Source organism: Thermoplasmata archaeon, from assembly GCA_038851035.1.
In the GTDB taxonomy this organism is placed as follows: domain Archaea; phylum Thermoplasmatota; class DTKX01; order VGTL01; family VGTL01; genus JAWCLH01.
In genome coordinates, this window is the sequence record JAWCLH010000001.1 from 152,816 (window position 1) to 198,097 (window position 45,282).

29 protein-coding genes (1 of these 29 running past the window's edge) are annotated in these 45,282 nt (G+C 63.0%); 16 read left to right on the forward strand and 13 right to left on the reverse strand.

What is annotated here, in order from left to right:
• The 3 genes from QW379_00540 to QW379_00550 form a co-directional block, all read left to right on the forward strand.
• On the forward strand, positions 1–901 hold the 3' portion of the coding sequence (locus tag QW379_00540) for an FtsX-like permease family protein (protein MEM2868897.1). Its footprint begins 263 nt before the window's first position; 901 of the gene's 1,164 nt are visible here — the last part of the coding sequence; its start codon lies off the left edge, out of view; it ends in the stop codon at positions 899–901.
• 1 nt (position 902) lies between these two features.
• Positions 903–1,604 (forward strand): ABC transporter ATP-binding protein, encoded by a 702-nt coding sequence (locus QW379_00545; protein MEM2868898.1) that lies wholly within the window; start codon positions 903–905, stop codon positions 1,602–1,604.
• A 326-nt stretch (positions 1,605–1,930) separates the two neighbouring features.
• Positions 1,931–2,683, forward strand: a complete 753-nt coding sequence (locus QW379_00550) for a hypothetical protein (GenBank protein MEM2868899.1) — start codon at positions 1,931–1,933, stop codon at positions 2,681–2,683.
• A gap of 210 nt (positions 2,684–2,893) precedes the next feature.
• Here the strand turns inward: QW379_00550 and QW379_00555 are convergent, their stop codons facing one another.
• Positions 2,894–3,385: a nucleic acid-binding protein gene (locus QW379_00555; GenBank protein MEM2868900.1), complete on the reverse strand. Its 492-nt coding sequence runs from the start codon at positions 3,383–3,385 to the stop codon at positions 2,894–2,896.
• A gap of 91 nt (positions 3,386–3,476) precedes the next feature.
• Here QW379_00555 and gyrB point away from each other — a divergent pair, with 91 nt between their 5' ends.
• Genes gyrB through gyrA form a run of 3 tightly spaced genes read left to right on the forward strand, consistent with a single transcriptional unit; the run spans position 3,477 to position 12,957 of the window.
• Positions 3,477–5,375: a DNA topoisomerase (ATP-hydrolyzing) subunit B gene (gyrB, locus tag QW379_00560; GenBank protein ID MEM2868901.1), complete on the forward strand. Its 1,899-nt coding sequence runs from the start codon at positions 3,477–3,479 to the stop codon at positions 5,373–5,375.
• 21 nt (positions 5,376–5,396) lie between these two features.
• Positions 5,397–10,295, forward strand: a complete 4,899-nt coding sequence (locus QW379_00565; protein MEM2868902.1) for an FG-GAP-like repeat-containing protein — start codon at positions 5,397–5,399, stop codon at positions 10,293–10,295.
• Between the two features lie 58 nt (positions 10,296–10,353).
• The gene (gene gyrA, locus QW379_00570) at positions 10,354–12,957 is read left to right on the forward strand and encodes a DNA gyrase subunit A (GenBank protein MEM2868903.1); all 2,604 of its coding nucleotides are present in this window, start codon (positions 10,354–10,356) and stop codon (positions 12,955–12,957) included.
• Between the two features lie 274 nt (positions 12,958–13,231).
• Here gyrA and QW379_00575 read toward each other — a convergent pair whose 3' ends face one another.
• The 7 genes from QW379_00575 to QW379_00605 all read right to left on the reverse strand — a co-directional run bounded on the left by QW379_00575 (position 13,232) and on the right by QW379_00605 (position 31,292).
• Positions 13,232–17,665 carry an Ig-like domain-containing protein gene (locus tag QW379_00575; GenBank protein MEM2868904.1) on the reverse strand — a complete coding sequence of 1,478 codons (4,434 nt, stop codon included), beginning with the start codon at positions 17,663–17,665 and terminating at the stop codon, positions 13,232–13,234.
• A gap of 1 nt (position 17,666) precedes the next feature.
• Positions 17,667–24,818 carry a hypothetical protein gene (locus tag QW379_00580; GenBank protein MEM2868905.1) on the reverse strand — a complete coding sequence of 2,384 codons (7,152 nt, stop codon included), beginning with the start codon at positions 24,816–24,818 and terminating at the stop codon, positions 17,667–17,669.
• A gap of 262 nt (positions 24,819–25,080) precedes the next feature.
• Positions 25,081–27,501, reverse strand: a complete 2,421-nt coding sequence (locus QW379_00585; GenBank protein ID MEM2868906.1) for an SMC family ATPase — start codon at positions 27,499–27,501, stop codon at positions 25,081–25,083.
• Positions 27,502–27,665: 164 nt separating this feature from the next.
• A complete protein-coding gene (locus QW379_00590) occupies positions 27,666–29,222 on the reverse strand; it encodes a metallophosphoesterase (GenBank protein MEM2868907.1) in 1,557 nt (518 codons plus the stop codon).
• A gap of 354 nt (positions 29,223–29,576) precedes the next feature.
• A complete protein-coding gene (locus tag QW379_00595; GenBank protein MEM2868908.1) occupies positions 29,577–29,699 on the reverse strand; it encodes a hypothetical protein in 123 nt (40 codons plus the stop codon).
• Positions 29,700–30,187: 488 nt separating this feature from the next.
• The gene (locus tag QW379_00600; protein MEM2868909.1) at positions 30,188–30,586 is read right to left on the reverse strand and encodes a hypothetical protein; all 399 of its coding nucleotides are present in this window, start codon (positions 30,584–30,586) and stop codon (positions 30,188–30,190) included.
• Positions 30,587–30,893: 307 nt separating this feature from the next.
• On the reverse strand, positions 30,894–31,292 hold the full coding sequence (locus tag QW379_00605; protein ID MEM2868910.1) for a hypothetical protein: 399 nt from the start codon (positions 31,290–31,292) through the stop codon (positions 30,894–30,896).
• 201 nt (positions 31,293–31,493) lie between these two features.
• Here QW379_00605 and QW379_00610 point away from each other — a divergent pair, with 201 nt between their 5' ends.
• The 10 genes from QW379_00610 to purE all read left to right on the forward strand — a co-directional run bounded on the left by QW379_00610 (position 31,494) and on the right by purE (position 39,944).
• Entirely contained in the window at positions 31,494–32,720 is a 1,227-nt protein-coding gene (locus QW379_00610) for a hypothetical protein (protein MEM2868911.1), read from the forward strand.
• A gap of 298 nt (positions 32,721–33,018) precedes the next feature.
• Positions 33,019–34,830, forward strand: a complete 1,812-nt coding sequence (locus QW379_00615; GenBank protein ID MEM2868912.1) for a hypothetical protein — start codon at positions 33,019–33,021, stop codon at positions 34,828–34,830.
• Positions 34,831–35,039: 209 nt separating this feature from the next.
• Positions 35,040–35,723 carry an isochorismatase family protein gene (locus tag QW379_00620; GenBank protein ID MEM2868913.1) on the forward strand — a complete coding sequence of 228 codons (684 nt, stop codon included), beginning with the start codon at positions 35,040–35,042 and terminating at the stop codon, positions 35,721–35,723.
• 244 nt (positions 35,724–35,967) lie between these two features.
• Positions 35,968–36,999, forward strand: a complete 1,032-nt coding sequence (locus QW379_00625) for an NAD(P)/FAD-dependent oxidoreductase (GenBank protein MEM2868914.1) — start codon at positions 35,968–35,970, stop codon at positions 36,997–36,999.
• 49 nt (positions 37,000–37,048) lie between these two features.
• Positions 37,049–37,996, forward strand: a complete 948-nt coding sequence (locus QW379_00630) for a radical SAM protein (GenBank protein MEM2868915.1) — start codon at positions 37,049–37,051, stop codon at positions 37,994–37,996.
• Between the two features lie 107 nt (positions 37,997–38,103).
• Positions 38,104–38,559 (forward strand): hypothetical protein, encoded by a 456-nt coding sequence (locus QW379_00635; protein MEM2868916.1) that lies wholly within the window; start codon positions 38,104–38,106, stop codon positions 38,557–38,559.
• Positions 38,556–38,687, forward strand: a complete 132-nt coding sequence (locus QW379_00640) for a hypothetical protein (protein ID MEM2868917.1) — start codon at positions 38,556–38,558, stop codon at positions 38,685–38,687. Before QW379_00635 ends, QW379_00640 begins: the two co-directional genes overlap by 4 nt.
• 10 nt (positions 38,688–38,697) lie before the next feature.
• On the forward strand, positions 38,698–38,931 hold the full coding sequence (locus QW379_00645; protein ID MEM2868918.1) for an Lrp/AsnC ligand binding domain-containing protein: 234 nt from the start codon (positions 38,698–38,700) through the stop codon (positions 38,929–38,931).
• A gap of 9 nt (positions 38,932–38,940) precedes the next feature.
• Complete coding sequence (locus QW379_00650; protein ID MEM2868919.1) at positions 38,941–39,258, forward strand: hypothetical protein; 318 nt, start codon at positions 38,941–38,943, stop codon at positions 39,256–39,258.
• Positions 39,259–39,437: 179 nt separating this feature from the next.
• A complete protein-coding gene (gene purE / locus QW379_00655; protein ID MEM2868920.1) occupies positions 39,438–39,944 on the forward strand; it encodes a 5-(carboxyamino)imidazole ribonucleotide mutase in 507 nt (168 codons plus the stop codon).
• 144 nt (positions 39,945–40,088) lie between these two features.
• On the opposite strand, the gene QW379_00660 is transcribed toward purE, so the two are convergent.
• From QW379_00660 to QW379_00680, 5 genes are all read right to left on the reverse strand, one after another.
• Positions 40,089–41,045, reverse strand: coding sequence for a hypothetical protein (locus tag QW379_00660; protein MEM2868921.1), 957 nt, complete (start codon positions 41,043–41,045; stop codon positions 40,089–40,091).
• A gap of 11 nt (positions 41,046–41,056) precedes the next feature.
• Positions 41,057–42,328: a DUF58 domain-containing protein gene (locus QW379_00665; protein MEM2868922.1), complete on the reverse strand. Its 1,272-nt coding sequence runs from the start codon at positions 42,326–42,328 to the stop codon at positions 41,057–41,059.
• Positions 42,329–42,407: 79 nt separating this feature from the next.
• The gene (locus QW379_00670; GenBank protein MEM2868923.1) at positions 42,408–43,358 is read right to left on the reverse strand and encodes a MoxR family ATPase; all 951 of its coding nucleotides are present in this window, start codon (positions 43,356–43,358) and stop codon (positions 42,408–42,410) included.
• A gap of 303 nt (positions 43,359–43,661) precedes the next feature.
• A complete protein-coding gene (locus tag QW379_00675) occupies positions 43,662–45,005 on the reverse strand; it encodes a DUF4350 domain-containing protein (protein MEM2868924.1) in 1,344 nt (447 codons plus the stop codon).
• A 77-nt stretch (positions 45,006–45,082) separates the two neighbouring features.
• Positions 45,083–45,282: hypothetical protein (locus tag QW379_00680; protein MEM2868925.1), on the reverse strand; the 200-nt coding region annotated here is incomplete at its 5' end.

Consider the following 45,282-nt stretch of genomic DNA (forward strand, 5'->3'; position numbering starts at 1 on the left):
CCCCGCCGCCGACGGCTCGGTCTTCCTGATTCAGGGCAACCGGACCCTGCCGGTCGTCCTCCGCGGCCTCGAGCTCCAGAGGGCGGAGTGCATCTACAAACTCGGCTCCCGCATCTACGAGGGCCGCCTCCCCTCATCCGACTACGAGGTCATCATCGGCAGGGAGCTCAGCGAAGAGCTCAACCTCCGGACCGGCGGTGCGCTCACCATCCAGACTTCAGCGGGCGCGAGGGCGACCCTGAACGTCACGGGCCTCTTCGACCTCAGGGTTGCGTCACTTAACAGAGCATGGCTCCCGACGACCCTCCGGACTGCCCAGAGCATCCTCGGCTACGGCGCCGGGGTCACGTCTGTCGAGCTGCAGGTCGCGAGGGTGTTCGAGGCCGATAGAGTAGCGGGCGAGCTCAGGGACCGACTGGAGAGGAGCGGCTCCGGCGGCCTAGAAGTCCTCGACTGGAAGGGCCAGAACGCGCAGCTGCTCAGCGGCCTGCAGGCTCAGAGCCTCTCGAGCTACATGATTCAGTTCTTCGTGATCGTGTCCGTCGTGGTCGCCATTGCAAGCGTTCTCGCCATCAAGGTGGTCCAAAAGTCGAGGGAGATTGGAATTCTGAAGGCCATGGGGATAAGGGACGAGAGCGCGGGCCTCGTCTTCCTCTACCAAGGCGCGATGCTCGGAGGCGCGGGTGCGCTGCTCGGCATCTGTATCGGCGCCGGACTCCTGCTCGGATTCTACGCTGGCGCCTCTGGGGCGGGGGGCGGCGCCTCTGTCGACATCGTCATAGACCCACTCTTCCTCCTCGGCTCGTGGCTCCTGGCGCTCCTCTCGTCCTGTTTAGCCTCTCTTATACCAGCCCGCAGGACCTCGCGGCTCAGCCCCATCGAGGTCATCAGGGGTGGCTGATATGAACGGAGGCGAAACCGACGCGATTCGGCTGGAGGGCGTGAACAAGTCCTACGGCTCCGGGGAGTTGAGGACACAGGTGCTCTTCGACATCAACCTCTCATTTGCGAGGGGGACATTCAATTCCATAATCGGAGCGTCGGGGAGCGGAAAGACCACCCTGCTCAACATCATCGGCACTCTCGACAGGCCCGACAGCGGCGAGGTGGCTATTGATGGAAAAAGCACGTGGGGCATGGGGCGGCGCGAGCTCGCGGCTCTCAGGAACAGCACCATCGGCTTCATATTCCAGTACCACTACCTGCTGCCGGAGTTCACGGTCATTGAGAACGTGCTCATGCCCCGTCTCATCATGGGGGGCCCGGCGGAAGCGAGGGCCAGGGAGAGGGCGGAGGCCCTTCTTGAGCTCGTCGGGCTGGGCGCTGTGAAGGGCAAGCTCGCCTCAAAAATCTCGGGCGGCCAGCAGCAGAGGACCGCGATAGCGAGGGCGCTGATGAATGAGCCGAAAATAATCCTCGCGGACGAGCCGACCGGCAACCTCGACTCTGAGAACTCTGCGGCGGTCTATAGGCTCTTCAGGCGCATCAACCGTGAGCTGGGGACCACCTTCGTTATCGTTACCCACGACCGTAGAATCGCAGAGCAGACCGACAGGATAGTGGAGATTCGGGACGGCCGCATAGGACTGGACATCAGGAAATGAGCCGCGCGGCGGGACCCGGGCTCGCCGTCCCTTTCCCGAAATCGCACTCGGGTGAGGGAACCCAGGTGCGCGAGCCACCCCTACCCTCCTGCCAGCCATTTCCTCGCAGGCCCCCGGCGGGCCGGAGGCATCATACCCTCCCAGAACATTCCCTTATAGACTTTCGAAAAGGGTTCTGTACCTCGGCCTCCGGAGTGGGTCGGCCCCACTCGGAGGGAAGAAGGCATAAGAGAGAGGCATAAGAGAAAGGCACAAAAGGGCACAAAAGGCATAAGAGGCATAAAAATCAATAAAGGTTTAATAGGTGCAATACATTCTGCGAATCGATGAAAGCAGCCAGCGGATTTGCCCCCGCGCTCGCGCTGTCAATTCTATGCATAGTTCTCGTCCCCGCGACCTCAATTGCCCAGGGTAGCGAGGAGAGGGTGGGGGACAGCTTCAATCAGGATCTCATGATATCGAGGGGTGAGTACAGGGCATTCATCGTCCACCTCGTCGTCGGGGACAAAATGATGGTGACGGTTCAAGTCGGGAGCGAGAGCGAGATCGACCTCTACACGATGACGATGCGGGACTTCGAGGACTACAAGAGCACCGTGTCGGAGAACTTCGGCTACTTCCCAAGCTTCTCCAAGGAGATGATGAAGTATCTCGAGTACCCGAGGCCATTCTCGCCCGACGTCGAGGACGACTATGTTATTCTCCTCGACAACGCGCCCAAGACCGCCACAGGCGCACCGGGCACCGCCGACGCCTTCTGCAGGCTGACGATCAAGGTGGAGCACAGGACTCCATTCCCATGGGCGCTTGTGCTCGGCGTCATTATTCTAATCGTGGTGGTCGTGGCTGTGGCCGTCGCAGCGGTCTCCTATAGGAGGAGGCTGGTGGCGATGCGGGAGGCCGAGGAGATTAGGAAGAGGGCCGAGGCAGCGAAGGTGAGGCCGATATACATCCAGCCCCAGGCCCCGGGCGCGGAGGGCGTCCCCCTGACGGCCCCTCCCCCCTCCTCGACTTGCAAGTCCTGCCCCCACATATACGACCCGACCTCGCCCAACTGCATTGCCTGCGAGTACAGGTGAGGAATCTAGAATAGGCGTGGGTTAGGCGCGGGCGGGCGCAATTGACGGCCTACTCAAGTCACCCTCCATCTCTACGCGTCAGGGGCGATTCCGAAAACTCGACCCGGTGGGCTGGGGCCCCGACCCAATTAATCGCCCCGGGCAGGCCTCTCCTCAGTGGTGAGTCTCGGGCAGCGAGCGCGAAATTCCGCAGGGGATGCCAACGGTTCCTCAAACCCTGTTTTGGCGCCCGGACGCCTTTCTGAAGCTCCGGACGGGTGCACCGCACACCGGGCACTCGGGCGCCTTTTTCCCGAGCTCCCTCTTGCAGCCCGTGCACCTGTAGCCCCACTTGAGAACCTCTCGAATTCCCTTCTGGACGACTGGCCTGTAGGGGATGCCCAGTATCTCGGCGAGGTTCTGGATGGAGTAATCGTCCGTCAGGATGGTCGCGCCGGTCTCAAGGGCTAGGGCGAGAACCTGCATGTCGGCGCCGGAGAGCCGGGCGTCGTCGCCCGTCCCTTCAGTCGCCCTCCGGACGGTCTCCATCGAGGCCGTGGAGGGCTGGACGACTCTCAGCCTGACCTCCTTTAAATAGGCCAGCTTTCGGCGCGCCCACGCGTGCCCCAGCTCCTTCTCCACTAGTGGGGGCATGAGAAGCTCCTCCGCGAGCGGCGGGTCAACTCCGGAAAGAATCGCGGAGGCGTCCAGAACCAGTTTCACGGCACACGAAACCGGTTTATAAAGATTAAATTTATCTCTTGAAATAATATACCTATACTAGTACATGGAAAGATAAGGAAGAGGTAATAAAATGGCGGAGACGGGGAGCTACCAGGCCGACCAGATTCAGGTCATGGAAGGCCTTCAGGCCGTCCGCAAGAGGCCGTCGATGTACATAGGAAGCACTGACTCCCGTGGTCTCCACCATCTAGTATACGAAGTCGTGGACAATAGCATAGACGAGACCCTAGCAGGCTACTGCACCGAGATACTCGTAACATTGTGCGCCGACGGCTCCGTCAGGGTCGAGGACAATGGAAGGGGGATACCGGTCGACATCCACCCGAAGTACGGGAAGCCCGGCCTCGAGATAGTCATGACGATTCTCCACTCCGGCGGCAAGTTCGACAAGCAGACCTACAAGGTCTCGGGCGGGCTGCATGGTGTTGGTGTGCACGTGGTCAATGCCCTCTCGGAGTGGCTCGAGGCCTACGTCAAGCGCGATGGAAAGCTCTACAGGCAGAGGTATGAGAGGGGGAAGCCGGTGACGGGCGTCGAGGTCGTTGGGGAGGCCGAGGGCACGGGCACCATCATCCACTTCCTTCCTGACAAGGAGATATTCCAGACCACGGAATTCGATTACGGCATAATATCGACGAGGATGAGGGAGCTTGCCTTCCTGAACAGAGGCCTCAGGATAGGAATCACGGACGAGAGGACGGGCCAGAGCGAGAGCTTCGTGTACGAGGGCGGTCTGGTCTCCTTCGTGAGGTTCATCAACAGCAACCAGAACTGCCTGCACGAGCCGCCCATCTGCTTCGAGGGCCGGGCAGATTCCGTGACGGTCGAGATTGCGATGCAGTACACCGACGACTTCATCGAGAGGGTCTACAGTTTCGTCAACAACATCAATACCATTGACGGCGGCACGCACCTCACGGGCTTCCGCGCGGGCCTGACCCGCGTCGTCAACGACTTCGCGCGCAGGAGGGGCCTGCTCAAGCCATCCAACGGTGGCCTGAGCGGCGAGGACACGAGGGAGGGCCTGAGCGCGGTGATCAGCGTGAAGGTCCCCGAGCCGCAGTTCGAGGGCCAGACAAAGACCCGGCTGGGCAACAGCGAGATAAAGGGGATTGTGGAGTCGATAGTGGTTGAGAAGCTCTCAACAATCTTCGACGAGAACCCCAGGGTCGTTGATAAGATTCTTCAGAAGTGCCTCCTAGCGAGGGAGGCTCGCGAGGCGGCGCGGAGGGCGCGGGAGCTGACCCGTAGGAAGGGAATTCTCGAGAGCGGCTCGCTACCGGGCAAGCTCGCCGACTGCTCCGAGACCGACCCGGCGAAGTGCGAGCTCTATCTCGTCGAGGGCGACTCCGCGGGCGGGAGCACAAAGCAGGGGAGGGACAGGCGCTTCCAGGCGGTCCTGCCCCTCCGGGGCAAGATACTCAACGTCGAGAAGGCCCGACTGGACAAGGTTCTGAAGAACAACGAGATAGAAGCGATGATAACCGTCTTCGGAACCGGCATTGGAGAGGAGTTCGACATCAGCAAGGCCAGATACCACAAGATCATCATCATGACCGACGCGGACGTCGACGGCGCGCACATCAGGACTCTCCTCCTGACCTTCATCTACAGATACATGCGCGGGCTGATAGACAAGGGCTACGTCTACATCGCCCAGCCCCCGCTCTACAGGATCACAAAGGGCAAGGAGACGCACTACTGCTACTCTGAGAAGGAGAAGGCGGAGGTGCTCGAGAAGTTGGGGCCCCGGGCCCAGGTCCAGAGGTACAAGGGCCTCGGCGAGATGAACCCCCAGCAGCTCTGGGAGACCACGATGAACCCGGAGACCAGAATTCTCAAGCAGGTCACGATTGAGGACGCGGTCAGGGCGGACCAGCTCTTCACGATTCTCATGGGCGACCAGGTCGAGCCCCGGAAGGAGTTCATTACCGAGCACTCGAAAGAGGTAAGGAATCTTGATATATAATGTGGGAGGCGCGGTGCTGACATGGGCTTCATGAGAGCCGCGGTTGCTCTGGGGCTGGCGGCGCTCTTTCTGGTCCCCGCCGGAGGCCCCCTCTCCCCTGCGGGTCTCTCGCTCGCGAGGGTGGTGTCCTCATTCTCCAACGGCTCGGAGAGCGGGCTGCTCGAGCTCCGGCCTCCGGACGAGAACCGCGAGCTCTCGATATCCCTCCCAGAGCACTGCTACGTGGTCGATGCCTCCCTCTCCATCTCCACGGCCCTGTCCGACGGCGGGGGGTTCCCGGAGGCCCCGGTGCTCGACCTCGAGGGGGACGGAAAGCCGGAGTGGGCCTTCTGCGCGACTGGCGCGGGCGCCTTCGGCCTCCAGACGGTGACGGCTACCGGCGGGAGGACCGTGGAGCTGAGGTTCCCCTCGGCCGGGAGCCAGAGCTTCAGCCTCCTGCTCCCGAGGGGCGCGCTCGTGACCGGTGCCTCGCTCAATGTATCGGGCAGATTGGATGGAATTCAATTCACGAACGCCAGCATCTACGGTCGCGGGTCCTATGATATGCTCGGCCTCTCCGTCGCCGGCGGGGTCGACATCAACCGTGACGGCGTGGACGACGTGGTCATTGGGGCCCCGGGCGCGGACACGAAGGGCATGACGGACAACGGCGCCGTCACGGTGCTCTACGGCCCGCTCGACGGCCCCCTCCCCGCGCCCGACAGTGTGGAGGGCACTGAGAGCGGGGAGCTGCTGGGGTTCTCAGTCGCCGCCGTCCGCGACTTCGATGGCGACGGCTTCGGCGAGGTTCTCGCCGGGGCCCCCAACGCCACGCCGCGCGGGGCCGGGACGCCCACCCCGAACGCTGGCATCGCCCTCCTCCTCCCCTACGAGGCGTCGGCCGGGAGGCTCAGGTCCCTGCCCGCCCGGACGATTCCGGGCCTAACCGTGAACGGCCAGATGGGCTTCTCCGTCGCCGAGATTCCGGACTTCAACGGCGACGGCCGGAGGGACATAGCGGCTGGGGAGGTTCTGGCGAACAGGACGGTCCTCCAGCCCTACATCGGGAGGGTGGCCGCGCTGGGCAGCGGCGAGCTGGCCCCCGCGCCCGTAAACCTTTGGGGCGAGAGCCCCTACTCCCTCTTCGGCTTTTGCATCCTGAGGGGCCCGGACAACGACCTCAACCGCGACGGAAAGCCGGACCTCGCAATCGGCTCCCCCCTGGCCTCCCCCGGTGGGAAGGGCATGGTGGGGGCGGTCTACATCTTCACGAGCCCCGAGGAGCACTATTGGCTGGTGATTCAGGGCGAGCAGCCCTCCAGCAACTTCAGCGCCTCGCTCGCCGCGGGCGACTTCAACGGCGATGGAGTTGCCGACCTGGCGGTCGGGGCCCCGGCGATGAAGAATGAGGGGACCGAGACCGGCGCCGTGGTGGTCTACTTCGGGGGAGAGAGAGGAATCGATTCCTCGGTCAGTCCGGTGGTTCTCTGGGGCCCCCTCGAGAGGGCCCGCTACGGGGCCTCCATCGCCTGCCCGGGCGACCTCGACCTCGACGGTTGCGACGAGCTCCTTGTGGGCGCGCCGGGAGCGGCCAGGCCCGCGGGGGCGCAGAGGACGGGGGCGGTCGAGGTGCTCTTCCTAGGCAGGAACGAGAGCGTCTGGATATGGGGCGAGAGGCCGAACGAGAACTTCGGCTTCTCCCTCTCCGCCGCGGGCGATGTGAACGGGGACGGCCTAAGGGACTTCATCGTCGGCGCGCCGACCTCCACTGGGGGCAACCTCGAGGCCTGCGGCCGCGCGATCGTCTTCACGACGCGTCTGCTCGCGCCCCTGAACCCCTCCGTCTGCGTCGGCGGCCTCGGCGCCGACGACTGGTCCTTCAGGGGGTACTACACGCGAGACCTGAGAATTCCCGACTTCTCCTCGAAGCTCAACGGCCTCCTTCAGAACCCCCTGCGCGAGGTCGAGGACGAGTTCGGCAATGTGCTCGTCGAGATTCCCGTGGTGGTGCGCAGCGAGAGCCCCGGGACGCTGGTTGTGCACGACATATCCATCGCCTATAAATGGACCGCTCTCGTGGACAGGAACCCCAGCGCGGGGAACCTGACGAACTCGCTCAACGCCCTCCTGAGCCACAGCGCGAGCGGCAACGCCACCAAAACCATCCCCCTCGTCCTCACCTCCGCGACGCCGGGGAGCGTCCGGGTCCACAGCCCGAGGATTGTGATAGACGAGCCCCCGTCGTGCAGGGAAGATGTGGCGGTCGAGCTCCCGGAGGACACGAGGAACGAGCACCTCCTCGACCTCCGGAGCGTGTTCAGCGACGACTTCGACAACGAGGAGCTGGTCTTTTCTCTGGAGGGATGGACAAACGCCTCGATAGTGTCGCTAGGAATTTCCGGGGGGAGGTGGCTCTCCGCCGACGCGCTCACCGGAGAGGCCAACGACAACTGGACCGGAGAGGTCGAGGCGGCCGTGTCCGCGATGGACCGCCGGAACCTGAGCCGCACGGCCCGCGTTCTGGTCTCAGTGGTCCCGGTCAACGACCCGCCCGTGTTCACGGGAGATGAGCCGCCGCACGAGGCCACCGTAGGCCTTCCGTACTTCTACAATCCCGCGGTCGTCGACTCCGACGGCCCCTCTCTCTCTTTCTGGCTCGAGGGGGCTCCCGAGGGCATGAGCGTGAGCGAGGCCACGGGCGAGCTGCGCTGGACGCCGGGGCTGGCCCAGCTCAACCGGAGCTACACCGTGACGCTCTGGGTCTCCGACGGAGAGCTGGAGAACTCTCGATCCTGGCCGCTCAGGGTCGCGGGCCGGCTCATGGGCGTGAGGTTCAACAGCACCCCGCCCCGGACGGTATACGATGGAGAGACCTATTTTTACAGGCCGTCGGTCCTCACGGACGTGCCCGGCGCGAGCATCGCCCTCTCGCTATCCCGTTCGCCGGAGGGGATGAGGCTCGAGAACGGGACCGTCATCTGGAACCCCCCGCACATGAGCGGAATGATATTCGAGGCCGCGCTGAACGCCTCCGACGGCTTCTTCACCGCCGAGCAGAGCTGGAGAGTCATAGTTCTCAGCCGTGGCTGGCCCAACTCGAGCTTCGGTTGCATCTTCCACTTCCCTGACAATGGCTCGAGAGTGTCGGGCATGGTCAGGGTCGGCGGGTCGTCTTGGGCGCTGGACGAGGTGATAGAAAGCGTCGAGCTCAGCGTGGACGGGGGTCGCTGGAGGAGGGCCCGGGGGGTGCAGGACTGGGAGTACTGGCTGGACACCTCGGAGCTGCCCAACGGGCCGCACACCATCAGCGCTCGCGCCTGCGCCGGCCCCAACTACTCCCCGCCGGTCTCCATCAACGTTATCGTGGACAACCCGCCCGAGACCCTCATAGAGAGGGTCGGCGACATCGGGCTCATCATCATCGGACTTCTCATCCTGCTCGCGGTGGCGGGCGCCTCCGCGGGATTGTACATGAAGAGAAAGAGGGCAGCTGGAGCCGCGCCGGCCTCCCCAGCCCCCCCAGCTCCGCCGGTGCCCCCGGCCCCAGGCCCGCACACTGGCGCGTCCCCCGCCGCCGGAGCGGCCGCCGCCGCGCCCGGGCCTCCCGCCGCTCCCGCGCCTCCGCTCTTGCCGGGCGAGGAGGAAGGGTTTGCGGTCGAGGACGTTTTCCTGGTCTACATCGACGGCCGCCTGATTCACCACTCGACGCGCAGGCTCGCGACAGGCGTGGACACCGAGATTCTATCGAGCATGCTGACCGCTCTCACCTCCTTCGTCCGCGACGCGCTCTCTAAAACGGGCGAGGCCACCGTCGGGAGCCTCGAGTACGGGGGAAACAAGATAATCTTCGAGATGGGCAGGTGGGTCTATCTCGCGGTCGTGATAACGACTAGGCAGGAGCCCCCCGGCCTGAGGGAGGAGATGAGGCAGGCGGTCAGAAACGTCGAGTCAGAGTTCGGGGCCGTGCTTCCGGACTGGGACGGAAATATTGCCACGCTCGCGGGCGCGAGGAGGCTCCTGGCCCCCCTCACGTCCTTCACAGTCGCAAGACCCACCGCACGAGCGCCGCCGCCGGAGGTGGAAGTCAGCGTGCTGGGCGAGCTCGAGTTCTATCAGGGCTATGTGCGGCTGAAGGTGGCGGTGAAGAACAGCTCCCCGGCCTTCATCATGGACGCGGCGCTGAAGGTGATGTACAACGAGAGCGCCTTCAGGCTAGAGCGCATCGAGCCTGAATACCCGCTCAGCGGGAGGGAGATTCTGCTCGGGAACATCGGAATCAAAGAGAAGAAGACAGTGGCCCTCTACCTCGACCCGCAGATATGCACGGAGTCATACATCGACGCCACCCTGACCTTCAGGGACGCGCAGGGCAACCTCCACCACGCCGACATGAGGCGCAAGCTCGCCTCCGTTGTCTGTCCGATCATGCACACCGACGAGAACATCAACGTCGCCATGCTGCGCAGGATGCTCGAGGCGGAGCTGGACCAGAAGGACAGCAAGGTCTTCAGCCTACCCCAAGGGCTCTCGCCGGAAAAGGCCTTCGAGCTTTGCAAGCGCGCGGTGCAAAGCCACGACATAAGGCTGGTCAGGGAGTTCGAGGAGAGGAGCCCCTCCTACGTGGGCGAGGCCTGGTACTTCGGAAGGGTCAAGGGCAGGCCGGAGAGGCTCGTCGTCAGGGCCTCGGTCAGGGAGGACACATCGAGCGCGGAGTTCTATGTCGCGAGCGACAGCAAGCTCGTGCTCACGGGGCTACTCGCGGAGCTTAAGAACGACCTCAACAGGGAGTACAGGAAGGAGATGGCCTCCGAGAGGCAGATGGAGCCCGTGCTTGACCCGGCGAGGAGGGAGCGCGTGAGGAGAGAGAGGACCCTGCTGGATAGGCACGCGGAGGCCGAGGCGTCCGGCACGAACGGCCGGGGCCGGAGCGCGGGAGGATGAGGGGGCGAGAAGGAGCTAGGGACCGGAGGGGCAGGAAGGAGTGCGGGGGCGATAGGGAATGGAGAAGGAGGAACGAGATGGGGGCGCGGCCGGGGCCGCACCCGCGGGGCAAGTGATTCTTAGACCAATCGAGAAGGAAATGGAGAGCTCGTACATAGACTACGCGATGAGCGTTATTGTCGGCAGGGCCCTGCCCGACGCGCGCGACGGCCTGAAGCCTGTGCACAGGAGAATTCTGCACGCGATGAACGAGCTCGGCCTGACCCACGACAAACCATACAAGAAGTCGGCGCGCGTGGTCGGAGAGGTGCTGGGCAAGTACCATCCACACGGCGACACCGCGGTTTACGACACCATCGTGCGGATGGCTCAGGACTTCTCCCTGCGCTACCCGCTGATAGACGGGCAGGGAAACTTCGGCTCCATAGACGGCGACGCTCCGGCCGCGATGAGGTACACGGAGTGCAGGATGGCCGCGATCGCATCGGAGATGCTCGCGGACATAGAGAAGGACACGGTGGACTTCGTGGACAACTTCGACGCCACTCTGAAGGAGCCCTCGGTCCTCCCGGCTCTCCTGCCCAACCTGCTCGTCAACGGCTCGCAGGGAATCGCGGTAGGGATGACGACAAGCATCCCGCCCCACAACCTTGGAGAGGTCGTGGACGCCATTTGCCTCCTCCTCTCTAAGCCGGAGGCGGACATCGCGGAGCTAATGCAGCTCATCAAGGGCCCGGACTTCCCGACCGGCGGAATCATATACGGCATCGGCGGAATTCTCGACGCCTACAGGACAGGCAGGGGCTCGATAAAGGTCCGGGCGCGGACTAAGATAGAAGACAGGGGGCAGGGGAGGCAGCGCATCGTGGTCACCGAGCTTCCCTATATGGTTAACAAAGCGGCCCTCGTCGAGTCGATCGCGGAGCTTGTCAGGGAGAAGAAGGTCGAGGGCATCGCGGACATCAGGGACGAGTCCGACCGCGAAGGGATGCGCATAGTGCTCGAGCTAAAGAAGGAGGCGCTGGCCGAGGTCGTGCTCAACCAGCTGTTCAAGCACACCTCTCTCGAGACAACCTTCGGCGCGGTCAATCTTGCGCTCGTGGACGGGAGGCCGGAGGTCCTCACGTTGAAGCGCCTGCTCCAGTGCTATATCGACCACAGAAGGAGCGTGGTCCGCAGGAGGACGGAGTTCGAGCTCAGGAGGGCCGAGGAGAGGGCCCATATCCTTCAAGGCCTTCTCGTGGCGCTAGACCACCTCGACGAGGTCATCAGCACCATCCGCTCCTCAAGGACGCCGGAGGAGGCTCGGGAGGCGCTAGTCGCGCGCTTCGGCTTCACGGAGCCCCAGGTGAGGGAGATTCTGGACACAAAGCTCCAGAGGCTCACGGGGATGGAGAGAGGGAAGGTCAGGGAGGAGTTCGAGGGCCTCGAGAGGGCCATACAGGACTATAGGGCGACGCTGGCCGACCCCAGCAGAATCGACGGAATCATCCAGACCGAGCTCAGGGGGCTGAGGGAGAGGTACGCCGACCCGCGCAGGACCGAGATAGTTTACGAGAGCGCGGACCTCGACATCGAGGACCTGATTCCCAATACCGAGATAATAGTCACCATCACGCAGAACGACTACATCAAGAGGATGCCGCTCGACGTCTACCGCCAGCAGAGGCGGGGCGGGAAGGGGCTCGTCGGCATAGAGACGAAGGAGGAGGACACGGTCGTGGACGTGTTCACCACCCGCGCCCACAACTACCTCCTCTTCTTCACCAGCAAAGGGAAGGTCCACTGGCTCAAGGCCTACAAGGTGCCGGAGGGCGCGAGGCACGCGCGGGGAAGGCCCCTGGTCAACCTACTCCCCGGCCTGGAGGAGGGCGAGACGATTCAGTTCACCGTCCCCGTGAGCGATTTCGACGAGAGGCTCTGGGTGGTGTTCGCGACCCGCCGCGGTATCATAAAGAAGACCGCGCTCTCTGCCTACGGTAACCCGCGGGCCTCGGGCATCATCGCGATTCTCCTCGAGGAGGGCGACAGCGTGGTCTCCGCGGCCCTCTCCGATGGAAGAAGGGAGCTCGTGCTGGCCACGCGCAGTGGGAAGGCGGTCAGGTTCAGCGAGGAGGACGTCAGGCCGACGGGGAGGGCCACGTACGGCGTCCGCGGAATCACGCTGGAGCCGGGCGATATGGTCGTCAGCATGGCGTCAGTGTCGCCGGACGACGTCCTTCTCACCGTCACCGAGAACGGCTACGGAAAGAGGACGCCGGTTCAGGACTACAGGCTCGTCCGGAGGGGCGCGAAGGGGGTCATAACCATAGACACCAACGAAAGGAACGGGCCCGTGGTCGCGGTCATCCCGGTGAGCGACACGGACGACCTGATTCTGACCAGCGAGAGGGGGATGATGATTCGAATTCCGGTCAGCGGAATTCCGGTGCAGGGAAGGGCCACGATGGGCGTCAGAATCATGAGGCTGGAGCCGGGGGACAAGGTGAGGGGCGTGGACAGAATCAGAGCCGAGAACGAGGGGCAGAGGGCGGGCGAAGGCGGGGCTGGCACGGAGAATGGTGCGGGGCCGGAGACAGAGGGGGCCGGAGCAACCCCGGAAAGTGCTGGTAGGGAGGAGGGCGGCGCAGGTGGGGATGGGGAGCGGGGGCCGGGCGGGTGATGGGCGCGGGGCCATGCCCGAGAGCTTATTAGAAGGGGCGATGACGGGATTTTGACACCGAGGGACACGGCACGCTGTGAGGGGCGAACCCCGGGGGGCGGTGCCCCCCAATGGTGAACCGATGAACCGCCTCTCCTGGTTTCGTCCTCCCTTCATCGCCCCTTGAGAGCCACACTCCCTTCGTTTCTACCCCATTAGCAGTCGCTGCCCACTCCTATCTCCGGCTCCTCACTAGCTCCTCTTGAGCCCTCCCCCAATATCCTCCCTACTACCCTCACTTGTTCCTCTCCACGAGGGTGTCCCCAGCCTCGCCCTCGGCCTCTAGCTCCTTGTCCTTAAGCCCCGCCTCGGCGGGCGGAGCGGGGGCCTCGGGCTTCCCAGCCTGCTCCGGCGCCGCCACGGGCGCGAGCCTAGTGGCTTGGTCTATGTCCTCAGGCTTCGCCTCGCCCACGCCGCTCTTATCCTTCAGGCCAGCCTTGGCGGGCTGAGGCTCTGGAGCCTCGGGCGGCGGGGCCTCGGGGGGCTTCGGGGGCTCCTCGGGCTGCTTTTCGGGCTGCTTCTCGGGCGGTTTCGTGGGCGGTTTCGCGGGCTCCTTCGGCCTCTTCTTCATCACCCTCTCGACCCTCGGCATTGCCGCCCTGCGCGCCTCCAGCGCCTCCCTCTCCCTCCGCTCCGCCTCCGCGGCCTCGATTTCCGCAAGCACCCTCTTCCTTCTCTGGCTCCAGGAGGCGGTGACAAAATACGTAACTACCGGCAGGGCCAGTCCGATTCCTATCATTAGCCCCGCCAGGTTGAGCATCCAGCTCGTGTCCTCCCTCACCACCACCGGCGGCTTCTCCTTCAGGACCACCCGCGACTCGGTGACGGTGTTGCCCGCGGCGTCCGTGCTCTTGATGGTAATTCTGTTCTCGCCGTCCTCGAGCACGACAGGAACCGCGAATAGGCCGTCATGACCCACAACGACCACCTGCTCGGTGTTGATTATCAACCTGGCGAAGGGCTCGGTCTGGCCCGTGACGGTTATGACCCTTTGCTTCACGGTAATTCCCTCCTCGGGGAAGACTAGAAGAATCGTGGGGGTGGTGGTGTCGAGGGTGACGGTCCTCGTCAGGACGACGGTGTTGCCGGCCTGGTCCGTGGCCGAGACCACGATTCTCTGCGTCCCGTCCTCTGGGAAGGCGAGGGTCTGGGTGAAGACGAAGTCCACGACCTGCACGAGCTCTCCATTGATTCTGACCTCGGCGCCGAAGTCCACGGAGCCCACGACGGTGACGACTCTGGAGGCCAGAGCGAGGCCGTCCGCGGGCGAGGTGAGCACGAGGTCGGGGGGATGCGTGTCGAGATAGACGACCCTAGTCACGACCCTAGAGTTCCCCGCGGCGTCGGTGGCGACCGTGGTGATGGTGTTCGGGCCCTCGAGGAGCGTGAGGTATGTCTCGAAGAGCGTGCCGACGACGTTCGTGCTCTGGCCGTTGATGGTGACTGAGGCGCCCTGCTCGGTTGCGCCTGTGACGAGGATGCGCGACTGGTTGGTCCAGAGTGCGTCCCTGGGTGCGAAGACGGTCAGGTCTGGCGGGGAGGTGTCGAGGTAGACCGTGAGGGTGCGCTCGACGCTGTTGCCGGCAGCGTCCCTCGCGGTGACCACAATCACGTTCACGCCCTCTGAGAGGGAGATAAGGGAGACGAAATTGGTGCCCGAGACGTGGGCGGGGAGGCCATTGACGCTGACGACGGCCGAGGGCTCAGTCCGGCCAATAAACGATATCACCTCCTGATTCAGGAAGGCGCCGTCAGCGGGGCTGGTGACCTCGAGCAGGGGTGGCTCCGTGTCGAGAGTCACGCGCACTTGTATCGTCTTAGAGTTCCCACTGGGGTCGGAGGCCGTGATGACTATCGTATTGGGGCCATCCTCGAGCGATATCTGGATGCTGAAGTGCCTCTTCACGACCGGCGCGGGGAGGCCGTTCACCGTCACGAAGGCGCCCTCGTCGGTCACGCCGTGGACGGTTATCGTCCTCTCGCTGGTCGCGCTACCGTCCTTCGGGGTGAAGAGGAAGAGGGAGGGTGCGCTGGTGTCTATCGATATCTGCACCAGTATCCGGGCGGTGTTCCCGGCAACGTCCTGCGCACAGACCTTCGCGACATGGGTGCCGTCAGATAGGAGCCTGGTGTAGCTCCATCTCGTATCCTCAGAGACCGTGATCTCGCTCCAGCCCATATTGTCGATGTTGATTGTCACAGCGCCCTCCCTGAGACCGGACTCCTCGTCCGAGGCTGTGCCAGAGAATGTCACGAGTAGTGTGTTTAGCTGGGCCCAGTTCGCCGGGAATCGAATTTTCAGCTCGGGCGGGGCATTGTCGACGAGAATCATCCGAACCGACGCTGGGCCGTCTAGCATCAGCATCTCGGTCGCGCTGACCCGGCCCTTGGAGACGCTCAGCCTATGGGGCGTGTACTTGATTGTCATGAAGTTATGGACCGTGTACTCCTTCACCAAAGCGTCCCGGGTGAGCCGCCCCCTCTCGTCCGTGACCCCGCTGAATACATACTCACCCATAGCGGTGCTTATTGTGACGTGGACGCCCGAGGCGGGGTAATCGTTCTGCCACGTCACCAGCAAGGTCAGCGGCCATGAGACATTGAGATAGGAGCCCCCGTCCAGCACCCTGAACGTGTTCTTGTTGTGGGTTGAGTTGTACACCTCGACGGTTGCGCTCCGATTGAGCTGAAACTCGATGTCGTGCAACAGCACCGAGTCCTGTATCGTCGCCCATGAGGCCGCGGCCCGCACCCCCATCGAGCCGGCCTCGCCCTTCAGCTCGCACCGGAGCACGTAGGCCCTCGAGCCTTCGTCCAGATTGATGCTGACGGTCTGTACGCCGGTGATTCTGGTGTCAATGACTTCCACGGAACTGAAGTCTAGGGCCGAGACGCCGTAGTGCGGGTTCTGGACAGTGCAGTTGACCATTTTTATGTAGCTGCCGAGCTGGGCGACGGCGGCGTGGAAGGGGGGCTTTCCGCCGCCCGGGGCCGGCAACTTGAAGACGCAGTTTTCGACGTACGCGTCCGAGAGGGCCCCCGCCTGCAAGAGAACACTAGTGCTTGGTGTGCTGGGCGAGCCGCTCATCTTGTACTCGAGCGTGTTGTCCCGAAGTTGAACGCCGGAGGCCTTGAGCGACAGGTTGAGCAGCACCAACGGCATCCGGCCGGTCCCCCTGCAGTCGATGGTGAAAGTGTTGCCCTGAATCAGGCTGTCTGAGGACTGCATCAGCTCTATCGTGTACATCGCGTCGGCGAAGAACCAGAAAGTGCCTCCCGCGTAGTACTGGTAGTCGTAGTACTGAACCGTGAGAGTGTTGTTGATGATTGCGGGCGAGGACCTCGTGCCCTTGATCGAATAGGCGGTCCTTGTGCCCATGAAGCAATAGGAGTAGGTGCCGCCGCCGAGATAGTCGCTGAGCATCCTGTTGCCCGAGATGCAGGGGCTCGAGCGCACGAGGTCAATCAGAACGGCGGCGTTGTTGATTGTGTTCCCGGTTATGTTCCCGTTCGAGCTCACCAGTCTGATGTTTGCGCCGTAGTACCAGGACATGCTCCGATTGTCTCCTGAAACGTAGTTCTGGTAGGGCTCGAAACCGTTTCTATCAAAGAGGTTTTCAGTGATATCCAGAGTGGAGTTCTCTGCGTGAAGACCAGTTCCATACACCCAGTTCGCTATATAGTAGTTATATTCGTACAAGTAGACCCAGAGCTCGTAGATGTCGTAGTACCCCTCCACTGTAGGGGAGACGGTTGTGGGTGTGCTGGCGGGCAGTGCATAGCCGTTCTTGGTTATTGTGTTATTGTGGATTGTGCAGCGGGAACCGCCTTCGAGCCGAATTCCTGTCCCGTAAACATTTGACATCCGGTTGCCGTAGTCGTACTGGTACCTGTAGTAATAATAAACATCTCTCGAAGAGTCATATGCCGGGCCGTAGTAGTACTTGTCGTCAATATTGAAGTAGCCCGGGTCGAGTGGGGGGCTGTAGGAGGAGTAGGACGCGTCGTACCAGGTGTGCAGGTAGCGGTTGTCCGTGATAATGTTGCCGCGGAAGGTAGTGGTTGTGTTGCGGGCGTAGATGCCGTAGCAGTATAGCGGGCTCTGGCCGTCCTGCCCATTGTACCGGATGACGTTGTCGTTGACGACGGGCGAGCAGTCGAAGATGCTGATTCCTCCAGTCTTGCCGTGCTCGATGGTGCTGTTCGTGACGCTCACTGAGTCGCTGTATATCTGGATGCCCCCAGCCCAGGACTCATTGTCGCCCCAGGTCTCCTGGACGGTGCAGGCATCGATGGTCGCCGAGCCCTTGATCACGAATTTGTAGTGGGCGCTGGAGTTGGTCGAAGAGACCAGGCACCCGTTCTTCATCGTCAGCGCTCCACCTGAGTCCACTTTCAGGGCGTATACGCCGTCCTCCATGATGTCGAAGAGGAGGGTGACGCCGCTCAGACTCAGGCTACCCCCGCTCTTGATGGTCAGGCTCCCGTTCACAATCGTTATGCTCACGCCGCTGTAGCTCCTGCTGTCCGTGACGGTCCAGTCGCCGTAGACCGTCCCGCCGCTCCCCGGCGGGTCGTTCGTGGCGAGCGCGCCTGGCAGCAGAAGAAACACGGCGAGTGCCGCAAAAGACGCGGTAAAACCACAGAGAAGCAGCCTACCGGTCCTCATCTCAGGCACCCCCCGTCTGCCGTCTGTGAATTCTCAGACCGATTGTGAGCAAAAGCGTGGTCAGAGGTATCATTATGCCAAGCGCCGCAAGCAGGCCGCTGGCCGTCCAGACCCAGCTCGTCTCCTCAGAGATTCCCGCAGGCTTCTCGACGACCTTCAGTTTCACGGTCCGGGTCACTTGGTTCCCCGCCCCGTCCATCGCGGTCACCGTCACGGTATTCCCGCCCTTCCTCATCGTCTGGACGGTCGAGAATTTCCCTTCAGCATCCACAAGCACCGGGACGCCGTTGACGGTCACCCTCGCGCCTGGCTCTGTTATGCCGCTGACCGTGACCGAGAGCTCGCTCGTCCTGAAGCCCTCCACGGGCTCGATGAGCTCGAGCGGGGGCGCCAGAGTGTCGACCAACACCCGTAGCTCCAAAGCGACGGTGTTGCCCGCGGCGTCGCTGCCCTCGACACGAATCACATTTGGACCGTCGGGGAGCTCCAGCTCGGATGTAAAGGTGCCGCCCGAGGTGTCCACCGCGGCACCGTTAAGGGCAAGTCTCATTCCGGCCTCGCAGGTGCCCCTGACCGTCACGCGGTGGCTCGGAATCAGCTGGCCTTCGTAGGGCTCCAGAATTATGACGAGCGGTCTTGTGGTGTCGAGCGTTATTATTCGAACCAGCTTTATTGTGTTGCCCGCCCTGTCGACGCCATCGAACAATAGCTCGTTCACACCTTCCTGCAGCGTGCAGGTCAGGGAGAAGGAGCCGTCGGGGCCGATGGTGACGAGGCCGCCGTTCATCCTGAGCGACACATCCGTGTCCGTCGTCCCTTGAACGAGCAGGGTTATCTGGTTGGTAATGCTGTTGTTCTCGGGCGACGTCACGGTCAGGCGAATCTCGTTATCCAGCACCACCGTTCTCTTGATGATAGCGCGGTTCCCGACCCCGTCGCTCGAGACGACGGTGATCAGGTTGGGGCCTGGGGAAAGCCCGAGCTCGAACGAGAAGCTCCCGTCGGCTTCCAGCTCCCTCCGGACGTCGTTGACCATGAGGGAGGCGCCCGGCTCGGTCCTCCCGCTGACCAGAACCGAGGCCACCCGGGTCAGGAGGCCGTCCGGGGGGCTGGTGAGTCTCAGAACGGGAGGAGTTATGTCCAGATTGAGGACCCAGGAGGTGGAGTTGGTGTTGCCCGAGCGGTCCTTCGCGAAGAGGAAGTAGACGTTCCTCCCCTCCACCAGCCTGAGCGGGAAGGAGAAGCTCCCGTCCGCCCCGACGCTTGCGGGGAGGTAGTTGATGGTCAGGGTCGAGCCCGGCTCCACCCTACCGACCAGATTCACCGCGATTGAATTACCCCAGCTGTCGCAGGCGGGAGACTCAACGACGATGAAGGGCGGAGTCAGGTCTATGGTCACCCGGACCGATGCCGAGGCCTCGTTGCCGGCGATGTCCGTGACTTTGGCGGTGATGCTCCAGACGCCCTCGGGGACGTTCTCCATAATGTACAGCCAGCTCCCGGCGGGCAGGAGCTCGACCCAGCTGACGCCGTCGTAGCTGAGGCTCAGTTTCTCCATTCCGGAGCCGATGTCGGAGGCGATGCCGACGAGGGTGACTGTGGTGAAGTTCTGGAAGGTGTCGTCGGCGGGCTCGAGTATCACCACCACGGGCAGGCTGTCGTCAACTATCACAACGGTGGCCTCCATCGTCCTGTCCACGACCACCTTCGTCTCGCCAGTGAAGCCCGCCTTGCTCGCGGTGAGGGTGTAGGGGGTGTAGTAGCGGGTCGCGAGCCTGGTCTGGGTGTACTCCACTACGGAGAACGGCGGCACCAGCCCGCTCTCGGTGCAGACGGTCCTGAGGACTTCTGTGCCGAAATTGTCCTTCGCGATCACATCGGCGGAGGGGACGGGCCGTCCGTTCTGCCACGTGACCTTTATGCCGAGCCACCAGTTGATGATCACAGTGCTCTTGTCGTCGAAGTAGGTCACGCGGGCCTTGTTAAATGTGGAGTTGAGGGACCACACCGTCGAGACCCCCGAGAGCTGGAGGTCTGCGGTTGTCGCCTGAATCGAGCTGTCTATGAGGCTCACCCAGGACTCGTCGCTGACGTTGGCTCCGTACGCGCAGGAGGTTATCGTGCATCCCTTCAGGGTTCCATTCCCAGAGCTTTCCGCGAGGAACCCGTAGGTGCAGTCCGTTATTTTGGAGGTCACCATGGGCCGGGAGAAATAGGTCGAGTAGATTGCCGCGTACAGGTGGCTGAAGCTGCAGTCCGTGATCTCGGGCCAGGAGACCATGTCGCAGTGGATGCCATAAGCCCTCCCGTTCCCGTTGCCAGCGACCGTGATGTTCTGAATTCTGCCTGCCGACCTCTCTAGTTTTACTCCAGTAAGGGCCATATCCGAGCCCGCGGGGGCGTTCAGAAATACCTTCATGTCGCTGATTGTGATCCCCTTGACCCCGACCAAAAGCACTCCCGAGCATGGGAGGGTAGAGGGCTTCTCGAGGGTTAGGTTGAACTCCGAGTTGGAGAGGCTCAGGCTCTGAACCACGCCGGACTTCGTCAGGCCAAGGAGGCTGAGCTTACACTCCTCACGGGTAGCCGTCATCGAGAACTTGGAGCCGTGGACGACAAGCTCGCCGAGGCTTGGTTCGGTGCCGCTGGTCGATTCGAAAGTGATGAAGGACTGGGTCGTGCCAGGGGCGTTGATTTTAAAGTCGACGCGTGAGTTGATGAACGCGATCCGGCCCATCGGGCCGTCCTGATATATAAGGAACTGGGTCAGGGGCTCGTTGTCGTAGGTGATGTTGAGGGTGGTGTTGTTGAACTCAAGGACCTCGGTGCCGGGATAGGTCCTTATGAAGGAGAACGTGAGCGGGAAGGTGCCGGTGCCGCCGCCGTAATAGAAGTTGAAGACCGAGTCGTTGAGATAGAGCTGGGCCCCGGCCGCGAGGTAGCTCAGCCTCATTGATTTCAGGCCGTTCATGTTCCTGCACTCGAAGAAGCACTTGGAGACTATAAAGGTGGAGCTGCTGAACCCTCCCGTGTCGCCTCCGAGGAGCATGGGCCCGGACTGAATTCCTGCGGGGCTGTAGTCCCAGACCCGCACATTGCAGTTCTCCATGACGAAGGGCGTCCTGTCCGGGGAGCGGCCCGTGTAGTAGAACAGGTCGGAGTGCGTGAGGGTGCTCAGGATGTAGGTGTAGTTCAGGAAGAAGTTGCAGTTCTTGACCAGGCCTCCGTACGAGCTGGTGGCATAGATGATTGTTACGTCGCGATAAGTGGTCATGTCAATTGTGGTGTTGTCCATGTACAGCTGGGTCGAGCTGACGTATATCGGCCTCAGGTTGGCGTTGTTGTAGTCCTTGTTGGAGAAGAAGAGGGTGGCGTTTGTAATGTTCACATAGTCGGTCGTGGCGCCTGTGCCGCTGGCGTAGACACCGTAGATGGTTCCTCCGAGCTCCACCGGCAGACTGAGCTTCATGTTGCGCAAATCGACTTGTTTGCAGCTGCTGGTACAGATAATGTAGACTGTCGAGCTCGCGGGCAGCTTCCAGTTTTCCATTATTATGTCGATCGAGTTGAAGTCGAGGGTGAGGCTGGTCAGGCTCGAGGCGTAAATCGCATAAAATTGATTGCCCGTGAAGTTCAAAGCGTATATCTTGAAATTGGAGGCGTAGAGATTGGAGTAGCTGGCCAGATATATTCCGTAGTAGATGTAGAATATGTTGTAGGTTGATGTCACGTCGTTGACACCGCAGTCAATGTAGCTAAGGTTCACATTCTTGAGATAGAGATCGCGGTAGTAATAAGCGTAAATTGGATAATAAAGATAGAAGTAGGAGTAGGCGTACGAGGTGGTGTAGTACGAACAGGCTTTGAGGTTCCTGAAAGTGATGTTCGTGTTGTTGAAGTGGGTCTGGCCGTTGTAGTAGTGATAGCCGAGGGGATAGTAGAAGTAGATATACGCCGTAGAATAGGTCGTGCCCTGATACGCGCGGCAGTACATGTTGTAAAAGTTGAGAGACGAGTTGTCAAAGCTCATGTGCGAGTAGTAGGTGTAGTAGAGGTTGTAGATGTACATGTAAGCATAGCAATATTGCGAGGCGGCGTAGGCGATGTTGTTTATTTCCCGGATTGTGAAGTTAAGATTATTGAACGCTGTGTGGCTGTAGTAATAGAGATAGTAGAAGGAATAAATGTAAAGATATGAATATGTGTAATATGATGATGCATAGGCTCTATTGTTTACCTTTTCTATCAGGATAGTTAAATTATTGTACAGGGCATTGCTGTAGTAGTACTGATAGTAAATCGGACCGTAGAAATAGAGGTATGAGTAGGCGTAGTAGGACGTGGAGGCGTAGGATGTGCTGTTGAGGTTGCTGACCCTTATGGTCATCTTCTCGACCGTTATCGGAGTGTAGTAATACGGATAGATACCGTAGAAGTACAGGCGGGAGTAGATATAGTATGTCCTCGCTATTGCCTGAACATTTATATTATTGATATTGATATCTGTGTCGTTCAGAATAATAGGGGAATAATAATAGGGATACAGCAGATAGAAATAGAAATAGGCGTAGCCATAGGAGCTGCCCGAAGTCCCCGCCGTGGCGTTGCAGTAGAAGTTCTGGATGTCCATCTTTGTGTAGTTCATCGAAGATGGGCAATAATAATAAAGGTAAACAGGATACATATACAGATATGCATATCCATAATAAGTGGTGGTGGTCAGGTTGCAGAAAATATCTGCGATAAAGATATCGTTGTAATTTATTCTCGAAAACTCATATGCATAATAGGGATAGAGCCCGTACACATACACATACGAATAGGAAGGATACGAGCCCCCCGCCTGGTATGTCTGAGCGGTGATGTTCACGAACCTGATGTATGTGTAGTTCGTGAAGAGCGGGCTGTACTGCTGCGGGTAGACGCCGTAGAAGTAGACGTATGTGTAGCCGTAATAGAGGGTGGAGTAGGTGTAGGCGCGGACGTTCGTGAAGTTCATCCAGGTGTAGTCCATCGAGACCGGGCTGTAGTAGTAGGAGTAGACGCCGTAGATGTATATCCGCCCGCCGTATGAGTAGACCGTGGAGGTCTGAGTGGCGATGGAATCGATGCGCGTGGCGTCAATGGTGGTGTACCTCATCACCGTAGGGACGTAGTAGTAGCTGTAGACGCAGTATATGTAAACGATTGAGTAGCCCTGCTGGGTGATCGACTTTATGTCCCTGAGATAGAAGTTGGTGAAGTTCATCTTTACCTCGCTGTAGAGGTAGTAGGGATAAATCAGATAGAGGTAGTTATAGGAGTAGTAGCTGGCGCCGCCCCGGGCCGAGCTCATGAAATCGGCGACTGTGATTGTGGTGTTGTCCAGCGTCATCGGGCTGTAGTTGTCCGTCCGAATTCCGTAGACGTAGAAGTTGGTGTTGTAAGTTGTAATCGTTGTGGTGTTGATGAAGCGAATCGTGAGCGTCGTGTACTGGAGCCTCACCGGGGAGTATGAGGTCCCCAAGATGCCGTAGAAGTTGAAGTTGCTCGTCGAGGAGGAGGGGTTCGAGACATTGGTGTCGATTAGGTTGAGCGTGGTGTAGCTGAGCGTTAGGGGGGAGTAGGAGGTGCCGTATATCCCGTATATATTTAGGGTGGCGGAGTAGGCCGCCTGGGCCTTTGCGTCGCAGGAGGTGAAGTTGAGCGTGAGGTAGTTTGAGGTCACGGGGGATGTTGAGCCCGCGTAGACGCCGTAGATTGTCCGTGTTAGGGCGGCCGAGCTCGTGAGCACATCGAAGTTGATGAAGTCGATGGAGGTGCGGTTGATGAACACTGGGCTGTTGCCGGTCGCGTATATACCGTAGCTATCGTAGGTGCAGTCTTGGAGGACGATGATCGAATCGTCCACGCTCACAGGGGAGGAGGAGGCGTATATCACGTATCCACCCACGTACCTGTTGTTAAAGAGGCAGCTGCTGACCTTCACCTCCGTCGACACTGCGTAGATGTTGTAGCGGATGTACGTTGACCCCGAGAGCTGGAAGTCGAATGTGCAGCCATAGAATGTGAGCTTCGAAGAGCTTGCGTAGACGGCGTAGTGGTTGTACTGGTTGTAGTTGTTGCTGAAGCGAACTCCCTCGAAGCTAAGGGTCGAGCTGGTAGCATAGACCCCGTAGGCCGTCACGCTCGCCCGCGCGTATGTGTAGATGCTCCCGCCGGTGATTTTCGGGGGCGAGGAGGACTCGGCGTAGATTCCGTACTGCCCGTAGTATAAAGAGTTGTCCTTCATGGTGGGTCTGGAGGAGGAGAGGTAAATCTGGTAGCCATAGGAGGAGCCGGTGGTGGAGAATCCGTTTCCGGAGAAGGTGTTGCCCAAAATCACATCATTAATGCCCTGTGAATCGCTCCTGAGACCATAGCCATAATACATAGAGCTTGTTGTATAATAATTGTTGCTAATCGTGTTGTATTGTATAAGCGAGCTGGTTGTCCCATCGCTGATCGCATAGATGCCGTAGGCGTACTTCTCGTTGCCCCCGAACCCGTTATTATATATATTGTTGTACTGTATCGTTGGTGAGCATCTGTTAATATAAATGCCGCCGGTCTTGCCGTAGGCGATGTAGCTGTTCTCGATTTTGGCCGAGGAGGTCGAGTGGAGCTGGATGCCCCCCACCCACGAGGATGTGTCGCCCCACATATCGTAGACCTCGCTCTCGTTGATGTGCAGGGTACCGTAGACCGTGAATTTGTAGTCGTAGGAGTCGTAGGAGGCGAGGAGGCTCTGGTAGAACAGGAGCTTCCCGCCGGAGGCCACGTTCAGGGTGTACTGGCCATCGGAGCTTTGGTCTATGAAAATCTTAGAATTGTAGACGGTCAGGCTGCTCAAGATGTCGATTTTTCCCGTGACCACCAACGACTCCCCCGCCACAATCGTGGGGTCGTCTATAATCCAGTCGCCGGAGCCGGAGTAGGCGTCGCCGGACTGCCAGGCCGAGGCGTCCGGCGCGGACGCGATGAGCAGGCACGCGAGCGCCGCGAGGAACATTCCCAGCAGCCCCAGTCTGAGTGGGTCGGCGGAGGCCGGCGGGGCATGGGTCCGTGCATCCGCGTTGGAGGAATCGGTCAGAAATCCAATCACTATATCTGCGCGCGGACAACGGGCGGTCATCCATTCACCGACGCTTCGTAATTAATATCGATATTTAATCATGTTGGTATATCAATCTAAAAGCTAAAAAACAGTTTAAAAACTGTCATGAGAAGTGCCCCCCGGTGACCCTCCCGGACAGCATCGGCCCAATGGGCACCGCCCGGGTTACATGATCATCGTTGCCCCGGCCGCCCCCGGAGTTACCCTCCGGGCTCCTCGATATGCCCCGCGGCCGGCTCCCCGGAGTGACGGGCCCGCGCGCCGTGGACAGGACCGGGCGCTATCGCCCACCCCCCTCCACCCTCGACTCCCCGTTCTCCTTGACCACGCGGAATATGTGGTCTGCGAAGCCCTCGAGCTCGCGCTCGTGCGAGACGAGAATCAGCTGCCTCGCGCCGAGCTCCCGAAGAACGTCCCTGACCCTCGTGAGCTGCTCGCTGCTGAAGCCGTCGGTCGGCTCATCCAGAATCAAGAGCTCGCCGCTCCCCGCGCCCAGAACCTCGCGGACCATATGGTTGAGAGCGAGCCTGTAGGCTAGAGCCACGGAGTTCTTCTCGCCGCCGGAAAGGGAGCGGATGTCCAGCTCGTAGCCGGCCTGGGTCGCGACTGGCGTGAAGCTCTCGTCTATCGAGACGTCGAGCTCGGTCCCCTCGGCGAGCATCCCGAACCACTTCCTGAAGTGTCTCTCGAAATCGGCGTTGATGCCAGCGAGAATGTGTACTTCAATCGACTCTAAAGCGGGGCAGAAGCACTCATTGAGCCATCTCGCGGCCTCCCTCAGGCGCTCCAGCTCGCGCGCCCTCGCCTCCCTCTCCGCCAGCTTCCTCGAGCCCCGTTCCAGCTCCGCCCTCGCCTCTTCCAGAGCCCTCTTTCTCTCCGACGCGGTCGCCCTGAGGGAGCCCAAGCGGCCCAGCGCCTCCTCCCTTCTGGCCCTGACCTCCCGGTGCAGCTCCTCGCTGTAGCGCGCCCTCAGCCCTTCCAGCTCCTGCCGGACCCTCCCGAGCTCCTCCAGAGCGCTCCCGAGCTCCCTCTTCTTCGTCTCGAAAACCGCCTCCCTGAGCGAGAGCTCCGCAACCCTCCCCTCGAGCACCGAGAGCTCCCTCCTCAGGGCCTGCCAGCGAGGCCTCATCGCCCGGAGGCCCTCCGCCTCGGCCTCCAGCCTCGCCACGTCCTCCCCACCTTCCAGCGCCCGAACTCTCTCGGCGAGCTCCTCCCTCTCGGCCACGAGCCTCTTCCTCTCCGCGATGGTCCTCCCGAGCTCCCTGAGCGCCTCCTCGACCCCCCTGAGCTCCCGAAACCTCTCCTCGAGCTCCCGGAGCCTCTCCCTGCACGCGCGCAGCCTCTCCTCCCTTCTCTCCAGTCTAGCAGCGAGCGCCATCCTCTCCTCAGCGAGCTCCTTGCTCCTCCCCTCGAGCTCGCCCAAAAGGGCCTTGAGGTGCTCTGGGGAGAGCTCCTGACCGCACCTGGGGCACCTGCCCCTGCCCTCCAGCTCCCCCAGCGAGCGCCTCTCCTCCCCGAGCTCCCGGAGCTTTTCATCGAGCACGCGAATTCTCTGCTGAATTCTCGCCTGCTCTGTCGTGTGGCCCTCGAGGCTGCTCTCAACCGAAGGCATCTGAGCCACCTCGGCCCGCAGCGCCTCCGCCCTCTCCTCGAGCCCCCGGCGCCTCCCCTCCTCGCCCTCCAGCGCGGCGATTCTCTCCTCACAACTCCTGAGCCTCTCCCGGAGGCGCGCGAGCTCCGCCTCGGCCCTCCGCGCCTCCCTCAGCCGGGCCTCGAGCTCCTCCAGCCTCCGCTCCAGCTCTGCGGCCCTCTCGGCCTCCGGCCTGAGCTCCCCGAGCCTCCGGGCCCCCTCGCGCATCGCCTCGAGTTCCGCCGACGCCTGTGAGAGCCACGCCTGAAGCTGGCCGACCCTCTCCCCTAGCCTCCCGGCGCTGGCCTCGAGCTCGTCCCTCCTCGCCCTGAGCCTCTCGAGTCCCTCGAGCTCGCTGTCGAGCGACCGGAGCTCGTCGGCGGCCATGGCAATTCGGCGGCCAAGCTCCTCGAGCTCTGCCGAGCTCCTCCTGACCGCCTCCTCCCTGGCGGAGAGCTCAATCCTGAGCCCCTCCAGCTCCCCCCTCACGGCCTCGAGCTCGCCGGACCTGATTCTGAGCTCACTCGCGGCCGCCCTCGCCCTCTCCCGAGCGACCCTATACTCCTCGACCCTGAAGGCCCTCCTAATGGTCTGGAGCCGCTCGTCCTTTTTCATCTCCAGAATTCTCTTCATCTCCTCCTGAGGCGTGAAGACCGCGTAGCGGTAGATCACAGACTTCGCCTTCGACGACGGTGGCTCGTTGAACCCCAGGAGCCTCAGAACCTCCGCCTTCATCTCTTCAGCGCTGTAGTCCGTCCACGCGCCGTCCGAGCGAATTCGGCACTCGACAGTGCCCCCTCCCGAGCCAGAGCGCCTGAACCTCCTGTAGAAAGTGTACTCCCTCCCCCCCAGCTCGAGCTCGAGCCTCACCCACCCCTCCCTCTCTGAGCTCCTCAGGTAGAAATCAGTGCTCTCCTCCGCAAGCCCAAATAGCGCTAGCTCGATTGCATAGAGCAGCGTTGACTTGCCCGAGCCTATGTCGCCCTCGAAGAGGACCACGCCCTCCGGGAGCCTGAGCTCCGCCTCCCTGTAGCTCCTGATGTTCCCTAGGGCTATCGACCTGATTATCATCCCGGTATCGCCCCCGCTCTCTCCCGGGCCCCACACTTACCCCCACTGACCGCGCGGGGCCACGCTGCGCCACGACCGCCCGCGCGCTCCCGAGCGAATCCCGGCCCGATTCTCGGCAAGAGCAATTCCCGGGTTCCGCCGATGCTCAACCCCCGCACCTCCCCTCATTCTCCGAGCCTCGTCTGCCTCGTCCTCGCCAGACCCCTCCGGGAGGCCGCGGACGCGCCCGCGGGCGCGGCCCTGGAGGAGCTCGCCGGTCTCCCCTCACCCCTCTCCGCTACCCTTTCCCGCTCCCCGACTCCAGCCCCCACCTCTCCCCGGAGCTCTGGAATAGCGCCCGGAGCTCCGGCCCCAGAAAAGGCCTCAGCGGCCCCGCGGGCCGCGCCGCCCTCCTCACGCCCGAGCGGTCCGAGGAGGACCCTCTCCACGAGCGCCGAGGCCTCCGCCCTCTGCTCCTCCTGCGTCCCGGTCATCTCGCCGCCGAGAGCGCGCAGTAGCTCCCTCGCGCGCACCAGAGCCTCCTCCGGGCGTAGCTCCGGGAGGGAGAAGACCCCGCGCGCCAGATGCTCCCTGAGAATTCTATCCTCTGTCTCGGCCCTCGTGCGGCCCGGCTCGAACCTCGCCCCCGCCTGCTCCCTCGACTCAAGACCGCTCCGGCTAACATAGACGGTGTAGGCCCCGGTCTCCAAAAGCAGGGCGCGCGGGAGCTGCGTGTCCACCTCGGAGGCCTTCCCGGAGGCTAGCTGGCCCGATACCTTGATGAGCACTATCGCCCCCGCGGCGTCCGCCTCCCCAGCCCTCCCCCTGAGTTCTGCGCTCACGTCCTCGGGCCTGCGTCCCGAAGCGTCGGCCTCGATGACCACGATTCTGCGTGAGGGGACCCTCCTGAACTCGAGCCTCGGCGCTCTCCCCCGCTCCAGCTCGACGATGTAGAACCCCCTCTCCTCGCGCGCCTCGAGATCCCTGTAGCCGTCGCCGAAGAGCGGGCCGGGGTAGGCGACCGTCCCGAGACCCGGGAGCTCGGCCCTCACCCTCTTGTGCACGTGGCCCCCGGCGTAGTAGTCGAACCCCGGCGGGAGCAGAGAGGCGGGCATCGATTCGATTTCGGAGAGCTCTCGGGGCTTCAGCTCACTGAGGGCCGCGTGGAAAGCGAAGATTCTCGGGGCCACGCTCCGCGCGCCCCCCTCGGCTCCTCCGCTCCTTCCGCTATCTCCGTCATCTCTGGCGCCATCGCCCCCCCCGCCGCCGTGGAGGCCGAGCGCCTCGGAGGCGTCGAGCCTCTCGTAGTATACCCTATCCAGACCGAGCCTCCTCCCCGGCAGGCCCGCTATGACAGTGCCCGTCCCGGGGTCCACGGTCGGCTCTATGACCACGCCCCCATCCTCCGACGTTCGCGCCCTGGCCACCTTAACAAACACGCCCGCGCTGTGGAGCACATCCACCATCGACCTCTCCGTCGCGCTGAAGTCGTGGCTTCCGTAGACGATGTACACGGGCGTCCCGCCGTCGATGAGCCTGCGGAGCCGGGCCGTGGCCCTCTCGACCACGCCCATGTCGGGAAGGCTGTTGTGGAATAGGTCCCCGCAAATAAGGACGAAGTCCACGCGCTCCCTCTCGCAGATGTCCAGCGCGGACAGGAAGGCCTCCAGATTGGCCTCGCGCAGCGCGGGCTCCCTGAATGCGCCCAGATGAACGTCGGCCATGTGGGCGAAGCGAACCACTCCCTGCCCCTCTGGGCGTATGTAATTCGTGATATAAAGAGTTGGAGGGGGAATGGGTGAAAGAGGCGCGCCGGTCCGGCTCGGCGCCGCTCCCCGCCCCCCTCCGCAGCCGCGCGGGGAGGCGGGATACTGCAGAAAGGCTCCGTATCGCGCAGCGATCACGCCTCTGCGACCCCGCCGCTCCCTCACTGTGGCGAGGATGGGGGGCTCACTGCGCGCGCCCCCAGGACGTCGGGAGGAACCGCCCGGATTTCCATGACGGTGAGCCGCGCGAGCCTCAGCACCGCCGCTCAGTGCGCCCTCGCACTGAACCGCCCACCAGACGCCGGAGCCCCGGCCATCGCACCGGCCCATTCAGACGCCGTCGTCGTCAGTGTCGCGCTTCAGAGCGTCCGTGAATCTGCGCTCCGGACCATTCCAGAGGCCGTCGCCGTCCGTGTCCGCGTTTGTCGGGTCGGAAACGATGCCGCTCAGCATTGAAGAGCCCGTGGGCGTTTTGACCCGAATGGAGTATCCGCAGAGCTCGACGCCGTCGGGGGTTCCGTCACCATCAATTATTTAAAGAGCTCAACAATTGCTCAATCGATTATCTGGGTGGTCCCGCACAACGGTTTGCGTCGCCTAATTTTGTGTCGGTGTTTTGTCCCAGTGGGATATTCCGGACTACCCGTCCATCCAGTGCGTCCTTTTTTGTCTCTGGAGATAGAATCTCCCAGCTCCACCTTTCACCCGCCCTTTTGACCCGAGAGAATATCCATTCGGCTAGAGAGAATTCCAAAATTATGATGGGGCTCTCGTTCTTAGAATATCAGGCGAAGAAATCAATCCTCTGCAACGGCTGGGATGCCCCCACCCCATCCCCGGCCCGAAGGCTGGGTGGTCCAGGACCCGAGAGCACTAAATCTTGCAGAGAATGACCCGCCCATCACATCGCCTGACCCCTTCGATACCTGTTCCCTCATTAATCAGTACTTCCCATCCACCGTCACGCGCCTCCCCCCGGAGAAACCGATGCCCAGCAGCCCCGCCTGAAGGAGGAGGAAGTGGCACCTCCTGAGCTCATCCTCCGCCATCGCCGAGGCCCCGAGGACCATGAAGCAGTGCCTCAAGGCCTCGAGCTTGGGCGTGGTGAACTCGTCCTCCTGAAGGCCGAGCGAGGCGACGCGGAGCATCGAGGCGAGTCTCCTGTGCGGGTCCGACTCCGGCCGCTTCTCGAGCTCGGCGCAGAGGGCCTCCATACTTTGCCTGAAGTCCTCGACGAAGGATGCGCGCAGCCCCGCGTCAAGGATATTCTTCTGGAGAGGGGCGAGCTTCTCTAGCAGGGCATCGGCATGGGCTGCGGCCGGCTTCCTGAACAGGGGCATCGGTCTCTGGCTTAAATTGCCCGGAGGGAAGAAAATGATTTCTGTCCGGGCTGCACCTCACCACCCGCTTCCGTACGGAGGGCTCCTCGTTCTCCATCGAGGAATTTTTTGAGAGAGAGGGACGGGCTTGCCGTCGATGGCTCGCCATCGAAGGAGCTCTAGCGGCCCGGCGCAGCATCCCCGGCGGCGGGCGCCTCGGCCCCTCCGCCCTCCGCCCTCCCGCCACTCTGCCCGGCGCTGCCGGACTGTGCGGCCTCGTCATCCTCCATTCCGGCGCAACGCGCCTGAGCGGATGATGGACGCGCATTCACGGCCTCTCCCGCTCCTCCGACTCACTCCCCCCTGCCTCCACCTCGACGGCCTCGACCTCGATCACCTCGCCCTCCGCCCTCCTCTTTATCAGGCGCATCGTCCGGAAGTTGCCGGCCAGAACGCCGATGCCGAGAAGGGTTAGGATGAGGAGGTTCCACGTGACCCAGAAGTCGCGCTGCCTGAGGCGGAGCCACTCGTAGCCCAGCCCGAGCGCCGCCCCCAGAATCAAAAGGCCGAGAATGAGAACGAGCCACCTTCCGCTCCTCATGTAGCCCTCGGCCCGGCCCTCCCGAATTCTCCTCTCGCCCGGAATCATCAGGACTGCGATGAGGCCGAGGAGAGCGGCCAGAAGGGTCACGATGAAGCGCGTCGCCTCTCCCCAGATGAATGCCATTCGGACCGAGCCGGAGAGCGGCTGACAGGATAATAATTTTGTGGTCCAGTCCCCAGTGGAGAAATAATGAAATACATCCGCGAGCTATCGACGCGAGCGGAGGTCCGCGGGGTGTCCGAAAGGCGGTCGGGAAGAGGTGTTGGGGCAGAGCGCACGGAGCCTTCCTCCCACCGCCCTCCAAGCTGGCGGTCCGGGTCTGGTTTGCTCCGGGTCGCCGGAGCGGTTCTGGCCATCGCTTCCGCCGCCGTGATTCTAATCGCCGCCCTTCTGCCCTGGGCCGCCCTGAATGTCGACACAAGGCTCGGCCCCGTCCCCGTGAGTCTGAGGGCCGAGGTTTTCGAGTACGGCGTGAGCTACGAGGCGAATCTGGAGGGCGCGGGGCTGATCGGGGGAGGGGCCGTCCCCTCAAAAATCAAAGACAGCAAGGTCTTCCTGACGGGCCTCGGTGACTTTCAGGAGACCATCGGCTTCGTCAAGGGGACGGTGAAGGAAAAGGTCAACTACGTAACATCCTACACATGGCCCCCGCCCCAGAACGGGACGGCTGAGACCAGGCTCACGACCTTCGTCCGGACAATTCCGTGGTGGCCGGTGGGAATCGAGCAGGAGGCGGGGGTGAGGGTCGAGCTCCTCTCCGCTTCGAATGTCTCGGAGCTCGTCATCGAGAGGGTCTGGCTCGAGCTCCGCAGGACGGAGGGCGGCCGAGAGCTCTCGAGGGTCGTCTGGAGCGCCTCGCCGAGCGACGCGCTGAGGAGGCCCGGGGACGGGAGGAGTTACTCCGCCGGCGTTGCCGTGGACGGCGACTACGGCGAGTTCCGGCTCGTCGCGGGCGTCCACCTCCACCTGCGCGACAGCTTCAACAACTCGAACAGGCTGGGCGAGGGAGTCTATAGGGAGCTGGCCTCGCCCCCGAGGAATATAACCCTGTGGACCATGGGCACCTCCACGACGCTGAGAATCGGCCTGATGCTGATTGCCCTCCCGCTGAGCGTCGCCGCGGCGGCGCTCGTCGCCGCCTCCATCGCCCCCCTCTATCTGAAAAAGCGATGGGCGTGGAAGCTCTGCGCGGCCGGCTCCGCACTGGCCCTCCTCGCCGTGGTTTTCTACGTCCTCGGCGTTCAGGCGCTCATCGAGCTGACGGGCTACGGGAGGTGGTTCTCGTGGTCGCCGGCCTTCTGGCTGGCGGCGGCTGGTTCCGTTCTGACGATTCCTCCCGCCGCGCTCCTCTTCGTCACAAGAGCGGCGGGGGCCGAGAAGACAGGCATAGGGAGGGAGGGGGCGGAGCGCGGGGAGAAGAACAGTCATGGAGCGAAAGGGGGGCCCGGCGATGCCCCGGCGGGTATGAAGAGGGACGGGGCGGAGGGAGACGCAAGGAGGGAGGAGGGGAGGGGGGGCAGAGCTGGGAGAGAGGGAGGGAAAGGCGGCTAGTGGAGTGAGGGTGTGGAGAGGTGGCGGAGGGGTTGGGGAAGAGAGTGCACGCGAGGATAAGACGGATGGGTCAGGAGAAGGCGGGGCTCCCGGAGCTTCAGGCGGAAATCACTGGCGAATGCGTAAATATTAGGGCTCATCCAATGTAAAACCCGCGGCTTTCCAGCCTTTCCCTTGCGAATCGACGAGCCGGCCCTCGCTTGGAGTTATTTATGCCCCCGGCGGCTAGACCGCCCCACCAACAAAGTTAATAAGGACGAGCGGGTTTAAAAGGCGGGGTGATAGGGCGGAAGCGTCCTTGAAATCGGTGCTGGGGGCGCTCGCGGTCTGCGCGCTACTCTTCAACACCGCCTATGCCTACACGAAGCTCGGTGCTGGGGGCGGGGGCTGGCTCGGCGCCGGGAGCGGCGATGGAGAGGAGGACTTGGGGAACCTGACGGTCACAGTCCCGCAGCCACGCCTCTACGACCTCATCACCTACGAGTACAGGGTCTACGCCCAGCTCTACTGGAGGAACGAGAGCTCCGGCGAGTGGGAGGACTACGAGCTGACAGTGAGGGGCCAGCTCAGGAGGGCTTGGGCCGGTGTGAAGGAGGCGAGGGACGGCTTCTGGGAGCTCCACTCGGCGGCGGAATACGACATTGACACCTCCGGGACGTTCCAGCTATACACCGCCTCCAGCGGCGGCGAGCCCCTGACAATAGGGGGGAGCCTCGATGCGAAGAGGAAGGAGTTCCACGAGCTCAACACCCGCAGAATCATCAACTCCTACACAACCGGCTCGGTCGAGATCGACCGCCTGCCGAGGTACAACGTACCCCTGAGCTTCAGGGGGAAGGCCGATGCCTACCCGGACCCGAACAGGGAGCTCGAGGAGACGGTGGACGAGAAGCTCTTCGCCCGCGGCCAGACGCTCCGGCGGGGCGACAGCGGCACATTCACGATCGACACCTATTATGAAGAGTACAACTTCACCATCGGCACGAGGTACAACTGGTCCGTGCCCTCCGCTCAGAGAATCGCGGGCCTTAAGGCCCTGAGAATCGACGTCTGCGCGGACCTATTCGGGCAGGAGGCGGGGAACAGCAGCGAGAGCTTCTTCTGGTTCAACGAGAGCATATGGATATCCAGCGAGTGCCCATTCCCGGTTAAGAGGCACAGCCTGAGCAACCAGACTTGGTACGACAGGGACCAGCAGGGCAACGTCTATATGACTCGCTTCGTGCTCGAGACCGAGAACACGATGGCTCGCGGGGGATACACCGCCGGCACCGTGCCGATTCCGTGGGGAGAGCCAGCGGAGACGGTTTTTGCGAAGCGGCACCCGAGGGGCGAGTTCTCAGTTTGGCAGACCGCTCCCCTCGACGGCGTCGGCATCACCTCCAGCAGCTTCGACTTCGGCATCGAGGAGGCGATTGAGGAGGCGAAGAAGAATTCGACGGGTCTGCAGGACTTCCTGAACAGGTACAGCTACCCGGGGAGGAGGGTCTTCGTCTCGGGCGCGCAGTACAACGCCTCTCTGGACCCGACAGACGTAAACAATAAAGCCGGCACCTACAGGTGGAACCTGACCTTCAGCTTCCAGCCCACGAGGGCGGAGTACCAGGCCGCGCGCGAGAGGGGCGAGAGCAACTTCAGCTATAGCATCGTCGTCATAAAAAACGTGACCAGAAGGCTCGTCGGTCTCAAGACGGTCTACACGGAGCTTGTCCAGATAGAGCACGACTGGGGCCTGAGGAGGGGGACCTCTCAGCTCCCGCGCGAGAGGATGGCGCCCGAGGGCTGCACGCTGGCCTCGGGCGAGGACATAATGCTCCTTCACCCAGAGGTCAGGGCGAGGGTCCTAAGCTCCAGAACGGGCGAGATCGACTGGAAGGACAACAACTACTATCTGGGCGTAGCGGGGCTCGGGGGAGGCGGCGCGGGCTACCAGCTCATCGAGACCCTGACCGGCATCCAGTTCCCGAGCGCGGACTACGCCTGGTTCGTCCAGACGAACTCGCTCTACAGGGAGGGCAGCACATTCGGCGCCGCCGTGGACGTCGAGACCGGCCAGCTGGTCTACGTTCTGGACGTCGAGGGGACCGCCCTCCTCGGGATATTCGGCTGATTTTTTCCGGCCCTTGCGAAAATGGTACGGGCGGCAGCGCATGGGGGGCCGCCTCTCCGGGAGGGCGATGGGGTATGGGGGTGTCCGGCGGAGGTTGCCTGCGCCCGCGCTGCAGCGGTGGGTATCGTGGCCGGAATTCCGGAGGACCCGGGCGGAAAGTAAATTATGGCCTCAGGTCGTTCCGGCGCCTCGCAGGGCGGGTGTGGGTGATGGCGGAAAGGCCCTATGTAACCCTCAGGAATATCGACGAGCGGACGCGGGTCTGGAGGAGGGCGCTGGCGAGATACAGTAGGCATCCCTATTCCATCGAGCCGCAAGGAGCCGCGCTGCTCGTGATAGATATGCAGCGCTACTTCACATCGCCTGAATCTCACGCGTACCTCCCGGCCTCAGAGGCGATTCTGCCGCGCCTGCTCGCACTCGTCGGCGAATTCAGGAGGAGGGGGGCGCCCGTCATATTCACCCGCCACGCCCACAGGAGGGGCGACGAGGGCCTCATGGGCGTCTGGTGGAGGGAGTGCATCTATGACACGGACCCGCTCAGCGAGCTCGACCCAAGGCTCGAGAGCCGGGGCTCTCCGGTGGTGCGCAAGACGCGCTACTCGGCGTTTTTCGGAACCGGTCTGGAGCGCAGGCTCCGGCGGCTTGGGGTCGGGACCGTCTGCGTCTCCGGCGTCATGACGCACCTGTGCTGCGAGACCACAGCGCGAGACGCGTTCATGCGCGACTTTCAGGTCGTCTTCCTGATGGACGCGACCGCGACCGAGGACGAGGCCCTGCACCTGTCGTCGCTGAGGACGCTAGCCGACGGCTTCGCCGAGGTCCTGAGCTGCGAGGAGCTGATGGAGAGGCTGGGGTGGACCGGGCGGGGGCGGAGGACAGGAGGTGGATGAGAGCCCGGGAGGGACGGGGCGCGCACCGGGTGGTGTGGGGGAGAGCGGAGCGTGATGGAGGAGCGGCGGAAGGAGCGATGGGTGGCGTGGGAGGGGGGAACCGGGGAAGAAAATGGCGGCGGGAGCGGGGGAAATTCGGCGGGCAGAAATGGGGAGGGGGCCTGCGGAGTGCGGGGGCGGGGCGGGGGCGCCGGAGCCAAGCTCGAGGATGGGGGAGGGTAATGCGGCGGTGGAGAGGCGCCGGATGGGGGCCGGACGGGCGGGGGGGAGTGCGGCGGTGTGTGGGGGGAATCGGAATGCTGCGCCGGACGAGGGGAGGGCGACGGCCGTGAGGCCCGCGCGCCGGAGCGCACGCGCGTTCCGGGCCCCGCGGAGCGAGATTCTCGACGCCATCGTCGTCGGCGCGGGCCCCGCCGGACTCGCCGCCGGGGTCCAGCTCGTCAGGAGCGGGCTGGGGGTGATCGCGATCGAGCGGGGCAGGCCCGGGGGCCAGCTCCACTCGGCCTCCCTGGTCGAGAACTACCCGGGCATTTCCCCGATGCCGGGACGCCGCCTCGCGCTGAGGCTCGCCGGCTGGGCGCGGGCCGCCGGTCTGCGAATTCTCAGGGACGAGGTCCTGCGCGTCAGCGGGAGGGGGCCGTTCACTGTCGAGACGCGGCGCGGCATGAGGCGCGCGAGGGTTGTGGTCGTGGCTGCGGGGGCGGGGCCGCGGGGCCCCGGGGAGCTCCCGTCGGTTTACGGACTCGAGAACCTCAGGAGATACAGGGGGAGGCGCGTGGTGATTATCGGGGGCGGCGACGCCGCATTCGACTGCGCCCTGCGGCTGTGCCGGGTGGCCTCGCGGGTGAGCGTCGTCTGCCGCGGCAGGCCCTCGGCCCTGCCCCTGCTCGTCGAGAGGTGCAGGCGCGCCGGGGTCCTTCTCATCCAGTCCGCGCCCCTGAAGGGCGTCTCCCGGACCGCGAGGGGCTTCAGGGTGGAGACCGCGGCCGGGGAGCTGAGCGCCGACGATGTCCTCACGGCAACGGGTAAGGAGCCCAGAGAGGAGATTCTGCCCCTGCCCCTTTCGGAGCTCAGGCCCCACCCCCTGACCGGCAGGACGGGGGTTCCCGGCCTCTACGTCGTCGGCGACCTTTCCGCCGGCAGGTACAGGCAGGTCGCGGTTGCGGCGGGGATGGGCGTTGCGGCTGCGATGGACGCGGCGGAGTTCCTGGGCGCGGGAGGGGAGGGCTGGGGGAAGGAGGAGGCGAGGCGCGGACCGGGAGGAGGGAGGATTTGACCGGGAGGAGCAGGGACAGGGGAAGGGACCGGGAGAGGGGGAGCGGCGAATGACGATGGAAGCCGGTGGAGGAGCGGCCGCGATGATGGACATCATCCACGAAAACGGCAGGGAGGGTCTGGCGAGGGTCTTCGTCGCGCGCTTCAGGGGCGACGACCGCCTCCGGGCGGAGTTCGTCGACTCTCTCTCCGGGAGTCCCTCGATAGAAGAGAAGTGGGTTGCGATTCTCTCGTCGCAGTTCGGCTGCCCGGTCGGCTGCCGCTTCTGCGACGCCGGCCGCGCCTTCCACGGGAACCTTACTGCGGATGAAATTCTCGCCCAGCTCGACTTCCTGGTGGGGAGGCACTGGCCGGACATGCGGGTTCCGGCGAGGAAGTTCAAGGTCCAGTTCGCCAGAATGGGCGAGCCCGCGCTCAACCCGGCGGTGCTGGAGGCGATGGAGCGGATGGCCGGCAGGTACGGCCGCCCGGGGCTGATGCCCTGCGTCTCGACGGTCGCGCCGGCCTCCGCCGGCCTCTTCTTCGAGCGCCTCGCCGGGCTGAAGCACCGGCTCTTCGAGCGCTCCTTCCAGCTCCAGTTCTCGGTGCACAGCACCGACGAGCGCGTCCGGGACTGGCTGATTCCGGTGCGCAAATGGGGTCTGGAGAGAATCGCGGGCTACGGCGAGGATTTCCACGGGGGGACCGGGAGGAGGGTGACGCTCAACTTCGCCCTCTCCCCCGGCCTGCCGGTCGACGCGGCCGAGATCGCCTCTCTCTTCGACCCCGCGCACTTCGCGGTCAAGCTCACGCCGGTCAACCCGACCGAGAGCGCGCTGGGAGCGGGCCTCGTGAGTCCTCTGGCGCCGGAGCACACGGACGGGACCCACCCGCTCGTCAGGGAGCTCCGGAGAGCGGGGTTCGAGGTCATCGTCAGCGTCGGCGAACTCGAGGAGAACGAAATCCGGAGCAATTGCGGGCAACTCGCGATCGCACCCCCTACAAAACGATATATCTAACGGGACATTCATCACGATGCGCGCGGACCTGCGCTTACGAGGGCCCGGCGCTGGACCGGGGAAGGAGCAGGGCGCGCCGGCTTGGCTCCATATGGAGGTTGCCGGTGATGACGGACAGGGGTGTCGCCGGGGAAGACGCTGTCGGCAGTAAAGAGGGGGTTTGGGAGCGGCTGGGGGCGGAGGAATCAGGCGAGGGGCCGCGCGGGCCCCCGAGAATCTCAGAGGAGCGTCTCGCGGGGCTGGTGTTCCTCTTGTCGCTCCTCGTCTCCTTCGTTTGCCTTCTGATTTTGACCACCGTCCACTACGGACCGCCCGGCCCAGTCGGAATCGCCGCGCTTCTCGTTGTCTCTGCGCTCATCGGATTCATGGGGCGAAGCTCGTTCATCCGGAGGCGCGCGATGGTCCGCCGGAGGCTCGGGCTCGAGAGGATACTGGAGATGAGGCGCGCGGAGAGGGAGCGCGGGCTCGGGAGACGTAAAGACGGGAGGCTGGCGGAGTCGGAAGGGGAGCGGCGGGGGCCGCGGGGCGGTCGGGAAGGGGGGAGGGGGGAGGGGCGTGAGTGAGCTCGCTCGGCCCCCGCGCGAGCGGAGCGATAGGGCTTGGCTGGACGCGAAGGCCGGCGGGAGCTCCCCTCACGGGCGCAAAGGCGCATGTAGAAACATTTATAGCCACCGTCACGGTTCATGGGTGAAGGTGAGGGAATGGCAATCGGCTTCGTTCTTATTAGCACCGCGCCGGCGAAGGAGCACGACGTCTACACGGAGCTGAGCAAGGTCAAGGAGATTGTCGAGCTCCACCCCCTGTTCGGGGAGTACGATCTGATTGCCAAGGTCGAGGCTGAGGACTTCAACCGCCTCGGCCAGATCGTCGTCGACAAAATTCGCTCGATACCTGGCGTCATAGACACCAAAACCCTGACCGGAATAAAGTTCTGAGGTGCTGCCATGGCCGACGTTGTGTTTCTCGACCTCTTCCTGAGCATGCTCGTTCTCGCGTTCGGAATATTCTCGATTCTCGCGGGGGCCTTTACCGCCTACTTTGGTACTGGAAGGAGCAGGTCAATAGGCGGGGGTCTGATAATTCTCGGATTGGTCGGCGTGATCATCCTGCTCTGGTTCTCGGGTCTCTTCGGAGCCTCGTCCAATCCGCCCATCGACTGGAATTCGGACCTCGTCATCGGCGGCTTTCTCGCGGTCGTGGGGGCGATAATCGGAGGCCTCGCGGCGCTCGGAATATTCCTGGTCGCGATAATGAAGTCGTGAGGGCGGACGTCGCGGCGAGGGCCTCAGTCATGGGAGAGCCCGGGTGGAATTGGGGCGGGCCCGGCTGTGTGTCCTCGAGAGCGCCATTTGAAGGGAAGCGCGGGGGATGTTGGGTGGGACCTGTGGGTTTGGCGGCGCAGGGGACCTTTTTTAGCAGGGGGTGAGGGGGTCGGGTGAACATGCCCGGCGTCATGATACTCATCGGTAGCAGATCCGACCTCCCGGTGGCGAAAAGCGCCGCGGAGACCCTCGCCAAACTTGGAGTTCCCCATTCGGTCCACATCGCCTCTGCGCACAGGAGCCCGGAGCGCCTGAGGAGACTCGTCGAGAGCTCGGACGCCGAGGTCTTCATTGCGGTCGCCGGCCTCAGCGCGGCCCTGCCTGGCGCAGTCGCCTCACGCACGATTCGGCCCGTGATCGGAGTCCCCGTCAGCGGCAAGCTCGGCCTCGACGCGATTTTGTCCGTCGTCCAGATGCCGCCGGGAGTCCCGGTCGCGGCCGTCGGGCTCGACAGCGGTGCCAACGCAGCCCTCCTCGCGGCCAGAATTCTCGCCCTCTCCGACCGACAGCTCGCCGCTAGACTCGAGGCCTCGATGCGCGAGATGGAGGAGGGGGTGGCGCGGGAATCGGAGGAGCTCGAGAGGGAGCTCGCGGGCGGGGGGGCTGGAGGGGGCGGCGGGGGCTAGGATGGCGCTCGCAAGTACCATCGATTCAGGCCGCGCACTGCGCCCCCTCTGGAAGCGCTCAAATGGCTCGAAAGTATGGGGCCTGTGGGACTCGGCCCGGGAGTGATTTAAGTCGGGGCCCCGCCCGCGCCCTGAAGCCCGGGACTACTTCGCCCTCGGCGGCGGCGCGGTTGCCGAGAGGCCAGTGGGCGCGGGCTCCTTGCCGGGCGTGAATACCTGCGCCGAGGACGCGACCTCGGGCTTCGGGGCCGGCCTCGGGCCCGCGACGGCCATCAAGCCCTGGGCGTACTCCCTCCTCCCTCGAACGAGCGAGATTCCCACGGCCGCGAGGACGAAAACAACGCCCTCGGCTATGGCGAGTCCGTAGACGGAATTCATCTCCGCGCTCTTACCGAACTGGACCGGGAAGGCCGCCTGCATGCCCATCTGGAGGCCCACGATGCCCGCGGTTATGCAAACGATTACGATCAGCCAGACCATGCCCATCACTATGTACTGCCTGAGCACGTGGCCGTAATCGAAGTCCTTCAGGTTTTTTTCAATCGCCATCTCGCCTATCTCCCAGAACCTGCGAACGCCGTGCGTGTACTCGATGAAGAGGAGGAAGAAGATGGCGAACAGGAGGGACATGATGACCTCGACCTCGGTGATCGCCATCTCGCCAACGCTGAGCATGACGGGCCGGGCCGCCGCGCCCGCAACCATCAGAGAGACCGCGAGGATTGTGGTGATGTTGTTGAGCCTCCTGTTCCTCTGGTTGATGATGGCGATGAAGCCGCAGACGATGGCTCCAGCGGTGAGGCCGATTCCGACCACGGACTCAACAAAGAACCCGCCCGAGGCGACGAAAGAGGTAAGGATGCTCATCGACGCGGCGATGAACATGAATATCAGGGCCAGAATTCTTATGGTCCCGATCTCCCTGTATCGCTCCGCGACGTTGACCGGGGGCCTGCGGGCAGGTGCCTCGCCGGGCGGCGGCGCGGGCGCCGCGGGAGCGGTTGGCCTCGCCGGAGGCGCCTCTGGCGGTGGCGGCGGGCGCGCGGTGGGGGGCGCGGCCGCCGGGGGTCTCGGTGCGGGCGGTGGTGGTGGAGCTGCCATCTGTCTCACCCTCAGATACGCTTGGTCTCTCTCAGCACGGCCAGCAGGGGCGTCTTGGGGTCCCAGTCGATCACATTCGCGCCGTATCCCCTGAGGTCGGAGAGGAGAATCTCCCTCTCCAGCTTGAGAATCTCATAAGGCAGCGGGTCTCCGATGCCCTGCCGGGTCTTCGCCCGGGCCGCCATCTCGAACTCTATCGAGGAGGGGCAGATGATGATCACGGGGTACTCGAGCACCCTCAGGGTGCTGACGCCCTCCGCGAATGTGTCGTCGCCGTCGAGGCTCGAGATTATTAGTATCGGTGAGCGCTTGGGCAAGAAGGGCGCGGTATAGTCGACCACGCCCTTGAACGGCAGGTTTCCCTCAGGCTTCGCGCCCGCGAGCGCAGTCAGGACCTCGAAGAGTTGCTTCTGGCCGCTGCCCTGCTTGATCGTGAGGAGCTTCTCACCGTAGACGATCAGCCCCACGCTGTCGCGCCTCTTGAGGAAGAAGTTCGTCAGTGTTGCGGCGGCCCTCGCGCCGTACATTATCGCGTTGTTGGCCTCGGTGCCGTATTTTGAGAACTCCCTGGAATCGAGGATTATCACCACGTCCGACACTGCCTCGACCTCGTGCTCGTTGACCAGAAGCTTCCTCTTGCTCGCGTACTGCTTCCAGTTGATGTTCTTGAACGGGTCGCCGGGGAGGTAGTCTCGGACCAGGAAGAACTCGGAGCCCGGCCCGGGCCTCTTCACGGGCGTTGCGCCGGGGTAGAGTTTGAGCGAGCGGGCTTTGATGGTGATGTCCTTGATCTCCTCGATACGCGGGAAGACGGTGATGTTCTGGACATCCTCAATGTTGACCTCTTCATAGAAGAGCGCATATACGTCTTGCGAGCGGAGGGAGACGGGGCCGATCTGGTAGATTCCCCTCAGGGGGGCGACTATCCTGTAGCTGATGGTGGTCTTCTCCCCGCCCCTCAGGTCAACGATCAGGTAGTTGCTGCCGTCGCGGACGTCGAGCTGCTTGGGCACTTTGTCCCTGACCTCGAGGAAGCCGGTTCTCGTCAGGCTCTTGTTGTGTAGCGAGAGCTGCACGGTTATGTCGCCGTCCTCGAAGAGCTTCTCGCTCGAGAGCCTCCTCTGCGGTATGACCCTCGAGACTCTCACCAGAAAAAGGCTGACGAGGAGATAGGAGAGGAGCGCGACGCTCGTCATCTCGAGGGCGAGGTTCCTGAAAACGAGACCGAGGAAGGTCAGCGTGACTGCTAGTCCCAGCACCAGCACGCTCTTCTTGGTCCACATCTGAGTTCACATCCCTCTGTTTCCGCGCGCGGACTTTGGCGGGGGGCCGGGGCGGGCCGGCCCCCCCGGTCGGCCGCGATTACACGGCCGGGACGGGCACTTCCGCCAATATCTTCTTGAGGATGTCCTCGGGCAGCACGCCGCGGATTCTGGGCTCGGGCTTCAGTATCAGCCTGTGCTGGAGCGCGACAACCGCGACGAACTTTATGTCGTCTGGTGTGATGTAGTCCCGTCCGTTGATGACGGCGAAGGCGCGGCCCAGCTTGAACAGGGCCAGCGAGCCCCTCGGGCTCGAGCCGACCAGAACCCTCGGGTCCTCTCTTGTCCTGGTCACGATCTCGACGATGTAGGTCAGCAGGGCCGGGTCGACATGGACCTTCTCGACCACCTGCTGCATCTCGATGACCTTCTTGGGGTTGGTGATGACCTCGAGGTCCACGTCGTCCTTGCGCCTGAGCTCCCTGCGAATCAGAATCTCCTTCTCCTCCTCGCGGTTGGGGTACCCGACCGACATCTTCACCATGAACCTGTCGACCTGAGCCTCGGGCAGGGGGTAGGTCCCCTCCTGCTCGATCGGGTTCTGGGTCGCCATGACGATGAATGGCCGGGGCAGCTTGTGGGTCACGCCCTCGATGGTGACCTGCTTCTCCTGCATCGCCTCGAGCAGGGCGGCCTGCGTCTTCGGGGGCGCTCGGTTGATCTCGTCGGCGAGGAGGATGTTGGTGAATATCGGGCCGGGCCTGAACTTGAACTCGTTGTCCTTCTCGTCGTAGACGTACGTCCCCGTTATGTCTGCGGGGAGCAGGTCCGGCGTGAACTGGATGCGCTTGAAAGTGCACCCAAGCGCCTGTGCGAAGCAGTTCGCCATCAGCGTCTTGGCGAGCCCGGGGAAGTCCTCGAACAGCATGTGGCCGTTGGCGAGGATGGTGGTCGCGACCTTCAGGAGCACCTCGCTCTTCCCGATGATCGCCTTGGACACCTCGCCCATGAGGGCGCGGGCGGTCGTGGCGACCTCCTGTATCTCCGCCATCGTGGCTCCAGGAGCTCTCGGCATCGCCGGCGCCATTCTGGCTGGCGGGGCCGCGGGCCTCGGCGGGGGCGGCGGTGCGCCCGCCGGGGGCCTCGGCGGAGGCGCTTTCGGAGCGGGTGCGGGCATCGGTCTGGGTGCTCCCGGTGCTGGCCCGCTGGGGGCTGGCCCGGGACCCTGCGCGCTGGCTGGGTTTGGTGCCTGCGGGTTTATCATTTTCCTCACTTCCTTTCCTGTCTCTCCTTCGTCAGCAATCCCTTGATTTCGGGACATTCAGTTATGCTTCTCCCCTCCTCGCCACATCGCCTATCCCTTCCCCCACGCTCTCAGCTTCGCAGTGAGGGCGCGAATCTCCTCCGGAGTATAGACCCTCTGCTCGTTCAGCAGAAGCTCGTTCAGGTCGTGGTCTCGAACCATCTGAGCGATCTGGGCGGGCTTGAGGGCCCTCAGCTCGTCTTGGGTGAGGCTGTGAGTCGCCCTGACCTTGTTCAGCAGCGCCTTGCGTAGCCTCTCGACCTGCTGGCTCCTCGTGTCCGGAAGGGTGGCGCGCCTGTATATCGAGGATATGTCGAACTTGTGTATCCAGCTCTCCTTGTCCTTCGCCCTGACCACCACCACGGAGAGAATCAGCAGGATGCCTATGGACAGCAGGCCGGCCATCAGCGGGTCCGAGGTCACCACGGTGATCGCCTTCACGCTTCCGTAGACGGCCGAGGTGTAGCCCGAGGACTGCGGGTGCCGGCTCTCGTCGAAGAGTATCTTGCCACCGGCGGGGAGCATGTCATTCACGAGCGCCAGAATGAACTCCTGGTTGCTCCCGCTCATCACATTGAGGTTGAAGCCCTTGTAGCTCTTGGTCCCCGGGGGCAGCTGCATCTTGGCCTCCAGGTCGCCGAGCCTGAGGAGGAGGTTGTTCTGGAATATCGCGGTGTCGGCCACGAAGACTATCCTCCCGCCCTTCTGGGCGTCGGGGTCGGTCAGGCGGTTGAGCTCGACCTTAACCACCGTCGGGATGTACTCGTGGGCGTCGCCGGGAGTGATCAGCCTGTCGCCGTCGCGGTCGACGTAGCTCTTCTCGCTCCCCCTTGCGATGAGAGTGTATATATATGGAGCCTTCGTCAGGTTCTCGTAGGAGAAATTCGCGAGCCCGGTGGGCTTGCTGAACATGAGCAGGTACTGGTTGAGCTTGAACTCGGCCAGAATGAGGGGGAAGCTGTTGTTCTCGACATATTTCTCATCGTACATCTGCTGCCCGTAGAATGTGACTCCGTACTCGTTAGAGAGCTCGTCGGCGTAGCCGAAGTCGTCGGCGATGATGACCCGGCCGCCCTGCCTGACGAACTCCCGAATCGTCTCCCTCTCCGCCTCCGTGTACTGGACCTCGACGCCGACGGCTATGTAGAGGGTCTTCTGGGGCTCCTTGATGTTCCTTAGGAGGGTCGGGCTCCCGACTATGCTCATGACCTCGAAGTTCTTGTCGCCCTGCAGAATCTTCTGGAGGCGGTCGCACTGGTTCCACCTGCCAGACTTTTCTGGGAAGGCCTGGAGTTGTGACTCGTGTTTGGCGGCCGGCGCCAGCGCGGGCGCGATGACATAGCCCAGGACGACGCCGAGAAGCAGGAGCAGCGCCACTATCCTCTGCAGCCTCATTCGCCCACCCTTAAAGCGATTTTACTATATAACCTTTTAAAGCTCACTCCCGGTCTCACCCCTTCCTGCGCTCCGGGCTATCTCCCTTCCCCCCCTCCCCCTTCCTTCCTCTCCTGCGCCCCGGGGCCGCCCTTCTGGGCCTCGCCGGGCCCACCCGGCGGCTCCACGGGCGTCCCCTCGACGAGCGGGATATCGATGTCCTCGGCCTTCTTCAGGCCCTCCTCGCTCTGGATGTATATGTCGGGCTCTGCCTCCTCGGGCAGCGCCTCGGCCTTGT

What these genes read in the sequence shown, in the direction of transcription:
- QW379_00545 (MEM2868898.1), top strand. Translation starts at nt 903, where the DNA reads ATGAACGGAGGCGAAACCGACGCGATTCGGCTGGAGGGCGTGAACAAG.
- QW379_00550 (MEM2868899.1), top strand. Translation starts at nt 1,931, where the DNA reads ATGAAAGCAGCCAGCGGATTTGCCCCCGCGCTCGCGCTGTCAATTCTA.
- gyrB (MEM2868901.1), top strand. Translation starts at nt 3,477, where the DNA reads ATGGCGGAGACGGGGAGCTACCAGGCCGACCAGATTCAGGTCATGGAA.
- QW379_00565 (MEM2868902.1), top strand. Translation starts at nt 5,397, where the DNA reads ATGGGCTTCATGAGAGCCGCGGTTGCTCTGGGGCTGGCGGCGCTCTTT.
- gyrA (MEM2868903.1), top strand. Translation starts at nt 10,354, where the DNA reads ATGGAGAAGGAGGAACGAGATGGGGGCGCGGCCGGGGCCGCACCCGCG.
- QW379_00575 (MEM2868904.1), bottom strand. Translation starts at nt 17,665, where the DNA reads ATGAGGACCGGTAGGCTGCTTCTCTGTGGTTTTACCGCGTCTTTTGCG.
- QW379_00580 (MEM2868905.1), bottom strand. Translation starts at nt 24,818, where the DNA reads ATGACCGCCCGTTGTCCGCGCGCAGATATAGTGATTGGATTTCTGACC.
- QW379_00585 (MEM2868906.1), bottom strand. Translation starts at nt 27,501, where the DNA reads ATGATAATCAGGTCGATAGCCCTAGGGAACATCAGGAGCTACAGGGAG.
- QW379_00595 (MEM2868908.1), bottom strand. Translation starts at nt 29,699, where the DNA reads ATGCTGAGCGGCATCGTTTCCGACCCGACAAACGCGGACACGGACGGC.
- QW379_00600 (MEM2868909.1), bottom strand. Translation starts at nt 30,586, where the DNA reads ATGCCCCTGTTCAGGAAGCCGGCCGCAGCCCATGCCGATGCCCTGCTA.
- QW379_00605 (MEM2868910.1), bottom strand. Translation starts at nt 31,292, where the DNA reads ATGGCATTCATCTGGGGAGAGGCGACGCGCTTCATCGTGACCCTTCTG.
- QW379_00620 (MEM2868913.1), top strand. Translation starts at nt 35,040, where the DNA reads ATGGCGGAAAGGCCCTATGTAACCCTCAGGAATATCGACGAGCGGACG.
- QW379_00625 (MEM2868914.1), top strand. Translation starts at nt 35,968, where the DNA reads ATGGGGGCCGGACGGGCGGGGGGGAGTGCGGCGGTGTGTGGGGGGAAT.
- QW379_00630 (MEM2868915.1), top strand. Translation starts at nt 37,049, where the DNA reads ATGACGATGGAAGCCGGTGGAGGAGCGGCCGCGATGATGGACATCATC.
- QW379_00635 (MEM2868916.1), top strand. Translation starts at nt 38,104, where the DNA reads ATGACGGACAGGGGTGTCGCCGGGGAAGACGCTGTCGGCAGTAAAGAG.
- QW379_00645 (MEM2868918.1), top strand. Translation starts at nt 38,698, where the DNA reads ATGGCAATCGGCTTCGTTCTTATTAGCACCGCGCCGGCGAAGGAGCAC.
- QW379_00650 (MEM2868919.1), top strand. Translation starts at nt 38,941, where the DNA reads ATGGCCGACGTTGTGTTTCTCGACCTCTTCCTGAGCATGCTCGTTCTC.
- purE (MEM2868920.1), top strand. Translation starts at nt 39,438, where the DNA reads ATGCCCGGCGTCATGATACTCATCGGTAGCAGATCCGACCTCCCGGTG.
- QW379_00660 (MEM2868921.1), bottom strand. Translation starts at nt 41,045, where the DNA reads ATGGCAGCTCCACCACCACCGCCCGCACCGAGACCCCCGGCGGCCGCG.
- QW379_00665 (MEM2868922.1), bottom strand. Translation starts at nt 42,328, where the DNA reads ATGTGGACCAAGAAGAGCGTGCTGGTGCTGGGACTAGCAGTCACGCTG.
- QW379_00670 (MEM2868923.1), bottom strand. Translation starts at nt 43,358, where the DNA reads ATGGCGGAGATACAGGAGGTCGCCACGACCGCCCGCGCCCTCATGGGC.
- QW379_00675 (MEM2868924.1), bottom strand. Translation starts at nt 45,005, where the DNA reads ATGAGGCTGCAGAGGATAGTGGCGCTGCTCCTGCTTCTCGGCGTCGTC.